Origin of the sequence: Kitasatospora sp. NPDC097605 (genome assembly GCF_040302725.1) — a bacterium.
GTDB lineage: Bacteria > Actinomycetota > Actinomycetes > Streptomycetales > Streptomycetaceae > Kitasatospora.
The window spans coordinates 1-54,509 of sequence record NZ_JBEOSF010000052.1 but is presented as its reverse complement, the minus strand read 5'-3'; the positions used below and the strand labels follow the sequence as shown (position 1 = coordinate 54,509).

At 73.7% G+C, this 54,509-nt stretch carries 56 protein-coding genes (1 of these 56 running past the window's edge); 34 read left to right on the top strand and 22 right to left on the bottom strand.

The annotated features are described in order from the left end of the window. From ABTX81_RS36250 to ABTX81_RS36240, 3 genes are all read left to right on the top strand, one after another. Positions 1–58 carry the final stretch of a class I SAM-dependent DNA methyltransferase gene (locus tag ABTX81_RS36250; RefSeq protein WP_350554567.1) on the top strand. 596 nt of this gene lie to the left of the window's left edge, so 58 of the gene's 654 nt are visible here — the last part of the coding sequence; the start codon falls outside the window, past its left edge; the stop codon is at positions 56–58. 217 nt (positions 59–275) lie between these two features. Continuing rightward, on the top strand, positions 276–770 hold the full coding sequence (locus tag ABTX81_RS36245) for a peptidylprolyl isomerase (protein ID WP_350554565.1): 495 nt from the start codon (positions 276–278) through the stop codon (positions 768–770). Between the two features lie 121 nt (positions 771–891). Beyond that, complete coding sequence (locus tag ABTX81_RS36240) at positions 892–3,726, top strand: tetratricopeptide repeat protein (protein WP_350554563.1); 2,835 nt, start codon at positions 892–894, stop codon at positions 3,724–3,726. A gap of 30 nt (positions 3,727–3,756) precedes the next feature. Here ABTX81_RS36240 and ABTX81_RS36235 read toward each other — a convergent pair whose 3' ends face one another. After that, the gene (locus ABTX81_RS36235; RefSeq protein ID WP_350554561.1) at positions 3,757–4,197 is read right to left on the bottom strand and encodes a DoxX family protein; all 441 of its coding nucleotides are present in this window, start codon (positions 4,195–4,197) and stop codon (positions 3,757–3,759) included. 91 nt (positions 4,198–4,288) lie between these two features. Between ABTX81_RS36235 and ABTX81_RS36230 the strand changes: the two genes are divergently transcribed. Further along, positions 4,289–4,855, top strand: coding sequence for a TetR/AcrR family transcriptional regulator (locus ABTX81_RS36230; protein WP_350554559.1), 567 nt, complete (start codon positions 4,289–4,291; stop codon positions 4,853–4,855). 38 nt (positions 4,856–4,893) lie between these two features. On the opposite strand, the gene ABTX81_RS36225 is transcribed toward ABTX81_RS36230, so the two are convergent. From ABTX81_RS36225 to ABTX81_RS36215, 3 genes are all read right to left on the bottom strand, one after another. Next, positions 4,894–5,418, bottom strand: a complete 525-nt coding sequence (locus ABTX81_RS36225; RefSeq protein ID WP_350554557.1) for a peptidylprolyl isomerase — start codon at positions 5,416–5,418, stop codon at positions 4,894–4,896. A gap of 77 nt (positions 5,419–5,495) precedes the next feature. Next, positions 5,496–5,690: a DUF397 domain-containing protein gene (locus tag ABTX81_RS36220; protein WP_350554555.1), complete on the bottom strand. Its 195-nt coding sequence runs from the start codon at positions 5,688–5,690 to the stop codon at positions 5,496–5,498. A gap of 1 nt (position 5,691) precedes the next feature. Next, positions 5,692–6,552: a helix-turn-helix domain-containing protein gene (locus ABTX81_RS36215; protein ID WP_350554553.1), complete on the bottom strand. Its 861-nt coding sequence runs from the start codon at positions 6,550–6,552 to the stop codon at positions 5,692–5,694. A gap of 282 nt (positions 6,553–6,834) precedes the next feature. Between ABTX81_RS36215 and ABTX81_RS36210 the strand changes: the two genes are divergently transcribed. The 5 genes from ABTX81_RS36210 to ABTX81_RS36190 all read left to right on the top strand — a co-directional run bounded on the left by ABTX81_RS36210 (position 6,835) and on the right by ABTX81_RS36190 (position 9,373). Then, the gene (locus tag ABTX81_RS36210) at positions 6,835–7,200 is read left to right on the top strand and encodes an ATP-binding protein (RefSeq protein ID WP_350554551.1); all 366 of its coding nucleotides are present in this window, start codon (positions 6,835–6,837) and stop codon (positions 7,198–7,200) included. 230 nt (positions 7,201–7,430) lie between these two features. After that, on the top strand, positions 7,431–7,553 hold the full coding sequence (locus tag ABTX81_RS36205) for a hypothetical protein (RefSeq protein WP_350554549.1): 123 nt from the start codon (positions 7,431–7,433) through the stop codon (positions 7,551–7,553). Positions 7,554–7,955: 402 nt separating this feature from the next. Further along, positions 7,956–8,390: a VOC family protein gene (locus ABTX81_RS36200; protein ID WP_350554547.1), complete on the top strand. Its 435-nt coding sequence runs from the start codon at positions 7,956–7,958 to the stop codon at positions 8,388–8,390. Between the two features lie 115 nt (positions 8,391–8,505). Continuing rightward, complete coding sequence (locus ABTX81_RS36195; protein WP_350554545.1) at positions 8,506–8,934, top strand: ribonuclease domain-containing protein; 429 nt, start codon at positions 8,506–8,508, stop codon at positions 8,932–8,934. Next, positions 8,924–9,373, top strand: coding sequence for a barstar family protein (locus ABTX81_RS36190; RefSeq protein WP_350554543.1), 450 nt, complete (start codon positions 8,924–8,926; stop codon positions 9,371–9,373). The genes ABTX81_RS36195 and ABTX81_RS36190 overlap by 11 nt, the downstream gene beginning before the upstream one ends. A 341-nt stretch (positions 9,374–9,714) precedes the next feature. Here the strand turns inward: ABTX81_RS36190 and ABTX81_RS36185 are convergent, their stop codons facing one another. After that, positions 9,715–10,125, bottom strand: coding sequence for a VOC family protein (locus tag ABTX81_RS36185; RefSeq protein ID WP_350554541.1), 411 nt, complete (start codon positions 10,123–10,125; stop codon positions 9,715–9,717). A 227-nt stretch (positions 10,126–10,352) separates the two neighbouring features. On the opposite strand from ABTX81_RS36185, the gene ABTX81_RS36180 reads away from it, so the two are divergent. Then, on the top strand, positions 10,353–10,649 hold the full coding sequence (locus tag ABTX81_RS36180; protein WP_350554539.1) for a hypothetical protein: 297 nt from the start codon (positions 10,353–10,355) through the stop codon (positions 10,647–10,649). Positions 10,650–10,758: 109 nt separating this feature from the next. After that, entirely contained in the window at positions 10,759–11,295 is a 537-nt protein-coding gene (locus tag ABTX81_RS36175) for a hypothetical protein (RefSeq protein ID WP_350554537.1), read from the top strand. A 122-nt stretch (positions 11,296–11,417) separates the two neighbouring features. Here the strand turns inward: ABTX81_RS36175 and ABTX81_RS36170 are convergent, their stop codons facing one another. Then, positions 11,418–11,558 carry a hypothetical protein gene (locus tag ABTX81_RS36170; protein ID WP_350554535.1) on the bottom strand — a complete coding sequence of 47 codons (141 nt, stop codon included), beginning with the start codon at positions 11,556–11,558 and terminating at the stop codon, positions 11,418–11,420. Positions 11,559–11,763: 205 nt separating this feature from the next. Then, entirely contained in the window at positions 11,764–12,297 is a 534-nt protein-coding gene (locus ABTX81_RS36165; RefSeq protein WP_350554533.1) for an RNA polymerase sigma factor, read from the bottom strand. A 179-nt stretch (positions 12,298–12,476) separates the two neighbouring features. Here ABTX81_RS36165 and ABTX81_RS36160 point away from each other — a divergent pair, with 179 nt between their 5' ends. Further along, entirely contained in the window at positions 12,477–12,815 is a 339-nt protein-coding gene (locus ABTX81_RS36160) for a hypothetical protein (protein WP_350554531.1), read from the top strand. A 47-nt stretch (positions 12,816–12,862) separates the two neighbouring features. Continuing rightward, positions 12,863–13,684, top strand: a complete 822-nt coding sequence (locus ABTX81_RS36155; RefSeq protein ID WP_350554529.1) for an arylamine N-acetyltransferase family protein — start codon at positions 12,863–12,865, stop codon at positions 13,682–13,684. A gap of 99 nt (positions 13,685–13,783) precedes the next feature. On the opposite strand, the gene ABTX81_RS36150 is transcribed toward ABTX81_RS36155, so the two are convergent. Next, complete coding sequence (locus ABTX81_RS36150) at positions 13,784–14,317, bottom strand: NUDIX hydrolase (RefSeq protein ID WP_350554527.1); 534 nt, start codon at positions 14,315–14,317, stop codon at positions 13,784–13,786. Between the two features lie 230 nt (positions 14,318–14,547). Between ABTX81_RS36150 and ABTX81_RS36145 the strand changes: the two genes are divergently transcribed. Beyond that, positions 14,548–15,183, top strand: a complete 636-nt coding sequence (locus tag ABTX81_RS36145; RefSeq protein WP_350554525.1) for a hypothetical protein — start codon at positions 14,548–14,550, stop codon at positions 15,181–15,183. Positions 15,184–15,249: 66 nt separating this feature from the next. On the opposite strand, the gene ABTX81_RS36140 is transcribed toward ABTX81_RS36145, so the two are convergent. Both ABTX81_RS36140 and ABTX81_RS36135 read right to left on the bottom strand, forming a co-directional pair. Then, the gene (locus ABTX81_RS36140; RefSeq protein WP_350554522.1) at positions 15,250–15,714 is read right to left on the bottom strand and encodes an LbetaH domain-containing protein; all 465 of its coding nucleotides are present in this window, start codon (positions 15,712–15,714) and stop codon (positions 15,250–15,252) included. Between the two features lie 47 nt (positions 15,715–15,761). Then, positions 15,762–17,138, bottom strand: a complete 1,377-nt coding sequence (locus ABTX81_RS36135; RefSeq protein ID WP_350554520.1) for an LCP family protein — start codon at positions 17,136–17,138, stop codon at positions 15,762–15,764. Between the two features lie 228 nt (positions 17,139–17,366). On the opposite strand from ABTX81_RS36135, the gene ABTX81_RS36130 reads away from it, so the two are divergent. The 4 genes from ABTX81_RS36130 (at position 17,367) to ABTX81_RS36115 (ending at position 21,933) form a co-directional block, all read left to right on the top strand. Further along, the gene (locus ABTX81_RS36130) at positions 17,367–17,453 is read left to right on the top strand and encodes a putative leader peptide (RefSeq protein WP_350554585.1); all 87 of its coding nucleotides are present in this window, start codon (positions 17,367–17,369) and stop codon (positions 17,451–17,453) included. A gap of 178 nt (positions 17,454–17,631) precedes the next feature. Further along, on the top strand, positions 17,632–18,186 hold the full coding sequence (gene ssuE / locus ABTX81_RS36125; RefSeq protein ID WP_350554518.1) for an NADPH-dependent FMN reductase: 555 nt from the start codon (positions 17,632–17,634) through the stop codon (positions 18,184–18,186). A gap of 378 nt (positions 18,187–18,564) precedes the next feature. Beyond that, positions 18,565–19,353, top strand: coding sequence for an ABC transporter ATP-binding protein (locus ABTX81_RS36120; RefSeq protein ID WP_502892932.1), 789 nt, complete (start codon positions 18,565–18,567; stop codon positions 19,351–19,353). A gap of 21 nt (positions 19,354–19,374) precedes the next feature. Beyond that, on the top strand, positions 19,375–21,933 hold the full coding sequence (locus ABTX81_RS36115; protein WP_350554516.1) for an ABC transporter permease: 2,559 nt from the start codon (positions 19,375–19,377) through the stop codon (positions 21,931–21,933). Positions 21,934–22,053: 120 nt separating this feature from the next. On the opposite strand, the gene ABTX81_RS36110 is transcribed toward ABTX81_RS36115, so the two are convergent. After that, the gene (locus ABTX81_RS36110) at positions 22,054–23,670 is read right to left on the bottom strand and encodes an LCP family protein (RefSeq protein WP_350554513.1); all 1,617 of its coding nucleotides are present in this window, start codon (positions 23,668–23,670) and stop codon (positions 22,054–22,056) included. A 219-nt stretch (positions 23,671–23,889) separates the two neighbouring features. On the opposite strand from ABTX81_RS36110, the gene ABTX81_RS36105 reads away from it, so the two are divergent. Continuing rightward, a complete protein-coding gene (locus ABTX81_RS36105) occupies positions 23,890–24,930 on the top strand; it encodes a glycosyltransferase family 2 protein (RefSeq protein ID WP_350554511.1) in 1,041 nt (346 codons plus the stop codon). Between the two features lie 147 nt (positions 24,931–25,077). On the opposite strand, the gene ABTX81_RS36100 is transcribed toward ABTX81_RS36105, so the two are convergent. From ABTX81_RS36100 to ABTX81_RS36090, 3 genes are all read right to left on the bottom strand, one after another. Continuing rightward, on the bottom strand, positions 25,078–26,784 hold the full coding sequence (locus ABTX81_RS36100) for an LCP family protein (RefSeq protein WP_350554508.1): 1,707 nt from the start codon (positions 26,782–26,784) through the stop codon (positions 25,078–25,080). Between the two features lie 235 nt (positions 26,785–27,019). Continuing rightward, a complete protein-coding gene (locus tag ABTX81_RS36095; protein WP_350554506.1) occupies positions 27,020–28,267 on the bottom strand; it encodes an LCP family protein in 1,248 nt (415 codons plus the stop codon). 36 nt (positions 28,268–28,303) lie between these two features. After that, positions 28,304–29,095 (bottom strand): TIGR03089 family protein, encoded by a 792-nt coding sequence (locus ABTX81_RS36090; RefSeq protein ID WP_350554504.1) that lies wholly within the window; start codon positions 29,093–29,095, stop codon positions 28,304–28,306. 104 nt (positions 29,096–29,199) lie between these two features. Here ABTX81_RS36090 and ABTX81_RS36085 point away from each other — a divergent pair, with 104 nt between their 5' ends. Then, entirely contained in the window at positions 29,200–30,417 is a 1,218-nt protein-coding gene (locus ABTX81_RS36085) for a peptidoglycan recognition protein family protein (RefSeq protein ID WP_350554502.1), read from the top strand. Between the two features lie 9 nt (positions 30,418–30,426). Here ABTX81_RS36085 and ABTX81_RS36080 read toward each other — a convergent pair whose 3' ends face one another. Beyond that, complete coding sequence (locus tag ABTX81_RS36080; protein WP_350554500.1) at positions 30,427–30,918, bottom strand: SgcJ/EcaC family oxidoreductase; 492 nt, start codon at positions 30,916–30,918, stop codon at positions 30,427–30,429. Positions 30,919–30,924: 6 nt separating this feature from the next. On the opposite strand from ABTX81_RS36080, the gene ABTX81_RS36075 reads away from it, so the two are divergent. Genes ABTX81_RS36075 through ABTX81_RS36065 form a run of 3 tightly spaced genes read left to right on the top strand, consistent with a single transcriptional unit; the run spans position 30,925 to position 32,507 of the window. After that, entirely contained in the window at positions 30,925–31,923 is a 999-nt protein-coding gene (locus ABTX81_RS36075) for a DNA-3-methyladenine glycosylase family protein (RefSeq protein ID WP_502892931.1), read from the top strand. Positions 31,924–31,968: 45 nt separating this feature from the next. Further along, positions 31,969–32,241, top strand: coding sequence for a type II toxin-antitoxin system Phd/YefM family antitoxin (locus ABTX81_RS36070; RefSeq protein WP_344341827.1), 273 nt, complete (start codon positions 31,969–31,971; stop codon positions 32,239–32,241). Then, positions 32,238–32,507, top strand: coding sequence for a type II toxin-antitoxin system RelE family toxin (locus ABTX81_RS36065; RefSeq protein ID WP_350554497.1), 270 nt, complete (start codon positions 32,238–32,240; stop codon positions 32,505–32,507). The genes ABTX81_RS36070 and ABTX81_RS36065 overlap by 4 nt, the downstream gene beginning before the upstream one ends. A gap of 6 nt (positions 32,508–32,513) precedes the next feature. On the opposite strand, the gene ABTX81_RS36060 is transcribed toward ABTX81_RS36065, so the two are convergent. The 3 genes from ABTX81_RS36060 to ABTX81_RS36050 form a co-directional block, all read right to left on the bottom strand. After that, positions 32,514–33,806, bottom strand: coding sequence for a coenzyme F420-0:L-glutamate ligase (locus tag ABTX81_RS36060; RefSeq protein WP_350554495.1), 1,293 nt, complete (start codon positions 33,804–33,806; stop codon positions 32,514–32,516). Beyond that, on the bottom strand, positions 33,803–34,813 hold the full coding sequence (gene cofD / locus ABTX81_RS36055) for a 2-phospho-L-lactate transferase (RefSeq protein WP_350554493.1): 1,011 nt from the start codon (positions 34,811–34,813) through the stop codon (positions 33,803–33,805). The genes ABTX81_RS36060 and cofD overlap by 4 nt, the downstream gene beginning before the upstream one ends. 72 nt (positions 34,814–34,885) lie before the next feature. Then, positions 34,886–35,530: a cysteine dioxygenase gene (locus ABTX81_RS36050; RefSeq protein WP_350554579.1), complete on the bottom strand. Its 645-nt coding sequence runs from the start codon at positions 35,528–35,530 to the stop codon at positions 34,886–34,888. 628 nt (positions 35,531–36,158) lie between these two features. Between ABTX81_RS36050 and ABTX81_RS36045 the strand changes: the two genes are divergently transcribed. From ABTX81_RS36045 to ABTX81_RS36035, 3 genes are all read left to right on the top strand, one after another. Then, positions 36,159–36,428, top strand: a complete 270-nt coding sequence (locus ABTX81_RS36045) for a WhiB family transcriptional regulator (protein WP_030310813.1) — start codon at positions 36,159–36,161, stop codon at positions 36,426–36,428. A 233-nt stretch (positions 36,429–36,661) separates the two neighbouring features. Then, entirely contained in the window at positions 36,662–40,528 is a 3,867-nt protein-coding gene (locus ABTX81_RS36040; RefSeq protein ID WP_350554490.1) for a glycosyltransferase family 2 protein, read from the top strand. Positions 40,529–40,534: 6 nt separating this feature from the next. Beyond that, complete coding sequence (locus tag ABTX81_RS36035; protein ID WP_350554488.1) at positions 40,535–42,226, top strand: DUF5719 family protein; 1,692 nt, start codon at positions 40,535–40,537, stop codon at positions 42,224–42,226. A gap of 80 nt (positions 42,227–42,306) precedes the next feature. Here ABTX81_RS36035 and ABTX81_RS36030 read toward each other — a convergent pair whose 3' ends face one another. Next, the gene (locus ABTX81_RS36030; RefSeq protein ID WP_350554486.1) at positions 42,307–42,759 is read right to left on the bottom strand and encodes a metallopeptidase family protein; all 453 of its coding nucleotides are present in this window, start codon (positions 42,757–42,759) and stop codon (positions 42,307–42,309) included. A 164-nt stretch (positions 42,760–42,923) separates the two neighbouring features. On the opposite strand from ABTX81_RS36030, the gene ABTX81_RS36025 reads away from it, so the two are divergent. The 6 genes from ABTX81_RS36025 (at position 42,924) to ahcY (ending at position 49,382) form a co-directional block, all read left to right on the top strand. Then, positions 42,924–43,289 (top strand): DUF3499 domain-containing protein, encoded by a 366-nt coding sequence (locus ABTX81_RS36025; protein ID WP_350520082.1) that lies wholly within the window; start codon positions 42,924–42,926, stop codon positions 43,287–43,289. A 187-nt stretch (positions 43,290–43,476) separates the two neighbouring features. Beyond that, complete coding sequence (locus ABTX81_RS36020) at positions 43,477–44,859, top strand: phosphomannomutase/phosphoglucomutase (protein ID WP_350554484.1); 1,383 nt, start codon at positions 43,477–43,479, stop codon at positions 44,857–44,859. A gap of 101 nt (positions 44,860–44,960) precedes the next feature. After that, the gene (locus tag ABTX81_RS36015; protein WP_344321698.1) at positions 44,961–45,143 is read left to right on the top strand and encodes a Trm112 family protein; all 183 of its coding nucleotides are present in this window, start codon (positions 44,961–44,963) and stop codon (positions 45,141–45,143) included. A gap of 81 nt (positions 45,144–45,224) precedes the next feature. Continuing rightward, complete coding sequence (locus ABTX81_RS36010; RefSeq protein WP_350554481.1) at positions 45,225–46,511, top strand: SIS domain-containing protein; 1,287 nt, start codon at positions 45,225–45,227, stop codon at positions 46,509–46,511. A gap of 101 nt (positions 46,512–46,612) precedes the next feature. After that, positions 46,613–47,590, top strand: a complete 978-nt coding sequence (locus ABTX81_RS36005; protein WP_350554479.1) for a cation diffusion facilitator family transporter — start codon at positions 46,613–46,615, stop codon at positions 47,588–47,590. A 343-nt stretch (positions 47,591–47,933) separates the two neighbouring features. Then, the gene (gene ahcY, locus ABTX81_RS36000; protein WP_350554477.1) at positions 47,934–49,382 is read left to right on the top strand and encodes an adenosylhomocysteinase; all 1,449 of its coding nucleotides are present in this window, start codon (positions 47,934–47,936) and stop codon (positions 49,380–49,382) included. 90 nt (positions 49,383–49,472) lie between these two features. Here ahcY and ABTX81_RS35995 read toward each other — a convergent pair whose 3' ends face one another. Next, positions 49,473–50,576: a hypothetical protein gene (locus tag ABTX81_RS35995; protein WP_350554475.1), complete on the bottom strand. Its 1,104-nt coding sequence runs from the start codon at positions 50,574–50,576 to the stop codon at positions 49,473–49,475. Beyond that, complete coding sequence (locus tag ABTX81_RS35990) at positions 50,573–51,142, bottom strand: SigE family RNA polymerase sigma factor (RefSeq protein WP_350554473.1); 570 nt, start codon at positions 51,140–51,142, stop codon at positions 50,573–50,575. The genes ABTX81_RS35995 and ABTX81_RS35990 overlap by 4 nt, the downstream gene beginning before the upstream one ends. A 125-nt stretch (positions 51,143–51,267) precedes the next feature. On the opposite strand from ABTX81_RS35990, the gene ABTX81_RS35985 reads away from it, so the two are divergent. Continuing rightward, positions 51,268–51,918 (top strand): hypothetical protein, encoded by a 651-nt coding sequence (locus ABTX81_RS35985; protein WP_350554471.1) that lies wholly within the window; start codon positions 51,268–51,270, stop codon positions 51,916–51,918. 38 nt (positions 51,919–51,956) lie between these two features. Here the strand turns inward: ABTX81_RS35985 and ABTX81_RS35980 are convergent, their stop codons facing one another. Next, a complete protein-coding gene (locus tag ABTX81_RS35980; protein WP_350554469.1) occupies positions 51,957–52,874 on the bottom strand; it encodes an RDD family protein in 918 nt (305 codons plus the stop codon). Positions 52,875–53,095: 221 nt separating this feature from the next. Between ABTX81_RS35980 and ABTX81_RS35975 the strand changes: the two genes are divergently transcribed. Beyond that, a complete protein-coding gene (locus tag ABTX81_RS35975) occupies positions 53,096–54,100 on the top strand; it encodes a stage II sporulation protein M (protein WP_350554467.1) in 1,005 nt (334 codons plus the stop codon). The last annotated feature ends 409 nt before the right edge of the window (positions 54,101–54,509 follow it).

The following is a 54,509-nucleotide window of genomic DNA, read 5'->3' as shown; positions in this document are numbered from 1 at the left end:
GCCAGAGCCCGACGAGCGGACCCCCCAGGCCTACCTCCTCGCCCACAAGGTGACGTAGCGGAGCCGCGCCGAGGCACGGACTACGCGTCCGTCCGGGGCTCGGCCGCCGGGGTCACCTCGGTCCGTGCCTGGTGGACGGCGGCCGCCTGGTCGAGGAGAGCGGTGGCTTCCTCGATGTTCCCCCGGGCCGATTCCGTTGATCACCGGTCGGCGGAGCGTGACCGCGCGCCGGGGGGCGCCGCGCGCCGGGACACCCGGCATGCCATGATCCCTGCATGGGTTCCAACGTTTACTTCGACATCACCATCAACGACGAGCCGGCCGGCAAGATCGTCTTCACGCTCTTCGACGACGTCGTCCCGAAGACCGCGCAGAACTTCCGTGAGCTGGCCACCGGCCAGAACGGCTTCGGCTACGAGGGCTCGTCCTTCCACCGCGTCATCCCGGCGTTCATGCTGCAGGGCGGTGACTTCACCCGCGGTGACGGCACCGGCGGCAAGAGCATCTACGGCGAGAAGTTCGCGGACGAGAACTTCCAGATCAAGCACACCAAGCCGGGCCAGCTCTCCATGGCCAACGCGGGCAGGAACACCAACGGCTCGCAGTTCTTCATCACCACCATCGTCACCGACTGGCTGGACGGCAAGCACGTCGTCTTCGGCGAGGTCGTCGAGGGCATGGACATCGTGAAGAAGATCGAGGACCTGGGCTCGCAGAGCGGCAAGCCCAAGGCCAAGGTCACCATCGCCAAGTCCGGCATCGTGGAGTAAGGGCTCGCCCCTTCCGCCCGCATTCGGACGCGGCCCGCGCCACCACGCGGGCCGCGTCCGCGCGTTTTCGCGCCGCCGGCTCCATCCCCGCGGCGTGCGGTTGTGCGTACCGTGGTGAGCCGTGTCGGTGCACAACGAGATCAGCGACGGCGTCTTCTTCCACACGGTGGTCCAGGGCGAGGTGGTGCACCTCAGGCTGCCGCCCACGATCGCGCCGGCCCTGTCGGGGCTCCCGCCCGCCTCGCCCGCGTTCACGGGGCGTGACGCCGAGCTGTCCGCCGTCCTCGCCGATCTCTCCCCGGGCGGCTCCGGCACCGTGCTGGTCGCGGCGGTCGCGGGGCTCGCGGGCGTCGGCAAGACCGAGCTGGCCGTCCAGGCGGCGGCGTGGGCCGCCCGCGAGGACGGGTGGTTCCCGGGCGGAGTGCTGTTCGTCGACCTCTTCGGCTACGACCCGGCCCGGCGCATGGCCCCGGAGCAGGCGCTCGACGGACTGCTGCGCGCCGTCGGCGTGCCGGGCGAGCACATCCCGCCGGACATCCAGGACCGCTCGCGGCTGCTCCGTTCGGCCCTCGCGGCGCTCGCGCGGGCGGGACGGCGGGTGCTGCTCGTGCTGGACAACGCCGCCACCGCCGAGCAGGTCGAGCCGCTCCTCCCGAGCGACGGAGCGACGACCGCCCTGGTCACCTCCCGCCACACCCTCGCCCTGGACGCCCGCCTGCACGACCTGCGGGTGCTGGGCGACGGGGCGGCCGTCGACCTCCTCGACCGCGTCCTGCGCCAGGCCCGCGAGGCCGACTCCCGCATCACCGACGCACCCGAGGACGCCAGGGTCCTCGCCCGCCTCTGCGCCGGTCTGCCCCTCGCGCTGCGCATCACCGCGGCCCTCCTCGCCGACGCCCCCACCCGCCCCCTCACCTCCCTCGTCCGCGCGCTCACCGACGCCCACACCCGCCTCGACCGCCTCCGCCGCGAGGACCGAGCCGTGCGCGCGGCCTTTGATCTGTCCTACCAGGCCCTCGACGCTCCCCACGCCCGTCTCTTCCGCCTCCTCCCCCTCAACCCGGGCCCGGACCTGTCGACCGAGTCCGCCGCCCACCTGATCGACGCGGACCCCTACCCGACGGAAGAACTCCTCCAAGGCCTCGCCCGCGCCCACCTGGTGGAACCCGGCCAGGACTGGGGCCGCTGGCGTCTGCACGATCTGGTCCGCCTCTACGCCCACGCCCACGGCACCGCCCAGGCGGAGCCCGACGCCCGTGAAGAGGCCCGCACCCGCCTGCACGACCACTACGTCACCACCACCGACGCCGCCGACAGCCACGTGAGGCGCGGCGGCACTCCGTCCCCCGCCTTCGCCGACCGCGCGGCCGCCCTCGACTGGCTGGAGACGGAGCGCGTCAATCTCGTCGCCCTGGCTGTGGCAGACCCTCCACTGGGGCATCCGGACACCACGATCGCCCTCGCCGGCGCCATGGCCGCGCGTTTCCAGGACTGGCGTCGGGCCGATGACTGGTTCGCCGTCGCGACGGCGGCCGTTGCCGCGGCCCGCCCTACGGGGGACAGCCGCGCCGAGGCGGAGGCGTTGGACGGCCTGGGATCCGCCCTCCGGCAGTTGCGCCGATTCGAGGAGTCGGTCGACGTGCACACCCGCGGGATCGCCATCAGCCGTGAGCTCGGTGACCGGTACTGCGCCGCCCCTCTCAACAACCTCGGCCTCGCCCTGCACGAGATGCGCCGGTTCGAGGAGTCGGCCGACGTCCTCGCCGAGGCGGCGGGGCTGTACCGCGCGTCCGGCGATCGCCACGACGAGGCCCTCGTGCTGACGAACCTCGGGTTGGCCCAGCTGGCTCTGCGGAGGTTCGAGGAGGCCGTGGACACCCAGAGGCAAGCGCTGGCGGTGTTGGAGGAGCTGGACGAGGGCAGCGGCCGGGCCATCGCCCTCGTCAATCTCGCTGCGGCGTTGTGCCGGGTCCACCGGTTCGAGGAAGCGGCGGATGTCGGTGCGCGAGCAGCCGAACTGCACCACGACCGTGGTGATCGCTACGGCGAGGCCTTGGCCCTGGTCAATCTGAGCGTGGCCCGGTACTCGGCGAAGCAGTACTCGGAGGCGGCCGGTGCCGGCAGGCGGGCCGCCGTGACCTTCCGTGAGGTGGGCGACCGGTCGGGCGAAGCGCAGGCGCTGGTGAGCCTGTGTACGGCGGTGTCCGGCCTCCGGGCGTTCGAAGAGGCCGTTGAAGCCGGTACGGAGGCGGCCGCTCTCTTCAGTGACCTCGGTGATGGGCATCGCGAAGCCACCGCGCTGATCGGTCTCGGCGACGCGCTCCGTCGGCTGAATCGCTCGGAGGAGGCGGTCGAGGTCTTCACCCGGGCGCTGGCCCTGATGCGGGAGTCGGGTGATCGGCACGGCGAGGCGGGGGCGCTCCGCGGTATGGGATCCGTCCTGAGCAGGGTGGGGCGGCTGGAGGAGTCGGCCGAGGTGAGTGGCGAGGCCGCTGCGCTCTTCCGGGAGTTCGAGGACCGCGCGGGCGAAGGCCGGGCGCTGAACAGTCTCGGGCTGGCGAAGGAGCGACTGGGCCTGCTCGACGAGGCTGCGACTGCGTACGCCCGTGCTGTTGCGGCGTTCGCCGAGGTGGGCGACTCCCAGGGCAAGGCGGTCTCCCTGAGTTGGCTGGGCCATGTGCTGAGCACAGCGGGGCACACGGAGGGCGCGGTCGAGTTGATGCTCCAGGCGGTCCAACTGTTCGCCGAGCAGGGTGACGGGTTCAGGGAGGCGACGGCGCTGATGACCCTCGGCGACATCCTGAGCAGGGCGAGGTTGAGGGGGGAGGCCTGTGGGGTGTTCATGCGGGCGGCAGAGCTGTTCGGCGAGCTGGGTGATCCCGACGGCGAGGCCCGTGCTCTGAGGGCTGCGGCGATCGCGCACAACGAGGGGTGGAGACCGCGGAAGGCGGAGTAGGAAGTCGGACCCGCCGACTTCCTGCTCCGGTCAGACCGCCGCAGCCACCGCTGCCGCGACGAAGAGCACCTGCAGGGCCGTCCGGGCGGGCAGTGGCGTGACCGGCTTGCCGGCGAGGGTGAGGCCACTGCGGGCCGCGCGCACGTTGGCGGGGAACATCGCGAGCATCAGCAGGGCGAGCCCGGTGGCCGCGTAGGGGGCGAGCGGCGGGACGAGGAGGCCGACGGCGCCGGTCAGTTCGAGGACGCCGGTGAGCGTGACCAGCAGGTCGGGGCGGGGGAGGGCCGGCGGGATCATCGCGACGAAGCCGCGGCGGAAGGCGGGCACGAAGTGCGGCACGCCGGTGGTGACGAACATCAGCGCGAGGGCGCCGCGGACGGCCGGCTGCCAGGCGTCGAGGCCGTCGACGGCGATCAGGCCGAGCAGACGGAGGACGGTGAAGCCGCCGAGGAGGGCGATGAGCGGGGCCATGGGGGCACTCCAATCTTGTCACTGACAAGATTTGCGCGGTCGGGTAATCTTGTCAATGCCTAGATGGAACTAGATGGAAAGAGGGAGCGGGATGGGGAAGGCCGAGAGCTACCACCACGGGAACCTGCGGCGGGCGGTGCTGGACGCTGCGCTGGCGGCGGTCGAGGAGTCGGGGCCGTCGGGCTGGAGCCTGCGGGAGTTGGCGCGCCGGGCGGGGGTGTCGCACGCTGCGCCGGCGCACCACTTCGGGGACAAGGCGGGGGTGCTGACGGCGGTCGCCGCGGAGGGGTTCGAGCGGTTCGCGGACGCGTTGGAGCGGGCGGCGGGGGATCCGTACGGATCGGGGGTGGCGTACGTGCGGTTCGCGGTGGACCACCGGGCGTACTTCGAGGTGATGTTCCGGCCGGAGCTGTACCGGGCGGACGACCCGGAGCTGCTGGTGGCCCGCGACCGGGCCGGCGCGGTGCTGGCGGCGAGCGGGCGGAAGCTCTCGCCGGGGGAGGGGGCGGAGCGGGCGACGACGATCGCGGCGTGGTCGCTCGCGCACGGCTTCGCGAGCCTGTGGTTGAACGGGGCGCTGCCGGAGAGCCGGGGCGAGGTGGATGTGGAGGAGCTGGCGCGCGAGGTGCTGCGGGTGGTGTTCGGGGGAGCGGAGTAGGAAGTCGGTGGCGCCGACTTCCTACTCCGGGGGAGGACTCAGCGGATCTCGATGGTCACCGATTCGATGACGACGGGCTCCACGGGGCGGTCGCCCGGGCCGGTCGGGGTGGCGGAGATGGCGTCGACGACCTTCTGGCTGTCGGGGTCGGTGACCTCGCCGAAGATGGTGTGCTTGCGGTTGAGGTGCGGGGTGGCGCGGGTGGTGATGAAGAACTGGGAGCCGTTGGTGTTCGGGCCGGCGTTGGCCATGGCCAGGAGGTAGGGCTTGGTGAAGAAGAGCTCGGGGTGGAACTCGTCGGCGAACTCGTAGCCGGGGCCGCCGGAGCCGTCACCGAGGGGGTCGCCGCCCTGGATCATGAAGTTGGGGATGACGCGGTGGAAGGTCGTCCCGTTGTAGAGCGGGGCGTTGGTGGGAGCCCCGGTCGAGGGGTCCGTCCACTCCCGGGAGCCCTCGGCCAGTTCGACGAAGTTGCGCACCGTGCGAGGGGTGTGGAACTGGAAGAGCTTGGCGGTGATGGAGCCGTGGTTGGTCCTGATGATGGCGTAGTGCTGCGAGCCCATGGGTCAGGGAGCCTTTCGAGCTGGGTTGCAAGGCGGCGGCCCTCGCTCGGTCGAGCGAGGGCCGCCGCTTGGCCAATTCAGAGAGCGTACTGGTCAAGCTCTCCGGCCTTGATGGCCTGGAGCAAGTTGGCAAAGCTCAAGGGGTCGGTGTGGGCAACAATATGGCCGGTTTCGGACTCGCGAAGCTCGACGCCCCAATCCGAGATCCGAACTTCAACGCACTCGTCGGTCGAGCTGCTAAAAGACGACTTCTGCCATGTGTTCTGAGGCACTTCAGTCCTTCAACTCTCGGGATGTCGCGGTTATCATCTCGCGCGACTCCTTTTCATCGAGAGAGGCCTTCTCGATGCGCCCCAAAATAGCCCGGTAGCTGTTCAGCTCGTTCGGCGCGTCGTAGAATTCCGGCCCTCGCGAGGAGTCGGTCTCCACGGTATCAAGCTCCGTGACCTCGCCGTAGCTGTAGATGAAGCTCTCAGTCACTCCAGGGTACGTGTGGGCCTTGAATGGGATGATGCGAATCGTAACGTTGCCGCGGTACGAGTCCTCGACGAGGCGCTGTAGCTGCTGGCGCAGCACCTCGGTGCCGCCGAAACGCGTGACAAGGCATGACTCGTGAATGTATGCCTCAAATTTCTTCTCCGGATGCCGGAGCAAGAAATTTCGTCGCTGAGTGCGGAAGGCCGTGCGGAGGTCGATCTCGTCGACGGTGAGGCTCGGAACCCTCCGGCTGAACATTCCCTTTGCGTAGTCGGCCGTCTGAAGGACTCCCGGCAGGAACATTGATGCCCAGACCTTGACGGTGCCTGTGGCGAACTCCTCGTGCTCCGCAGATTCGAAGAAGGCAGCGGGTAGCGAACCTCGGTAGTCCTCCCACCATCCCTTCGATCGATCCTGGGTCATGCCGCCCAATGCTTGGATGAGTGGGTCGTTGAGGCATCTGCAGGCATCGGCTATCGCGCGGATCCGCTGACGGCTGACGCCGATCCGGCCGGTCTCCATCTGGCTGACCTGGCTCACGTCGATGTCGAGAATCCTGGCCAACTGTGGGCCGCTGAGCGATGCTGCCTCCCGCATCCGGCGCAGTTCGGCCCCGAGCCGGCGCTGCCTGAAGGTTGGGTGTCGGCGTGGCGGCATGGCTCTGTCCTTACGTGAAGTAGCCCAAGTGTGCAGCGCAGGCGCCACTTTGGTCCACCGGCGCCTTGGAGAGCGCACTTGCGGGTGAACCTTGGCCGAGTCGGTATCTCATGAGGAACTTTGGATGTACTGTCATGGCCGTCGAAGTCCGACGATCCGTCAGTACAGCTGTACTTCACCGGCAGTAGGTACCTGCTGCCCATGCGCCGAAGAGCAACCGCACAGGCCTGGCTCACGGTGGCATCTCTCCTCCCCCTCACCACCACCCCACGGAGGTTCACCATGCGTGCCTTCAACTCGCCCGACTGCTCCGACGCCCGCAACGAGCTCCGGGCCGCCCTCCTCGCCTCCCACTGGCAGTCGGACACCATCGCCGACGCCGAACTCGCCCTCCACGAGCTGTACGTCAACGCCTGGAAGCACGCCGGCTCACAGGCGCCCCGCGTCATCCTCATCCTCCGCCCGCGCACCCTCCGCGTCGTCGTCTGCGACGACAGCCCCACCATCCCCGAGCCCCAGGTGAGCGCTGACCCCTTCGCCCTCTCCGGCCGGGGCCTCCACCTCGTCCACGCCCTCACCCACCGCTTCGGCGCCACCCCCACCAAGCACGGCAAGTCCGTCTGGTTCGAGCTGGACGCCGCCGCGTGAACGCCCCCATCACCCCCCCACGACACCTACCTCCGCACCTACACCGAGCCCGAGGTCACCGCCCTCCTCCGCGAACTCCACGAGCGCGGCAAGCCCCTCGGCATCCAGTGGGGATCCGCCGCCGTCAACGGCCACACCATCGACGGCCGCCTCCTCATCGACTTCGGCGACACCTCCCTCGCCACCCTCCTCAACCTCCTCACGCTCCTCCGCGAGGGGACCTCTCCCCAGTGAGCTTCCTCATCGGCGCGGCCTTCGCCGTCCTCCTGGCCCTCGCCATCGCCACCGTGATCACGGGCGTCATCACCGCCCTCAAGGTCCACCACCACACCAACGACGACCAGCCCAACTGACGCCCACCGGCGGCTGCCCGTCCCCAGCCCCCGGAGCAACGCGTTGGACGAGTGCCGCGCGCAGGCCGGCATCCCACCGTTCGCCGAGTACGTCGCGCAGTTCTCGCCGGCCTGGCCCGCCCGATCCGGGCCGCAGCGCGTAGAGGCCGGAGCTCATGGACAAGGTGGGGTGGCGACCGGTTAGCCCTGGTGGCGCCGACGGCGGCTGACGACGGCGGTGAGGCTCGGTCCGCCCGGCCTCGCCGGCCAGGTGGTGTCAGATCGCGTGTTCAACACAAATTCTGACGACGCATACGATCCTGGGACTTGACCAGTTCCGTCCATTCACCACCGGAATGCGATCACCCGTGGTGCCTTCGCCGCCGCCCCGGCCCGGGAAAGCCCCCTTGCTAGGGTGGCCCGATGTCATCGGTGAAGCAGTTCCAGGTCACGTTCGACTGTGCGGAGCCCACCCGGCTCGCCCGCTTCTGGTGCGAGGTGCTGGGGTACGTCGTCCCGTCCCCGCCGGAGGGGTTCGCCAGTTGGGACGACTTCGACCGCCTGCACAAGCCCGAGGACCAGCCCCGGTACTTCGCGTGCAGTGACCCCACGGGCGCCGGCCCGCGGCTGCTCTTCCAGCGCGTTCCCGAGGGCAAGGTCGTCAAGAACCGGGTGCACCTCTGCGTGCGGGCCGGCACCGGGCTCGTGGGGGACGAGCGCCTGGCCACGCTGAAGGCCGAGCGGGACCGGCTGATGGCGCTCGGCGCGGTGTGCGAGCGCGTCATGGAGGCCGATGGCGAGTACGAGTCCTGCATCGTGATGCAGGACATCGAGGGCAACGAGTTCTGCCTCGACTGAGGTGGCATCACCCGGGCGGGTGGGCGTCACGCCGCTCCCGGCGCGCCCGCCCGCTCGCCCAACCCCCGTGCGGTACCCCTTCCCTGCACGCACTCCCGCACGGAAACGGGTACCCATGACCCTCCGCCGTCTGGCCCAGGCCGCCCTGGTCCTCGCGCTCGCCTGCCCCGTCCTCCCCGCCGCCCCGGCCTGGGCGGCTCCGGCGACGCGCGCGGTCATCCAACCGCCGCTCCCCGTCGAGGACTTCCCTCCCCAGGTCGAGGACGCCTGCCACATCTGGCTCGGCCTCGGCTGGCCCGCCAACCCCCGGCCGGTCGACTTCCGCCTCCCCGGCCCGCGGTTCATCCGCGGCGGCAACCCGTACGGCAACCGCAGCGGCGACCTCCCGGCGGGCGGCGCCTACCGCGAGTACGACGTCAACCCCCGCCCGACGCCCACCACCCGCCGCGACGCCGAGCGGCTGGTCCGCGACGAGGCCACCGACCGCACCTGGTACACCGCCGACCACTACGACGACTTCCGTGAAATCGCCGATGGCTGCTGACCAGCCGCTCGGCCCGGCCCGGTGGGACCTCCTGCCGGGCCACCCCTGGGCCGGCTTCGCCACCGGCACCCACCGGCTCTGCCTGGTCCGCGGCGACCACTGTCGCGCCAAGGCCGCGCTCTTCGCGGAGTGGGCCCAAGCCCTCACCTTCCCGGGCTACTTCGGCCACAACTGGGACGCCTTCGAGGAGTGCCTCACCGACGTCCTCCACCCGCCCGGCGCCGAGACCGCCACCCGCCTGCTCGTCCTCGTCACGGCCGCCGACGCCCTCCTCGCCGACGAGCCGCCCGACCAGCTCGCCCTCCTCCTCGCCATCCTGGACGCGGCCGCCGCCACCACCCTCACCACCGACTCCCCGCTCCGGGTCCTCTTCACCACCGCCCCGTCCCGAGCCGCCCCCACCCAGCAGCGGCTCCGGACGGCCGCGCGCGCCCTCTGACCGCGACGCGGAGATGCCGCGGCCCGGACGGGGGCGGCTTTGTTGTCATGTCTATGATGGGGAGTCCGGGTGTCGCGCCACGGCCATCGGCAGCACCGTGCACCTGTACGCGATCGCCTGGGACGACACCATCTGCACCGCGGACGGGAACGACGCGACCGGCAACTGGAGCCCGTTCATGCTGGTGCCGGGCAACAGCGCTATCCAGCAGATGTCCGCCACCTCGGGCGCCCGACCCCGCCGGGGCGACCCGCCCCGCGGCCCGCACGCGGACCGGACGTCACAGGCCCGGCCCGGGGAATCGCTCCCCGGGCCGGGCCCTTTCCGTGGCCGGCCGGCGCTCAGCGGTCGGCGGCGGTCCGCACCGGGTTCTGCTGCCGCAGCGAGATCCGGTTGCCGTCCGGGTCGGTCGCCTCGATGCGGATGCCGAACGCGTAGTCCTCCGGCGCGGGCGCGTCGAAGACGACCCCGCGCTCGCGCCAGATCTCGAAGTCCTTCCGCAGGTCGTCCGACTCCAGGACGAGCGGGCCGGGCACGCCCGCGTCCTCGCGATCGGCCGGCTGGCCGGCGGCCGCGGCGTGCGACCAGAGGATGATCTCGAACGGGTGGCCCTGGGCGCCGACGGTCAGGAAGCGGCCGTCGGGGCCGGGGTAGTCGATGCGCTTCTCCAGCCCCAGTTGCTCGGTGTAGAACCGCAGCGCGCGGTCCTGGTCGGTGACGTAGACCGTGACGTACATGACCCTGGTGAGCACGGTGTTGCCCTTCTTCGGTGGTGTCGTCCTTCTGCCTCCCTGACGGATCCCGGCCGCCCCGTGTGACAGCGCGCGGCACAGGAAGTCGGCCGGTCCGACTTTCCACTCCGCGTCCGTGTCGCCGGGCCCGCCGTTGCGCCGCTCCGCGCCATCGCCTCACTACCTTGAGCCGCACCGGCGGGGCCGCAACGGGGTGGTCGCGCCGCGAGCGAAAGGGAGATGGGCGCATGAAGCGACGCACCGCAACCGTTCTCGGGGCCTGGCTGGCGGCGGCCGCCCTGGCCGTCGGGGTCCCGAACGCCGCGTACGCGGCCCATGGAGTGCTGATCATCGACGGTGCCGCGTTCCCGGAGCCGAGCGGCTGCCTCCCGCTGGGCGACTTCGTGCCCCCGACGGTGGCGAACCTGACCGACTCGGCCGTCCAGGTCTGGACCGGGTCGGGCTGCACGGGCCGGATCGAGCACGTCATCGTCCCCGGCGAGTTCTACGCGCCGATCGCCGGCCGGAGCGTCTACGTCCCCTGACGCCCGGCGAGGGGTCCTGGCGCGGGAAGTCGGCCCATCCGGCGTCCTGCGCCGGTCCATTTGACAACTTCGGTTACCAAATCCGCACCTGGCAACTATGGTTGTCGTCATGACGAAGCCTCGGATCACTCCCGATGAGCAGGCCGAACTGGCGCGCGCCCTCCTCGACGCCCTCAATCCGCTCGCCTCGGCCGTCCGCGCCCGGGCGACCGGACAGCCCGAGCACCGCATGTGGGGCGGCGACCCGGCCGAGGTGGCGCTCGGCGTGCTCGCCGCCTGGAAGGTGGTGGACGCCGAGGTCAAGCGGCTGACCGAGATCGCGGCCGGCACCGCCGGCGGGTACGGCGCGAGCTACGAGCAGCTGGGCGCGGCCTGGGGCATCACCCGCCAGGGCGCCCGCAAGAAGTGGCCCGACGCCGTCCCCCGCCCCTCGGCCGCCACCCCGGCCCCCGTCACCTTCGAACTGTTCGGCGGCGAGGCGGAACTGACCCAGGACCGGGCCACCGGCCACTGGACCTGGACCGCCCGGGCCGCCGACGGCTCCCTCGGCACCCCCGCCCCCGACGCCGCCCCGTGCACGAGCCGCGAGGAGGCGGCCGCCTACGCCGGCGCCCACCTCCGCGAGTCCGCCGCGCCCCGGGCCTGAGCAGGCAGGCCTGCCGCCTGCTCCGGCGGCAGGCCTGCTCCGCGGCGGCCCCGGCTAGAGCCGTAGTGGAGCCGGGGCAACCGGTCGCCGCACGGCGACCCGTCCTCGGACCGACGCGCACGTCACAGCGTTCCCCCCGTCTCCGTGACGGACCACGGAACGTCCCACATCGAGAGATCCCCCGCCTGCTCCCCGACGGCGTCGCCGAGGGTGTCCGCCCCCGCGGACAGCCCGGCGTACAGCGTGTCCCAGTTCTCGAACACGTCGGTCCCCCCCGCCTGCTGGTTCTGCGGCCGCCCCCCCGTTGCCGGCCGCCCGAACTCATGCATACGTTTTCCCTTCCCGGTTACAGGGACGGTGGCCTGTCGAGCGACCACCGTCCCGCGAGGCTCCTCTCTGGCGCCCCGACCCGGGCCCGCGGGCCGGCCGCCCGGCCGGCTCGCGCACCCTAGACGCGGACCCAGTCACTCAGTCGGCTTCCCTGCGCGGCAGCGGGATCGGCGCCGTCCGCGCCCGCTCGTTCGCCCGCTTCAGCTCGCGGGACACGGTGGACGCGGAGATCCCGAGGGTCTCGGCGATCTCCGCCCCCTTCCAGAGCCAGATGTGGTGGAGTTCCCAGATCCGCGCCTGCCGCTGGTCGCCGATCGCCTTGTGGACGATCCGCAGCAGCTCCTCGAACTCCAGCCGCGCACCCGGGTCGCCGGTGCCGGGCTCCCCGGCGGTCGCGGGCCGGCTCCCCTCGGGGATCTCCGCGACCGGCTCCTCCCGGCGGGCGGCGGCCGACCGCCAGTGGTCGATGGCCATCCGACGCGCCACGGTGGTGGCGTAGGCGATCACCGGCCGGTGGAACACCGTCCCCTTGCGGACCTCGTTGATCACGACCATGCAGGTCCTGGCGGCGATGTTCTCGGCCGTCTGCTCGTCGTGCGTCATCTCGCGGAGACTGGTCACCAGGCGCGGCAGGAGGTCGCGGACGAGCTCCTCGAGATGCGCCTCGCTCATCGGCGCCGACGGGGACGGGCCATGAGCGCCCGCCCCTTCCGACTTCGCCATGGGCGTCCTTCCGTTGGACTTCGCGGGGGTGGTCCGTCGCCATCCCTCACTCCTTCGACGATGCCGAACTCGCTTTCCTTGCAGGGATGTCGGTGGCAGCGCGAGCGCCCCGGCCTCGTCGAGGAGGCATGAGGTACTCCATGGTTCCCCCCGCAGCGCCGCACACCGTCCTCCTCGGCGAGGATCTGACGGGCTGGCGCACCGCGCTGCTGGCCGCGTTGCTGTCCGCAGTCCTCCTCGACCTCACCACCGCCGTGGTGCGCGACGCCCTGCTGCGCGTCCCGGGCCTCCTGCTGACCCTGCTCGTCGGCCTGCGGCTGACGAGGTCCGCCCGGCTCCGGCTGCTGCCGCGGTGGCGGGCGGAACTGTCGCGGCGGCTGGCCCCCGGTCCGCACCGGCACCGCCGCTACCTCGCCGCCCTGTGGTTCGTCCTGACCCTCGCCCGGGGTACCCGCCGCAGGGCTTAGGTCCGGGGACCGATGGCCGGAGGGGCGGCGTCCGCTTGGATGGCGGTGTGGACGAACCCTCGAAGAACCCCGAAGGCCTCACCGCCGCCCAGGTGGCGGCGTACCTCGACCGGATCGGGGCCGGGCGGCCCGGGCGGTCGGGCGCCGCCGAGCTGGCGCGGCTGCAGGAGGCGCACCTGGACGCCGTGCCGTTCGAGAACCTGAGCATCCACCTCGGCGAGCCCGTGGTGCTCGAACCCGTCGCGCTGCTGGAGAAGATCGTCGACCGGCGGCGCGGCGGGTTCTGCTACGAACTCAACGGCGCCTTCGCCGCGTTGCTGCGCGCGCTCGGCTACCGGGTGGATCTGCTCGCCGCCCGGGTCTTCGCCGGCGCCGAGCCCGGGCCGCCGTTCGACCACCTCGCGCTGCGGGTGGAGGCGGACGGGTCGGCGTGGCTGGTCGACGTGGGCTTCGGACGGTTCACCCGCCGGCCGCTGCTGCTCGACGAGCGCGGTGAACAGCACGACCCGGCGGGCGTGTTCACCATCCTCCCGAGCGGCACGGCCGACGACCTCGACGTCAGCCTCGACGGCGAGCCGCAGTACCGGCTGGAGCGGCGTCCGCATCCGCTGGCCGACTTCGTGCCGACCTGCTGGTGGCAGACCACGTCCCCGGACTCGCACTTCACCCGGGGGACCACCTGCTCCCGCCCCACCCCGGACGGCGGCCGGATCACCCTCACCAGCACCCGCGCCACCGGCGGCACCCGCCTCCTGCGCACCGCCCCGGACGGCACCCGCACCGAGGAACCGCTCGCCCCGGACGCCGCCCTCGCCGCCTACCGCATCCACTTCGACATGCCCCTGGACCGTCTGCCGAAAGCCCCCTGAGCCCGACGCCCAGCCGTCGGGCGGCGTGGCCGGGTGGGGCACATCGGCCCGGGATCCGCCGGACCGGGCGGCCGGGGCGAGCGGATCGCGCCGCGTGCGCTACAGCAGGCCGAGGTGGTCCAGGCCCAGGTAGGCCGGGCCGACGTCGGAGAGCCGGCCGCGGCGCAGCACGGTGGACCGGAACTCCGCGAGGTCCATCAGCACCACGTCGATGAACTCGTTGGGCTCGTGCGCGAGCCGGGCGGTGGGGGTGCAGTCGGTGGCGACGTATGCGTAGCGCACGCCGTTGGAGTAGGCGTCGTGCCAGGTGGCGGTGACGAGTTCGACGTCGCCCCGGTAGCCGGTCTCCTCGGCGAGCTCGCGGGCGGCGGCGGCCTCGGGGGACTCGCCGGCGTCGACCACGCCGCCCGGCAGCTCGTACAGCACGGCCTGCGGGCCGGGCCGGAACTGCCTGGTCAGCACGATGCGCCGGTCCGTCGTCAGGGCGACCACGGCCGCGGCCGCGTACTCGTTGGCCAGGTGGTAGACCTCCTCCCGGCCGTCCGGCATCGCGAAGGTCACCCGGTCGGCGCCGCGTCCGTACGCGCGGTGGATCGGCTCGCGGTGGAGCTCCCGCCAGTGTGCGTCACCCATCGGGGCGGGCTCCTTCGGTGGGGCGCGCCGACGGCGCGAACGGGTGGCCGGGGGCGCGCACGGCGTGGTGTGCAGGCGCAGAATAGCCGCGCGCCGTCCGCTCCGGGGGGATTCGCCGGAATCAGGCGTCGCCGCCGGCCGTGCGCCATATGCTGCGCGAGGCGCGGCCGGCCCGCCTCCCGGGTGGCCGTGAACCGTTCAACTCCGTTTTCCGGCAAGGTGGTTCACTCATGAGGCAGACGAGTCGGCGCAAGGACGACGGCGAGGTGACCTTCGAGCCGGTGACCGTCCTGTCCTTCGAGCCGCAGGATGACCTCCGGGTCGACGCGGACGGTCGCGTCCTGCTGCTGAGCGAGCCCGCCAGCCTGACCCGGATCCCGGTGCGGATCGCCCGCGAGGACATGACGGTCAAGCACGTGGCGGGCTACTGGGTCACCTGGGCCGAGTGGTTCGGTCCGGACGACATCCGCAACCACGCGCGCTGGGTCCCCGACGAGGAGTACGTCCAGCCGGACGAGAGCGGCCTCGACGGGCGGCTGGAGGTCACGGTGTCCGCGTACTGGGCGGTGGAGATCGAGCCCCGCCGGGCGCGGCTGCGGACCAGCGAGGCCGTGGTCACCTTCCCGCCGGGGGCGCGCATGCGCGAACTCGTCCTGGAGCGCCCCCAGCCGCAGCACCCGGCCACCCTCGTCGTCCACCTGGCGCGGGCCCGCTGGGCGGACGGGTACGGCGGGCGGGTGATCCACCACGGCTTCGCGGGTGAACGCGAGGGCGTCGCGGGGGAGGGGGCCGGCTGGCGGGGCGAGCCCGTCCACCGGTACGCGGAGTGCGCCACCGGCCACCTCCCGGGCGTGGCCGTCCGCTGAGCCGCCCGGCCGCCGGACCCCAACCTCCGCCCGACCCCAACCCCGCCCGCCCGACCGCCGGGCCGCTCAGCCGAGCGCCGGGTCGCCCGCCGGCCACCCCGCCCGCAGGCCGATCCGGCGGGCGGGGGCGCCGGCCCAGATCTCGCCCGGACCGGTCGAGCGGGTCAGCACGGCGTTGGCGCCCACGACGGTGCCCGCGCCGACGGTCAGCACGCCCTCCTTGCAGATCACCTTGGCGCCCGTGCACAGCACCGCGCCGTCCTCCACCACCACCCGCCGCATCGCGCTCCGCTCCTGCGGCACCCACGGGTCGGCCCGTCCGACCGTCACGCCGTTGTACAGCGTCACCCCGGCGCCGAGCGTGGTGTACGGGTGCAGCACGGTGCCGAAGCCCCGGTGGAACACCACGAGGCCCGGCCCGATCTCGACGGCGGCCGGCACCTCCATCCCGTACAACGCGAGCGCCTCCTGGACCAGGCGGCCCAGGAGGCGGTGGCGGCGGCGGTGGATCAGCGCGGTGACGAGTGGCATCCACCCATTGTGGCGACGGCGCTACGGCGAGTCACGCGCGCCCGGCGCTACTTGACGTCCGGCACGGCGGTGTCGTTCTTGAAGGCGTCGAAGACCTGCTTGGCCTTCGCGGTGTCCCACTTCACCGCCGACTCCCCGGTGTTGGTCTTGAAGTCCGGGTTGGCGATCGGCACCGTGATGCTCTTGCCGCTGCCGCCGTTGACGTCCTTCATGGCGAGGAACAGCGAGCCCAGGTCGGTCAGCCCGGCGTCGTCGTCGACGATCAGCGTGCCGAGGCCGGAGGAGACCAGCGGGTAGAAGGTGAACGGGTTGAGCACGGTGGCCGGGGAGGCCGCCTGCTTGGCCAGCGCGCCGAGGAACTTCTGCTGGTTGCGCATCCGGCCGAGGTCCTGGTCGGCCATCTGGTGGCGCTGGCGGACGAAGGCCAGCGCCTGGGTGCCGTCGAGGTTCTGGCAGCCGGCCTTGAGGTCGAGGCCGGAGTCCTTGTCCTTGACGTCCTGCTCGATGCACATGTCCACGCCGCCGACCGAGTCGACGATGCCCACGAAGCCGGCGAAGCCGATCTCGGCGTAGTGGTCGATGCGGATGCCCGTGTTCGTCTCGACGGTCTGCGCGAGCAGCTTGCCGCCGCCCGTCGCGAACGCCGAATTGATCTTCGCGGTGGTCGCCTTGACGGGCTTGCCGTTCTCGCCGGTGTGCTCGGGGATCGGCACCCAGGAGTCGCGCGGGATGCTCATCAGGGTGTTCCCGTTGTCCCCGACGTGCAGGATCATCATCGAGTCGCTGCGCTTGCCGCCCGCGTGGCCGGTGTGCAGGTCCTCCTCCTGGGAGTCGGACAGGCCGTTGCGGCTGTCGGAGCCGACGATCAGCCAGTTGGTGCCCTTGCCCGCGGCGGGGCGGCCGGGGTAGTCGGCGAGCACGTTCTCGTGGTTGAGCTTGGAATCCGCCCAGAACCAGGTGGAGACCGTGGTGACCATCAGGGCGATCAGCACGCCGAAGACCGACCACTTCACGATCCGGCGCCGCGGCCAGCGCGAGGACCGGGCGCCGGCCGGCGCCTGCGGCCCACCCGGGGATATCGGCCCGCCCGGTCCGCCCTGCCCACCGGGCCCACCGGCCCCGCCCGGCGCACCGGGTCCGCCCTGGGCCGGCACACCGCCCGCCCGGCCCGGCTGCCCCTGCCCGGGGCCGTAGCCCTGCGCCGGCCCGTACCCGGGCGCCTGCGGCTGCCGGGCCTGCTGGGGCGGCTGCGCCTGCGGCTGGGGCTGCCGGGGCGCCGGCGCGCCCGGCCCGCGCGGGTTCAGCCCGGCGGGCAGCGGCGGCTCGGCGCCGCCCCCGCGCCCGTACGCGGGGCCCCCGCCGCCGTTGCCGCCGCCGTACGGGTTCCCGCCGCCGCCCGGGCGGCCCTCCTGCCACGTGTTCATGTGGGAGAGGATGCCCGACGCCGCGACCCGTGACTCCCCCCGGGGCCCCCACCAGGGCCCTTGTAGCAGTTTTGATGCACGCGCCGGATCGTTCCGCGGCACGGTGCCGACGGTCACCCGCGCTCCGCCTCCCCGGCCGAACCGCTCGCACCCCCGTCTCACCATCCGTCTCACCAGGTGTTCGCCTGGCGGGACGAACCTTGACCGTCCGGAACGGTGCGTGTTTGCATGACTGCCATGGATCAGCGATGGACCCTCACGCGTCGGCGGCACGTCGACCTTCTGCGTGTGTCCTGTTCGCTCTGTTGTGGCTGACGCGCGCCCGTCGAACCCCACCACTCCTCCTCTCCTCCCTTCTCGACGCTGCCCGCGCAGCGCGCTCACCGCTGCCCGCCGGTAGGCCGGTCCCCGTCCGCCCGGCCGGCGCCGGCCGTGCCCGGTGAGCGCCCCGTGCTGCCGGCGCGCCACTCCGCTTCCTCCCCGAGGTGAACCCATGGCCACCGTCCTGTCCGTCTCCGGCTCCCCGTCCCCGACCTCCCGCACCACCCGCCTGCTGCGCCTCGTCGACGCCCGGCTGGAGGAGCGCGGCCACCGCGTCGTCCCCTTCGAGGTGCGCGGCCTGCCCCCGCACGCGCTGCTCTCCGCCGACCTGTCGCACCCCGAGCTGGCGGCCGCCCTGGAGCTCTTCGCCGAGGCCGACGGCGTGGTGATCGGCACCCCCGTCTACAAGGCCGCGTACTCGGGCCTGCTCAAGGCGCTGCTGGACGTGCTGCCGCAGTACGCGCTGCGCGACAAGGCGGTGCTGCCGCTCGCCACCGGCGGCTCCACCGCGCACGTGCTGGCGGTGGACTACGCGCTGCGGCCGGTGCTCAGCTCGATGGGGGCCGACCACATCACCCAGGGCTGGTTCGTGCTGGACCGTCACATCACCGTCCGGGAGGACGGCGCCACCGTGATCGAGCGCGAGACCGATGTGCTGCTGCGCCCCGTCGTGGACGCGTTCGCGGCCGCCCTGGAGCGCCGCTCCGCCCCGGCCCTGGCGTCCTGACGCCCCGTCCGGCGCCCCGCGCGCCGGAGCCCGCACCACCCCGTGCCCCGTCCGGCGAACCGCCGGGCGGGGCCTCCTTACGGGCGGACCCTGACGGGCCCCGGCCGGACCCCTAGGGGGAGGGGGCCGGTACCCCGTACAACTCCGGTTGGGCCGCTTCCTCCCGTCGGATGACGAGGGGGAGGGCCCCCGACTCCTAACGTGGATCACGTCCCCGCCCGTCCGAGGCGGACCCGATGCGGTCGGGTCCGGGTCCCCGGTTCACCGGCAGGGTGAAGCTAACTCCCGGTCGAAAACTATCCCCTGCGCGATGTCGCCGGACGGGTGGAACGGACGAGGCTGGGGGCAACGGGTGGGCCCACTTCTTAGGAGACGACAGTGACGACGGCAGCAGCAGCCGTGTTCGACCCCCAGCTTCCCGGCGGTGCCCCCGCCGTCGCCGCCTCGGCTCGTCAGGTGACCAAGTCCTACGGCTCCGGCGAGACCACGGTCACCGCCCTGGACGCGGTCGACGTCGACATCCAGCGCGGCCGCTTCACCGCGATCATGGGTCCCTCGGGTTCCGGCAAGTCGACCCTGATGCACTGCCTGGCCGGTCTGGACACGGTGACCAGTGGGCGGATCTGGATCGGCGACACGGAGATCACCGGCCTGAAGGACAAGCAGCTCACCAGGCTGCGCCGGGACAAGATCGGCTTCATCTTCCAGGCGTTCAACCTCCTGCCGACGCTGAACGCCCTGGAGAACATCACCCTCCCGATGGACATCGCCGGCCGCAAGCCCGACCAGGCCTGGCTGGACCGGGTGGTGGACACGGTCGGCCTCTCCGGCCGGCTCAAGCACCGCCCGACGCAGCTCTCCGGCGGCCAGCAGCAGCGCGTCGCGGTGGCCCGGGCGCTGGCCGCCCGCCCCGAGATCATCTTCGGCGACGAGCCCACCGGGAACCTCGACTCCCGCTCCGGCGCCGAGGTGCTCTCCTTCCTGCGCCGCAGCGTCGACGAGCTGGGCCAGACCATCGTGATGGTCACCCACGACCCGGTCGCCGCCGGTTACGCGGACCGCGTGCTGTTCCTCGCCGACGGCGTGATCGTCGACGAGATGCACGCCCCCACGGCCGACTCCGTCCTCGAACGCATGCGCCGTTTCGACGGCAAGCGCACCAGCTGAGCGGGCGGGGCGGACAGGACCATGCTGCTCAAGACGTCACTGCGGAGCTTCCTCGCCCACAAGGGGCGGATGCTGCTCTCCCTGATCGCGGTCGTGCTGTCGGTCGCGTTCGTGTCCGGGACGCTGGTGTTCTCCAACACCGCGACCAGCACCTTCGACAAGCTCTTCGCCTCGACCGCCTCCGACCTCTCCATCGGGCCCGCCGAGCCGGAGTTCGGCGACGACCCGCGGGGGAAGACGCTGACCATACCCGCCGACAGCGTCCGGAAGGCCGCCGCGATCCCCGGGGCGAGGACGGCGGTCGGCCAGGTGCGCGTGGAGAGCGCCACCCTGGCCAACCCGGCCACCAACAAGCGGGTGGGCCCGACCAGCGGGGCCCCGACCATGGTCGGCAACTGGACGGACACCCCGCGCAACCCGGTCGAGATCACCTCCGGCCACTCGCCGCAGGGCGCCGACCAGGTCGTCCTCGACGCGGACACCGCCAAGAAGGCCAAGCTCGGCCTGGGCGGGAAGCTGCGCGTGATCACCGGCGACAAGCAGGACTTCACCATCGTCGGCATCGCCACCTTCAAGACCACCAACCCGGGTGCGGCACTGGCCTTCCTGGACACCGCCACCGCACAGAACGTCCTGCTCAGGCAGAGCGCGTTCACCTCGGTCGAGGTGTTCGGCGACGGCAGCCGCACCGACGAGCAGCTCAAGTCCGACGCGCTGGCCGGGCTCGGCGCCGGCTTCCAGGCGAAGACGGCCGCCGAGCAGAAGGCGGACGGGCAGAAGAGCGTCGGCTCCTCCCTCGACTTCATGAAGTACGCGATGCTCGGCTTCGCCGGCGTCTCGCTGCTGGTCGGCGGCTTCCTGATCATCAACACCTTCTCGATGCTGGTCGCCCAGCGCACCCGGGAGATCGGCCTGCTGCGCGCCGTCGGCGGCAGCCGCAGCCAGGTCAACCGCTCGGTGCTGGTGGAGGCGCTGCTTCTCGGCGCGGTCGGCTCGACCCTCGGCATCGGCGCCGGCCTCGGCCTGGCGGTGGGGCTGATCCAGCTGATGAACGCGGTCGGCATGCACCTCGACGCCGGGGACCTCGCCATCGGCGCCGACGTCTTCATCGCCGGGTACGCGGTGGGCGTCGTGATCACCGTGCTCGCGGCCTGGATCCCGGCCCGCCGGGCCGGCAAGATCACTCCGATCTCCGCGCTGCGCGACCACGGCACCCCGGCCGAGGCCCGCTCCAACACCGTCCGGGCGGTCATCGGCCTGGTGCTGACGGCCGGCGGCGGCGGGCTGCTGGTGCTGGCCGGCAAGGCGGAGAAAGCGGCCACCGGCGGCCAGTACATCGGCCTGGGCGTGCTGCTCACCCTCGTCGGCTTCGTGGTCCTCGGCCCGCTGCTGGCCACGACCGTGGTGCGGGTGCTCGGTGCCCTGCTGCCCGCCCTGTTCGGCCCGTCCGGCAAGCTCGCCCAGCGCAACGCGATGCGCAACCCGCGGCGCACCGGCGCCACGGCGGCCGCACTCATGATCGGACTGGCGCTGGTGATCGGCGCCTCCGTCTTCACCTCCTCGGTGATCAAGTCCACCAACGACCAGATCGACCGCTCGGTGGGCGCCGACTACATCGTCACGGCCGGCCCGAACGGCGTCTCCGCGGAGATGGTCGACGCCGTGCGCAAGACCTCGGGTGTGGACCACGTCACCGAGCAGAAGTTCCTGCCCGCGCACTTCACCGCGTCGGACGGCAAGACCTCGGAGAAGGGCGTCTCCGCGGTCTCCACTCGGTTCACCGAGGACTTCCGGCTGCCGGTCAAGGCCGGCAGCGCCGACTCCCTCAAGCAGGGCTCGCTCGCGGTCGGCGAGGACTACGCCGAGGAGCACGGCCTCAAGATCGGCGACAGCGTCAAGATCGACTACGGGCAGGGGCGCGTCCAGTCGCTGCCGGTCGGCGTCATCATGACCAAGGGCAACTCGTTCTTCGACGGCAACACGTTCGCCTCGCTCGAAGCCGTCACCGAGGCGGTGCCGGCCGCCGACCAGCCGGTGGCCGACGTGGCCTTCGGCACGGCCTCCGCCGGGGCGGACGTCGCCAGGACGCTCACCGCCCTGGAGGACGCGCTCAAGGAGTACCCGCAGGTCTCGGTCCGCGACCAGGCCGGCTACAAGGACCTCGTCCAGGAGCAGGTGAACACCCTGCTCTACATGATCTACGGCCTGCTCGGCCTGGCGATCGTGGTCGCGGTGCTCGGCGTGGTGAACACCCTGGCGCTCTCGGTGGTCGAGCGGACCCGTGAGATCGGCCTGCTGCGGGCGATCGGGCTCTCCCGCCGCCAGTTGCGCCGGATGATCCGCCTGGAGTCGATGGTGATCGCCCTGTTCGGCGCCGTCCTCGGCACCGCGCTCGGGCTGGCCTGGGGCGTCACCGGTCAGCGGGTGCTGCGGACCCAGGGCCTGGAGTCGCTCGCCGTGCCGGTCACCACGATCGTCTTCACGCTGGCCGCCTCGGTGGTCATCGGCCTGCTGGCCGCCCTCATCCCGGCCTTCCGGGCCGGGCGGATGAACGTCCTCGCGGCGATCGCGACGGACTGACCGGGTGCGACCCCCGGATCGGGGGATCGGGGGTCGCGCCGGGGACAGGGGGAACGGGGAGGGCAGGGGCGGGGTGCCGTGCGCACCCCGCCCCTCGCCGTTCTGCGCGAACGGGCAGGGTCAGGGGCAGATGATGTCGCTCGCCCGCTCGACGACGGCCGTCTCCGCCCCGTCCGCCGCCCCGCTGCCGTCCGGGTGCGCCCCGCCCGCCGGGCCGGACGGTGCCGCCCTTGGCGCCGGGGGCGGGGGGGCCGGGACCGGCGACGGACCGGTCGCCGGGTAGTCCGTGCCCGCGTAGAGCTGGAGGGTCGTTCCCAGCCCCGGCACCGGCGTCAGCTCGGCCTCCGGGACCGCGGCCGCCAGCGTCCGGGCCGCGTCGGCCCAGTGCGGGTCGTAGCGGATCACCGTCCGCCCCGACGCCGTGCCGGCCGGGGCGTTGGCCGGCGTCCCGGTGGCGGCGAACCCGGCCCGGCGCAGCTCGGAGTCGACCCGGGCGGCCATCCCCGCCACACCGGCCGCGTTGAACACCTGGACGTGCACCTGCTCCGGTGGCACGGCGGCCGGTGTCGCCGCAGCCGTGGCCGCGGCGGCCGTGGCCGCCGCCGCAGCGGCAGGCGCCGCGGGCTCGGCCGTCTCGTCCGTACCCCCGTCCGTACCCCCGCCCGTACCCCCGCCCGTACCGCCGGCACCGTCCGTCAGCGGCCGCCCCTCCCGGACGGCGTCGAACAGCTCCCGCGCCCGCTCCTTGTCCCAGAGCACCGTCGACCCCCACCCGGAGACCGGATGGTCCACCGAGGCCAGCGGCACGGTCGCGAAGTCGGCCTGCCCGGCCGTCAGGTCCTTCATCCCGGCCGCCAGGGTGACCAGGTCGTGGGCCGTGAGCCCCTGGTCGGCCTTGACCGAGCCGAGCAGGCTGTCCGACACCCGGGCCAGCCGGACCGGGTTGAGCAGGGTGCCGCCGCTGGTCACCTCGTTCAGCAGCTCGGCGACGAACTTCTGCTGCCGGTGCATCCGCCCCAGGTCGGAGCTGCCGTCCAGGTGCCGGGCGCGCACGTACTTGAGCGCCCCGGCGCCGTCCAGGGTGCTGGTGCCGGCCGGCAGGTCCAGCCCCGAGTACTCGTCCTTGAGCGGCTTGGCCGTACAGACCCGGACCCCGCCGACGGCGTCCACGGCGGCGACGAACCCGGCGAAGTTCACCTGCAGGTAGTGGTCGATCCGCAGCCCGGTGTTCTGCTCGACGGTGGCGACGGTCAGCGGCGGCCCGCCCAGCCCGTACGCGGCGTTGATCTTCCCCTTGCCGGCCGGGACCTCCTTGCGGGTCGCCGGGTCCCGGTGGGCGGGGATGTCGACATAGGAGTCGCGCGGAATGCTGATCACACTGGCCCGGGACCCGTTCCCGGCGAGCTGGACGATCATCATCGTGTCGGTGCAGTGGCAGGACTCGCCCCCCGCGTGCAGCACCGTCTTGAGCGTCTTCTCCGGAATGCCGTCGCGCTCGTCGGTGCCGACCACCAGGAAGGTGGTGGAGGCGTCGTCGGCCGGCCGCGGCCGGTCGCCGGTGAAGGCGTCGACCCGGTCGATCGACCCGATGCCGCGCAGGGCCGCCCAGCCTCCGCAGGAGGTGGCGAGGACGGCGAACGCGATGCCGGCGGCCAGCCGGCGGGGCCAGCGGCGCCGCCGTCCGGGCGGGGCGCCGTCCGGGCCTCCGGACTGGGCGGAGAGCGGGGAGACGGGCATCTCTCGGATGGTAGGGGCGCCCGCGGTCGGGCCGGGTGAGGGCGCGCCGGGGGTGGGGGGTACGGTGGGCCCCGATCGGTGAAACGTTCCTCCTGGATGCCCTCCGGCGAGGCGGAACGTCTCGTCGGCGATCCTTCGCACACGGCCGCCCCCGGCCGGGCACAGCGGCCCAGACCGGGACAAGACGGCACCCCGCCCACACCGGTACGGTTGGCCCCGATGAACACCAAGGCTGCTGAGGAGCTGCCGGCGGTCTCCGTGATCATGCCGGTGCTCAACGAGGAACGACACCTGCGCACGGCCGTCCGGCACATCCTGGAACAGGACTACGCCGGCCCGATGGAGGTGGTGATCGCCCTCGGTCCGTCCACCGACCGCACCGCGCAGATCGCCGCCGAACTCGTCGCAGAGGACCCGCGGGTCCGGACCGTGGAGAACCCCACCGGACGCACCCCCGCAGGGCTGAACGCCGCCATCCGCGGCTCCAGCCACCCGATAGTGGTACGGGTCGACGGTCACGGCCTGCTGACCCCGGGCTACATCACCACGGCGGTCCGGCTGCTCGGGGAGATGGAGGCCGCCAACGTCGGCGGCATCATGCACGCCGAGGGCGAGACCGAGTGGGAGAACGCGGTCGCCGTCGCGATGACCTCCAAGATAGGCGTCGGCAACGCCGCCTTCCACACCGGCGGCCTGGCCGGCCCGGCGGACACCGTCTACCTCGGGGTGTTCCGGCGCGAGGTGCTGGAGCGGCTCGGCGGCTACAACGAGGAGTTCGTCCGCGCCCAGGACTGGGAGCTCAACTACCGCATCCGCCAGGACGGCGGCCTGGTCTGGTTCACCCCGCAGCTGCGCGTCACCTACCGCCCCCGGCCCAGCGTCAAGGCGCTGGCCAAGCAGTACAAGGACTACGGCCGCTGGCGCCGGGTGGTCACCCGGTACCACCGGGGCTCGGTCAACCTGCGCTACCTCGCGCCCCCGGCCGCCTTCCTCGGCGTGATGCTCGGGGTGGTGCTCGGCGCGGCCGTCCACCCGGCCTTCCTGGCCGCCCCCGTGGCCTACCTGCTCGGCATCGTCGGCGGGGCGCTGGTCGAGGGCCGGGGCCTGTCGCCCAAGGCGAAGGCGCTGCTTCCGGTGGCCTTCGCGACCATGCACCTCAGCTGGGGCTTCGGCTTCCTCACCTCGCCGCGCTCACTGGCCCGCAAGGTGATCGGCAGCCGCACCCGTTCCGCCGGCGACGTCGTGGCCGAACGCGGCTGACCCCCGCCGCCCGCTTCCCCCGGACCCGCCCTCCCGCCCCCGCCACCAGGCGCCACGGGGCCGGTCGAGGGCGGGTCCGCCCCGTTTCCGGGGAGCTGGGCATGGTGGGGCGTCACCGGAGCCGCCGCCGACGGGTTCTGACGGTGGCTACTTCGCGCAGACGTCGGTGTCGTCGGCCTGGACGCGCTGCAGGTCCTTGGGGGCCTCGGTCACCGGCGTGCTCGGGGTCGCCGCGGCGGCGGCCGGGGCGACCTTGCCGAGCACCAGCACCAGGCCGTCCTTGGCGCCCAGCTTCGGGTCCGCCTTGACCGCGTCGGCGGGCAGGCCCAGCGCGGTGGCCAGCGCCGCCGCCTCGGCGGCCTTCCCGGCCGGGTGGGCGATGGTGGTGGCCGCGGTGACGGGCGCGTTGGCGGCGGTCGCGGCCCGGGCGTAGCCCTTCGCCTGGAGCCGGTCGACGGTCTGCTGCGCCTGCCCGGGCGTCCCGCTGCCGTTGCGCACCGTCACCCGCAGCTCCTTCGCGTCCGCCACCGGAGCCGTCGGAGCCGCCGGAGCCGTCGCGCCCGCCGAAGCGGTCGGCGCGGCTGCGGGCGCCGTGGACGCCGCCGCCGAAGCGCCGGCCGTCGCCTCCGGCGTGGCCGCCGGCGCGGTCAGCGACCGGTCGTTCCCGATCATCGAGAACAGCTGCCCCGCGTCCGGCTGCTTGAGCACCAGCCGGTTCTCGTCCACCGGGTCGTCCAGCACCGGCACGGTGGTGAAGGTGATGTGCTCGGTGTCGACCTTGCTGACGTCCAGCGCGAGGTCCTTCAGCTTGTCGACGCTGCCGATCCCGGAGTCGACGGTGAGCGCCTTGGTGGCGGCGTCCGCGAGCTTCCACAGCTTGGCCGGGTTGGTCAGCGTGTCACTGCTCTTGATCGAGCGGATCATCGAGCTGATGAACTGCTGCTGCAGCGGAATCCGGGTGAGGTCGCCGCCCTGCCCGACGGTGTGCCGGGTACGAACGAAGGCGAGCGCCTCGTCGCCCTGGACGACGTGCCGGCCCTTGCTCATCTTCAGGTGCGAGTCCGGGTCGTTGATGTCCTTGGCCGCGCACACCTCGACGCCGCCGACGGCGGTGGAGAGCGTCTTCACGGCCTCGAAGTTGACCATCACGAAGTGGTCGACCCTGATCCCGGTCATCTTCTCGACGGTCTTCCAGGTGCAGCCGGGGTCGCGGCCCTCCTGGCCGAGGCTGTTGTTGAACATCGTGCGCGTCGAGCCGGGGATGGTCTTCCCGTCGGGCGTCCGGCAGTCCGGGACGGACACCATGAGGTCGCGCGGGACGCTGAGCACCGTCGCGTTGGTGCGGTCCTTGGCGACGTGGAACAGCAGGGTGGTGTCGGCGTGCCCGGCGCTGCCCTCGTCGCCGTACGAGCGGCCCAGCCCCTCCCGGCTGTCGGTGCCGATCACCAGGATGTTCATGGCGTCGCCGACCGGCTTGGGCCGCTCCGCCTCGTCGCCCAGCTGCACCTTGACGGCGGTGATGTTGTTGTTGAAGTGCTGGTACGCGTAGTACGCGCCGCCGCAGCCGGCCACCAGGACGAAGGCCCCGAGGCCGCCGGTCCACTTCAGCAGCCGCCGGCGGCGGTTGCGCCGTGCCGCGCCGCGCGCCCGGCGCCGGGCGGCCCGTCCGCCGCCGGCCGCGGTCTCGGCGGAGTGCTCGGCCAGGTGCTCGACCAGATGCTCGGAGGCGGCCTGGGGCACGGTCCCGGAGGCGGATCCGGCCTGGGCGCGCCGGCGCTGCACGGGGATGCCCCGGGCCGGGTCGGCCGGGGTCCGCCCGGCGTCCGGCGTGGCGCCATGAATGTCCTGCTGCACGGGTGTTCCCCTCCCTCCGACCGGTTCTCGGGCCGACGCGCCGATTGCACGACCGACTCGGACACCCTAGACGAGCCGGGTGGGGGAATTGTTCCTGGTGTGATCTCCGCCATGGTGTGCGACGGCAATTCCGCAGGTGAATGCGGTGCTGGGAATTTCCGGTGAGAACCTTTCAGGATCATGATCCGTGTACGGAATGGTGATCCGATGAGCAGCTGATCCGCTTCATTGAGCGTCAGTGCACCGCGCACGCGTCGACGTCGGCGGTCCGCCCCTCGAACGACGGCGGAGTGCTCACGCTCAGTGACGGACTGGGGGAGGGCGTCGCCGTCCGGGAGGCCAGCGGGGCCGCCTGCGCCGTCGGCGACGGGCCTGTTCCCGGCGGCCGCACGTCCACCGGCCGGTCGTCCCGCAGCGCCGCGAACAGCTGCGCGGTCAGCGGCTGCACGAACTCGTCCCGGTCCGAGTCGAACCGGTACGGCTGGCGGGGCGCCGTCAGGAAGGTCACGTCCGAGGAGGGGATCCCGCGCAGGTCCTGGGTCAGGTCGTACAGCGCGCCCAGCGAGGACAGCCCGCCGTCGGCCCGCACCGAGGAGGTGGCCGCGTCCAGCACCGGCCACAGCTTGGTCGGGTTGAGCAGCACGCCCTGCGACTGCACCTTGCGGATCAGCGCCGCCAGGAACTGCTGCTGACGTCCCATCCGCTGGGTGTCGCTGCCGTCGCCGAGGGTCTCCCGGGCCCGGACGTAGCCGAGCGCCTGCTCGCCGTGCAGGGTCTGCCGCCCGGCCGGCAGGTCCAGTTTGGCGTCCTTGTCGTGGATCGGCTGCGGGACGCACACCTCGACCCCGTCGACGGCGTCCACCATCCGCTTGAACCCGGTGAAGTCGACGATCACGTAGTGGTCGAGCCGGATGCCGCTGAGCTGCTCGACGGTCCGGATCGAACAGGCCGGGCCGCCGGTCTCGAAGGCCGCGTTGAACTGCATCAGCGCGGGCCGGCTGCGGGTGCCGTCGGGCTTCTCGCAGGCGGGCACGCTCACCATGACGTCGCGCGGGATGGAGACGGCGGTCGCGTGCAGCCGGTCGGCCGCCAGGTGGAGCAGGATCGTGGTGTCCGAACGCTGGCCGCCCGCCGAGCCGTAGGAGGCGTTGGCGCCGGTCCGGTCGTCGCTGCCGATCAGCAGCATGTTCTCCGCGCCCCGGGCGCCGGCGGTCCGGGCGGGGCGCTCGGCCTCCAGCCGGGCCAGCAGCTGGTCGGTGGTGGAGTCGGTGCGGATGTTGCCGTCGAGCTTGCGGTAGGCGATCCAGAGCAGCGCGCCGCAGGCGACCAGCAGGAACGCGAGGGCGCCCGCGGTGATGACCAGCCACCGACGGCGTCGCCGGCGGCCGCCGGAAGCCTCCGCAACGGCTTCCGGCGCCGCGTCGCCGGCCTTCCCGGTCGGGGGGCGTTCGGTCGGGGGGTGCTCGGTGTCGTCCTCGGCCATGGCAGGGATCCCTACCCGCCGGGCCGGGGCCGGGGGTTACCCGAGGCGCAGTGTCACCCGTTCGGATTCGACCCGCTTCTCCCACTGGTCGGCGTCCAGGCCGTCCGAGTTGCGGCAGAGCACCACCGAGGCGCCGGCCGCCAGCGGCGCCAGCAGGCCGGCCTCCAGACCCGCCCAGTCGTCGTAGGAGAGGGTGGACAGCACCCGGTCGCCCGGACCGACCCCGAGCCGGACGGCACCCTCGCGGGCCAGCTGCACGGTCTGCTCCCCGGTCAGCTTCAGCGGCAGGCCGTCGACCGAGGTCTCCAGCGCCGGGGCGTCCGGGGTGACGGGGGAGTAGGGGGCGAACCGGTCGCCCTGGCCGGGCACCTCGGCCGCGTAGTCCAGGAAGCCGTCCGGACGCTGCGGGAACCGGCCGCCGAGCGGGCGCAGCGCGAGCGCCACCCGCTCGCCCTCGCAGGCCTGGGCGGCCTCCAGGCCGTCCGGGCCGCTGACCACCAGGTCGGCGGCGGCCGGGTCGCCGCCCGGGACTGCCGCCACCCCGACCGACCAGCAGGCGAGCAGCCAGACGGCGCTCTGCCAGTGGGCCGGGAGGAGCAGCGCGGCGCGGTCGCCCGGGCCGGCGTTGAGCTCGTCCTGGAGCAGGTTGGCGGTCTTGGCCACCCAGTTGTCGAAGGTCCGGGCGGAGAGCTCGACGCGTTCGCCGCTGGCGTCGTCGTAGAAGGTGACCAGCGGGGCCGCGGGGTCGACTGAGGGAGTGCCACCTCGCAGGTAAGCGTGCAGCAGCTCGACGGGGGTGCGGGCATCGGCAGCGAAAGGCGAAGTCATGGTGCGCCCCAGCCTACGGCCTTCGGGTGGACGTCCGGGAGGGGTGGCGGACGCGGCGCCGGGTGGCGTGGCGAGCGGGTCGAAATCCCGTGAACATCCGGTTTATGCGCACCTCACGCCCGGCCCGCCGCGGCCGCCCGACCGTCCTCCGGCCCGCCGTCCCGCCCACCGCCCTGCTCGCCGTCTGCGCCGTCGTCCTGCCGCTGTGCCCGGCCGCCGCCGAGGCCGGCCCGCCACCCGCCGCGCCCCCGCCGCGGGCGGGGCTGCGCACCTCGGCGGGCGGCGGCTCCGTCGCCTCGCTCCCGCTGACGAGCGCGACGGCGCCGCGCGCCACCGGGCGGTTCGAACTGCTCGGGGTCACCTGGGACGGCCCGGCCCGCGCGCTCGCCGGCGGCGCCGTCCGGGTCCGCACCCGGGACGCGGTCACCGGGGCCTGGCACGACTGGCAGCGGCTGGACGCCGACGGCGAGGACGGCCCGGACGCCCCGGCCGCCGCCGGCGGTGCCCCGCGTGGCGGCACCGCCCCGCTGTGGACCGGCCCGAGCGACGGCGTGGCCGTCGAGGTGGCCGCGGGCCCGGCCGGACCGCCGCCCGGTCTGCGGGTCGAGCTGGTCGACCCGGGCCGCGGCGCCGAGTCCTCCGCCGCCCGGACCCTGCCGGCCGAACCGGAGGGCGCCGCGCGCCGGGCCGGCCACCGGGCCCCGCGCCCCGCGATCGTCACCCGGGCCGGCTGGGGCGCCGACGAGTCCCTCCGCGAGCCGGGCTTCGGCTACACCGGCCCGGTCCGGGCGGTCTTCGTCCACCACACCGCCACCGCCACCGCCTACGCGTGCACCGAGGCGCCCCGGGTGATCCGGGCGATCCACCAGTACCACGTGCGGGGCAACGGCTGGCGGGACATCGGCTACAACTTCCTGGTCGACCGCTGCGGCACCGTCTACGAGGGCCGGGCCGGCGGCGCCGACCTGCCGGTGCACGGCGCGCACACCCTCGGCTTCAACACGGACTCGGCCGGCGTCGCGGCGATCGGCGGCTACGTCGAGGACCCGCCCCCGCCGGCGCTGCTGACCGGCCTCGCCCGGGTCGCCGCCTGGAAGCTCGGCCTCACCGACCGGGACCCGGGCGGCCGCGCCCGGCTGGTCTCCACCTCCAGCGGCAGCCGCTACCCGGCGGGCACCGAGGTGGACCTCGACGCCGTCTCCGGCCACCGCGACGCCTTCGACACCGAGTGCCCCGGCAGCGCCCTCCACCCCCGGCTCCCGGGCATCCGCACCATGGCGGCCCGCCTCCAGGGCCGCGTCGACGTCCCCTTCGCCCCGTAGCCGGCCCGCTCAGCCCGGTCCCGGCCCGCGTCCGACCAGTGCCCGCAGCTCGGTCGTCAGCGCCAGGGCGACGTCGGGCCGCTGGTCGTACCGGGCCGGGGTGCTCTGCCACAGGGCGATCCGCCAGCCCGCCCCCGCGTTGACCGCGATCACCGTCTGCACCGCGTTCAGCGCGGGATCCACGTCCTGCGCGTCGTCCGGCACCAGGCCGGCGACCGCGTCCAGCTGCGCCACCCCGGGGGCCAGCGCCCGTACCCGCCGCACCTTGGCGACGTACTCCGGTGTCGCGTGGTCGGCGAAGATCCGTCCGAGCTCGGCGGCCATCACCGAGCGGCCGGAGTGCTTCGTCCCGTCGAAGCCGATCACCTCGCCGTCCGGGGTGAACGGCCCGGCGAAGGCCGCGCCGTCCCGCAGGTTCCAGCCTTCCAGTACCCGGTGGTAGAGGGCCCGCACGGCACTCTCGTCACCTGGGGACAACTCCGCCACCCGCGTATCGTTCATATCCCCATGGTCGGCGGACAGCGGAGGAGGCGCACGACGGTGAACGGGAGGAGCGTGCCCGCCCCGAGGGCCACCGGCAGCACCGGCGGCGGCACCGAGGCCGTGCGCCGCTGGCGGCCCGGCTTCCCGCTGGACGTGGCCCGTACCCTGCTCCCGCTGCGCCGCGGCCCGGGTGACCCGGCGTACCGGACCACCGCCGACGGCGCCGTCTGGCGCGCCTCCCGCACCCCGGCCGGCATCGGCACCCTGCGGGTGCTCGCCCGCCCCGCCGAGGGCGTGGTCGAGGCGGGCGCCTGGGGCCCCGGCGCGCAGTGGCTGCTCGACCGGCTGCCCGAGCTGCTCGGCGACGGCGACGACCCGGCGGGCCTGGTCCTGCCGCCCGGCCCGCTGCGCGAGGCCCAGCGCGAGACGGCCGGCGTGCGGCTGATCAGGACCGGCCTGGTCATGGAGTCGCTGGTCCCGGCGATCCTGGAGCAGAAGGTCACCACCAGCGAGGCCTACCGCGCCTGGCGCACCCTGCTGCGCGGCTACGGCACCCCGGCGCCCGGCCCAGTCGGGGACCTGCGGGTGACGCCCTCGGCCCGCGAGTGGTCGCAGGTGCCGAGCTGGGACTGGCACCGCGCGGGCGTGGACCCGAAGCGCTCGGCGACGGTGCAGCGCGCCGTCCGCCTGGCACCCCGCCTGGAGGAGGCCTCCGCGATGGACCACGAGGCGTCCTTCGCCCGCCTCACCGCCGTCCCGGGCATCGGCGTCTGGACGGCGGCCGAGGCCCTCCAGCGCAGCAACGGCGACGCCGACGCCGTCTCGGTCGGCGACTTCCACCTGCCCAACACCGTCGGCTGGGCCCTGGCCGGCCGTGTCCGCAGCGACGACGCCCAGATGCTGGCCCTCCTGGAGCCCTACCGCCCCCACCGCCACCGCCTCTGCCGGATCGTCCTCGCCACCGGCACCCACGCCCCCCGCTTCGGCCCCCGCCTCACCCCCAACGACCACCGCCACCGGTGACCAAAGGGGCTCCATGGTGTACACAGCCAGGTGTACGCTCGGTCCATGGCTGAGTCGTTGAGCATCCGTGAAGCCCGAGCCCACCTCGCCGAGGTCGTCACCAAGGCCGAATCCGGTGAGATCACCGTGATTACCCGCAAAGGCGAACGTGTCGGAGCGGTGGTGCCGATCGAAATCCTGGACGCCATAGAGGAAGCGGCGGACGAGCTGGCTGCCAGGGAAGCCGAGCTGCACCGCAACGACCCGACAGTCAGCATGGCGGAGCTGCTGGCCGATCTGTTCGACTCGCCCCCGGGCTCGGCGGGGAGCGCTGCGTGAAGTACGCCTTTCGGTTCACCGTGCACGCCCAACGCCAGTTGAGGGCGATCGGCCAGGTCGAGGCCATGCGGATCCTCTCGGCGCTGACGGCTCTCGGCGACGACCCGTTCGCCGAGGGCCTCGGCGTGAAGAAACTGACCGGACACGACGGCCTCTACCGCCTGCGGGTGGGTGCTTTCCGCGTGGTCTACGAGGTGCAGGGAGGCCGGCTGCTCATCCTCGTGGTCAACGTCGGCAATCGTCGGGACGTGTACCGCCGACTCTGATGCCTCCTACCGGACCTCGATGAAGGTGTCGGCGGGGCGGTCGGGGCGGGTGCGCGGGGGTTCGGCGGGGCGGCCGACGGCGATGGCGCCCATCGGGTCCCAGTGGGCGGGGAGGTCGAGGGCGGCGCGGACGGTGTCGCGGCAGAACATGGTGGAGGAGACCCAGGCCGAGCCGTAGCCCTCGCCGGCCAGGGTGACCAGGAGGTTCTGCACGGCGGCGCCGATCGCGACGGTGAACATCTCCCGCTCGGCGCCGGCGCGGCGCTCGTCGGGGTAGTCGTGCGAGCCGTCCATCACCAGGCAGGGCACCACCAGGTACGGGGCGGCCCGCAGGACGTCGCCGCGGGCGGTGCGGCGGGCGATCCGCTCCTCGTCCCAACCGTCCAGCTCGGCGAGGTCGCGGCGCCAGGCGGCGAGCATCGCGTCCAGCAGCCGGGTCCGCGCCTCGGGCGTCTCCAGCAGGACGAACCGCCACGGCGTGGTGTGGTGCGGCGCGGGCGCGGTGACCGCGGCGGCGACCGCGCGGCGGACCGCCGACGGGTCGACCGGCTCGGCGGTGAACGCCCGGATGGTGCGCCGCTGGGTGACCGCCAGCCGGATCGCCTCGGAGGTGCCGAGCCGGAACATGTCGTCGGCGGCGGGCCGGATCAGTGGCCGGGTGCCCTCGCCGTCCTCGGCGGTGACCAGGTGGCCGAGGCCGCGCACCACGGCGACCGGGGTGCCGGTGGCCTTGCCCTTCACCAGGTCGGCGGCGGCGGCGAGCTCGTCGGCGGTGGCGGTGACGGTCATGGCCAGCTCGTTGCCGTGCGAGTCGGTGCGGCCCCGGTGGTCCTCCAGGACGGCCAGCCCGGCGGCGCCGATGGCGACGTCGGTGAGCCCGTTGCGCCAGGGCCGGCCGAAGGTGTCGGTCACGACGACCGCGAGCCGGCGTCCGGTGAGCCGCTGCAGCCGGCCGCGCAGCGCGCGGGCCGAGGCGTCCGGGTCCTCGGGCAGCAGCAGCACGGTGCCGGGGGCGGTGTTCGAGGCGTCGACGCCGGCGGCGGCCATCACCAGGCCGTTGCGGTTCTCGACGATCCGGATGCTGCCGCGCCGGGCGACCACCCGGACGGTCTCCGCGTCGATCGCGGCCTCCCGGTCGGCGGCCCGCAGCACCCGGCCCTCGGCCTTGCTGACCACCTTGGAGGTGACCAGCAGGATGTCGCCGTCCCGGTACTCGGCGGCCTTGGCGATCAGCTCGGCGAGGTCGGAGCCGGCGTCGACCTCGGGCAGTCCGTCGACGGGGAGGACCTGGAAGGTCATCCGCGCACCTGCTCGGCGAGCGCCAGGGCGGCCCGGGCCATCTCGGCGGTGGCGGGGACGTCGGTCATCAGCAGCGGGACGGCCCGGCAGGCGATCCCGCCGGCCTCGACGGTGGCGACGGCCGCCTCGTCCGCGGTGTCCACCAGCCACCCGTCGATGAGGCCCTCCCGCCGCCCGCCACCACCCTCGCTCGTGCTGCTCCGCAGCGCTGCCCTACTGCCGTAGTTCAGCGCGACCGCCTCCGCCGTGGCTTCGACGCCGACGGCGGCGAGCACCTTGTCGGCCATGCCGCGCACCGGCGCCCCGCCGATGATCGGGGAGAGCCCGACCACCGGGGCGGACGCGGCGGCGACGGCGGCCCGGATGCCCGGCACGGCGAGGATGGTGCCGATCGAGACGACCGGGTTGGACGGCGGGAAGAGGATGACGTCGGCGGCGGCGATGGCCTCCAGCACGCCGGGTGCCGGCTTGGCGGTGTCGGCGCCGATCGGCACGATCGCCTCGGCGTCGACGGCGGCGTGCAGCTTGACCCAGTACTCCTGGAAGTGGATCGCCCGGGTGCCCTGGTCGTCGGTGATCCGCACATGGGTCTCGACCCGGTCGTCGCTCATCGGCAGCAGCCGCACCCCGGGCCGCCAGCGCACGCAGAGCGCCTCGGTGACCTGGCTGAGGGTGTAGCCGGCGGTGAGCATCTGGCTGCGCACGAGGTGGGTGGCGAAGTCGCGGTCGCCGAGCCCGAACCACTCGGGCCCGACACCGTACTCCTTCATCTCGGCCTTGATGGACCAGGTCTCGTCGGTCCGGCCCCAGCCCTGCTCCTCGTGGATGCCGCCGCCGAGGGTGTACATGACGGTGTCGAGGTCGGGGCAGACCTTCAGTCCGAAGAGGTGGATGTCGTCACCGGTGTTGCCGATGACGGTGATCTCGTCCTCGGGGCCGATGGCCTCCCGGAGTCCGCGCAGGAAACGCGCTCCGCCGATCCCGCCTGCCAGTGCCACGATGCGCATGCGCCCATCCTGCCACGGTCGACGGGTCGTCAGCCCGGTCCTCGACAACCCGCCGCCGTGCCCCGGCGGGCCTCAGCCGACCTCGGCGGACGCCTGCGGGTGCTGCTCGGGGACGGCCGTGCCGCCGCCGTACTGGTTCATCTCGGTCAGGCCGGGGCTGTAGAGGTGGATGGAGACGGCCGGCTCCAGCGAGCCGTTGACCACCTCGTGCAGGTACCCGGCGGAGAACACCCGCTGCCCGCCGGGGCGCAGCGTCCGGGCACCTTCCCCGGCGTGGGTGAGCGAGCGCTCGACGAGCTCGCCCCGGACCACGGCCATCACGCCGGAGGAGGCGCCGTGGTCGTGCAGGCCGCTGCTCTGGCCGGGCAGCCAGCTGAGCAGCCAGACCTCGTAGCCGGGGCCGGTCTCCAGCCGGGCGTACCAGCGGGTGAGCGCGTCGTAACGGACCAGCGGTTCCCAGCGGGAGCGGTCGGCGGCGATCTCGCGGACCAGCCGGGAGTGGTCGGCGACGGTGACGGGGTGCCCGGGCAGGTCGGTGCGGGCGAGGTGCGGGAAGGCCAGCGGGTCGCCGGCGATGGAGACGTCGCTGAGGCCGTCGGCCCAGGGGTGGTCGCCGGGGCGGGCGGCCGGGGTGGGGGCGACGGGGCGGGTGGCGGCCCGGAGGCCGTGGAGCTTGAGCTTGCTGCGGTCGCGGTTCCGCTTGCGGATGCGGATCATTCGCACGGGAGTCGTCCTCGGAAGGGCTGGGTCGTCAGGGGATCAGCCGGATCCGGGATGTCCTGGGGCGGGAATCGCGGGCGGCCTCTGTGCTTCCTGGGCGGCGCGCGGCGGGACGGCGGGCGCCTAGATACAGCGGCAGGAACAGAGGCGACAACAGGAGTTCACGGCACGGCGGAGGGCGGAACCGCTCCGGGGGCTGGCGAACTCTGACATAGGGGCAAGGAGACCGCATCCGCGGGGCCGGTGTCAACTCAGGGAGAGCGGACATTAGGGGGAGATGGGTGCTGAAGTACCCGATGGGGTGATAAATCACCCTCTATGTTTCGATGGGAAGATCGCCGGGAAGAGAGGCCGATGACCGGCCTGTGGCGGTGACTGCGCGTCACCCGGCCCCCGGTTGCGAAGGGTTCATCGGCCTTCGAGGGCAATCGGGCGGGAGGTCCGATGTGTCCGGTTATGTACACTATTCGTAACGGCTTGGTGCCGGGGAGTGAATCCTGGCCCCAATACCAGAGCTCGGCTTGACTGGGCCAGAGTGACGCAACTGTAATTTCACTCGTGTCGTCGGCCGCACGAGGCAACGGCAACCACGGGGACGCCAATAGGGGCAGAGGAGGCGCGCCACATGAGCGAGCTCTTTGAGCTGTTGATCGGTGACGGCATCGAGGAGGAAGAGGAACTCGGCTGGCAGGAGCGCGCGCTGTGCGCCCAGACCGACCCGGAATCCTTCTTCCCCGAGAAGGGCGGCTCCACGCGCGAGGCCAAGAAGGTCTGCCTCGCCTGCGAGGTCCGCTCCGAGTGCCTGGAGTACGCCCTCGCCAATGACGAGCGCTTCGGCATCTGGGGCGGCCTCTCCGAGCGCGAGCGCCGCCGGCTCAAGAAGAGCGCCGTCTGAACGGGGTGGACGCGTCCCCCGGATCCCCTGACCCCGGATCCTCGAACCACCGGCCGGCACGGGCGCCCGGCCACGAAGCGCCTCACCACCGCTGGTGAGGCGCTTTCGCGTTCCCGGACGGGGCCCGGGACGGACACCGCGGACGGAGCGGCCACCGGGAGCCGTTAGTGTGGTGCGCCATCCGGTTGCCGTTCACCGGCTGTGTCCACCGAGAACTGGGGCCCGCGCACGCGATGACCGTCTACAGCCACCAGAGCGGCCTCTCCTCCAGCAGGCCGCCCGCCTACCCGCGCCACCTGGTCACCGCCGTGATCGTCTCGCACGACGGCGCCCGCTGGCTGCCCCAGGCCCTCGCCGGCCTGCTCGGCCAGGACCGCCAGGTCCAGCGCGTCCTCGCCGTCGACACCGGCTCCACCGACGACTCCCCGCGGCTGCTCGCCGAGACCCTCGCCGACTGGCTGCCGGAGAGCGGCCCGACCGTGCTCGGCCGCCGGGCCGGCTTCGGCACCGCCGTCGCCGAGGCCGTCTTCAACAGCCCCCCGCTGCGCCCCGAGGACCTGCCCTACCGGCTCGACCCCTCCGGCTACGACCCGGTCACCGGCGGCTGGGACGACTTCGGCGACCCGCTCGGTGAACAGGACGACCTCGGCCGCGGCGGCCCCCGGGAGACCCGGCCGGTCGAATGGCTCTGGCTGCTGCACGACGACTGCGAACCGCAGACCGACGCACTGCGCCGGCTGCTCCAGGTCGCCGACTCCACCCCCAGCGCCGCCGTCGTCGGCCCCAAGCTGCGCAGTTGGTACGACCGCCGGCAGCTGCTCGAAGTCGGCGTCAGCATCGCCCGCTCCGGCCGCCGTTGGACCGGGCTCGACCGGCGCGAGCAGGACCAGGGCCAGCACGACCAGGTCCGCCCGGTGCTCGCCGTCTCCACCGCCGGCATGCTGGTGCGCCGCGACGTCTTCGAGGAACTCGGCGGCTTCGACCGGGCGCTGCCGCTGATGCGCGACGACACCGACTTCTGCTGGCGGGTCAACGCCGCCGGCCACCGCGTCGTGGTCGCCCCGGACGCCGTGCTCCGGCACGCCGAGGCCGCCAGCCGCGAGCGCCGCGCCATCGACTGCGGCCCCGCTCACCCGCACCGGGTGGACAAGGCCGGCGCCGTCTACACCCTGCTCGCCAACTCCAAGGGCGCGCTCTTCCCCTACGTCCTGCTGCGGCTGGTGCTCGGCACCCTGCTGCGGGTGGTCGCCAACCTGCTCGGCAAGGACCCCAAGCAGGCCTTCGACGAGATCGCCGGCCTCGGCCACGAACTCGTCCGGCTGCCCAGGCTGCTGGCCGCCCGCAAACGCCGGGCCCGCAGCCGCTCCGCCGACGCGGTGGACGACCGCACGCTCTTCCCCGCGCCCGGCGCCACCGCCCGGCTCGCGGTCGAGGGCGCCATCGGCTCGCTCGGCATAGGGGGTGGCGACGACGCCGGCTCCGGCCGGCACGGCACCGCCGAGGCCGGCGGCGACGAGGACGCCGAGGACCTGGTCGTCGAGCAGTTCGCGCTGGTCAAGAAGCTCGTCAGGCGCCCCGCCCCGGTGCTGTTCGCGGCCCTGCTGGTGTTCGCGCTGGTCGCCTGTCGCGGCCTGCTCGGCGCCGACGCCCTGTTCGGCGGCGCCCTGCTGCCCGCCACCGACGGCGCGGGCGGGCTCTGGTCGGCGTACGCCGACGCCTGGCACCCCGTCGGCACCGGCTCCACCGCCGCCGCGCCGCCCTACCTCGCGGTGCTGTCGATCCTCTCCTGGATGCTGTTCGACCACGCCGACCTCGCGGTCACCCTGCTGGTCGTGCTCGCCGTCCCGCTCTCCGCCGTCAGTGCCTACCTGGTCTCCCGGCCGCTGATCGACTCCAAGCTGGTCCGCGCCTGGGCCAGCGCCACCTACGCGCTGCTGCCCGCCGCCACCGGCGCGCTCGCCCAGGGCCGGATCGGCACCGCCGTGCTGGCCGTGCTGCTGCCGCCGCTGGCCCGCGCCGCCGCGATCACCGCCGGCCTCGGCATCCGCGACGAGAGCGCCGCCAAGGGCGCCCGCCCCGGCTGGCGCTCCGCCTGGATGACGGTCCTGCTGCTCACCCTGGCCACCGCCTTCGTCCCGCTGGTCTGGGCGCTGGCCGTACCGCTCTGCCTGGCCATGCTGGTCACCGCGGTGGTCCGCGGCGGTGCCTTCGGCTCCGGCGCCACCGCGCTGCGCCTGCTCGGCCTGCGCGTCCTGGTGATCCTCGCGGTGCCGGTCGGCGTGCTGGCGCCCTGGTCGCTCCAGGTGCTCGCGCACCCGCAGAGGCTGCTGCTCGAAGCCGGCCTGCCCGGCCTGCACGGCGCCGGGCCGACCGCCACCGGGCTGCTCCTGGTCAACCCGGGCGGCGCCGGCGTGCCGCCGGTCTGGCTCTCCGCCGGCGTGGTGCTCGCCGCGCTGGCCGCCCTGCTGCGCGCCGACCGCCGCCGCGCGGTGCTCGCCGCCTGGGGCGCCGCCGGCGCCGGACTGCTGTTCGCCGTCGCGGTGGCCGGCACCTCGGTCACCCCGGCCTCCGGCGGCCCGGCCGTGCCCGCCTGGTCCGGCCCCGCCACCCTGCTGGCCGGCGTCGCCCTGCTGGCCGCCGCCGCGATCGGCGCCGACGGCGCCAACGCCCGCGTGGCCGGCATCGCCTTCGGCTGGCGCCAGCCGGTCGCCGCCCTGGTGGTGGCCGCCGCCGTGCTCGCCCCGCTGGGCACCGGCCTCTGGTGGGCCGTCACCGGCGCCGACGGCCCGCTGCACCGCGGCCGCGGCGCCCAGGTGCCCGCGTTCATCGCCGAGCAGGCCGGCACCACCGACCGCTCCCGCACCCTGGTCGTCACCGGCGACCCGAAGGGCGGCTCGGTCAGCTACACCCTGGTCCGCGGCGCCGGCCTGACGCTCGGCCAGGCCGAGTCCACCGTCGACCCGGCCACCGGCACCACGACCGGCCTGGACCGCACGGTCGGCAGCCTGCTGGCCGGCTCCGGCGCCGACCAGGCGGGCGCGCTCTCCCGCTACGGCATCGCCTACGTGCTGGTCGACCAGCCGCTGATCGGCGCCTTCAAGGACGTCCTGGACACCACCCCCGGCCTGGTCAAGGCCAACCAGGACGGCGGCGCCGCGCTCTGGCAGGTCGACGGCACCCCCGCCACCCGCGCGCTGATCACCGCCCCGGGTACCGTCCCCGTGGTCGTCCCGTCCGGCGAGCGCGACCTCGACACCACCGTGCCGGCCGGCCCCGAGGGCCGGGTGCTGCGCCTCGCCGAGTCGGCCGCCCCGCAGTGGAAGGCCACCCTGGACGGCACCGCCCTGGAGCCGGTCACCGTCGACGGCTGGGCGCAGGGCTTCAAGCTCCCGGCCGGCGGCGGCACGCTGCAGGTCACCCGGGAGGACGGCCTGCTGCACACCGGCTGGATCTGGGCGCAGCTGCTGCTCGGCCTGACCGTCCTGGTGCTGGCCCTGCCCGGCCGGCGCAACCACAAGGACGACGACCTGCCCGAGGGCGTGGTCGAGGCCGCCGCGCTGGCCGCCGCCGCCCAGGCGCAGGCCCCGGCGCCCGGCAGCCGCCGGGCCCGCCGGATGGCCGAGCGCGGCGAGGGCGCCGAGGGCGAGGCCCCGGAGCGCGACGAGCCGGAGGCCGGCGTGTACGAGGGCCGGCCGGGCGCGATCCCGGCGCAGGCCGCCGGCGAACCGGTGGCCGGGGCGGTCCAGGCGGCCGCCGCCGCGCAGGAGGCCGAGCCGTACACCGACCCGTACCAGACGTACCAGCAGGCCGACCCGTACAGCTACGACCCCTACGCCGCGCAGCAGCCGGTGGGCGCGCCGTACGGCGGCCAGGGCTACGGCAGCCAGGACGGCTACCAGCAGCAGGGCTACCAGGCCTACCCGGCGGAGCAGCAGTACGGCTACGACCCCTACCAGCAGCCGGGTCAGCAGCCGGGCCAGCAGGCCTGGGTGCCGGGACAGCAGCAGGCCGAGCCCTACTACGACCAGCCGGACCCGAACGAGCCCCACGACCCGAACGGCCCGGGTCGGTACCCGCACCACCACGGATCGGGGAGCTGACCCGCGATGAAGAAGCCCGCCTTCAGGAAGAAGCCGGCCGCGCCGGACGCCGCCCCGGCGGCGGCGCCCGCCGGCGCCTTCGACGGCGCCCCCGCCCCCAGGGGTTCCGGCGCGGCGAAGACCACCCAGTCGCTGCTGGCCGCGGCGGTGGTGCTCGCGGCGGTGTTCGGCATCGCCGAGCTCCGCCCGCCGGCCGCCCCGGCCCGCACCGACGGGGCCACCGCCACCTCGGCGCAGGTCGAGCGGAGCACCGCGGTCTGCCCGCAGCCGCTCCAGGGCCTCACCGGCTCCACCACCCTCACCGCGTACACCCCGCCGGGCTCGGGTGAGGCCACCGGCGGCGCCGGCTGGCTCTCCGACGCGGCCGCGCCCGCCGCCCCGCCGGCCACCGCCGCCCCGAGCGGCGCGCCCGCGGCCCCCGGCACCGCACCCGCCGCCCCCACGGCCCCCGCCGCACCGGCGCCCGCCGCGGACAAGGACGCCGTGCCCACCGACGCCAGGCTCACCCTGGCCAAGCCCGGCACCCCGGTCAGCGCCCCCGCCGCCAACGGCGACCTCGCCCCCGGCGCCGGGGCCGTCGCCACCGGCGCGCTCGCCCCCGGCTTCACCGTCACCCAGACCACCACCGTCACCGAGCAGCGCGGCCTCGGCCTGTCCGGGATCACCTGCACGCCGTCCGGCACCGGCTTCTGGTTCGCCGGCGCCTCCACCGCCGAGGGCCGCACCGACTACATCAGCCTGGTCAACACCGAGTCCAGCGCCGCCGTGGTCGACCTCAAGCTCTACGGCGACAAGGGCCTGATCGAGAACGACGCCGCCAACGGCATCAGCATCGCCCCCGGCAGCTCGCAGTCGGTGCTGCTGCCCACCCTGAGCAAGGGCCAGGTCGCCGACCTCGCCGTGCACGTGGTCGCCCGCACCGGCCGGGTCGGCGCCGCCCTGCACGCCGCCGACGGCAGCAAGGGTGCCGACTGGGTGCCCGCCTCCGCCGACCCGGCGCCCGTCCAGGTGCTGCCCGGCCTGCCCGCCGACACCGCGGCCGCCCGCCTGGTCGTCTGGGCCCCGCCGGAGGACGACGCCGACCTGAAGATCGAGCTCTCCGGCAAGAACGGCTGGTTCACCCCGGCCGGCAACGAGTCCATCCACGTCAAGGCGGGCATGGTGGCCGCCGTCGACCTCGGCAAGGTCACCCGCGACGAGGTCGCCGGCCTGCGGGTGTCGCCGAGCGACGAGAAGCACCCCACCCCGGTGGTGGCCGGCCTGCGGATCGACCGCGCCGCGGCCAACGGCAAGTCCGACGCCGCCTGGCTGGCCGGCACCGTGCCGGTCGGCACCCGCGCCACCGTGGCCGACAACCGGGGCGGCGGCGCGTCCACGCTCTTCCTCACCTCCACCGGCGAGGCCGCCACCGTCCGGGTCACCGCCTCGGCCGGCACCGGCGGCGGCACCCCCGCCACCCAGGAGGTCCAGCTGCCCGCCGGCGGCACCGTCGCCCTCCCGGCGCCCGAGCCCAGCGGACTGAACGGCAGCTACGCGCTCACCGTGGAGACCGTCTCCGGCGGCCCGGTCGCCGCCGCCCGGATGCTCTCGGTCCCCACCAAGGACGTGCCGATGTTCACCGTCCAGGCGCTGCGCGACGACCGCTCCAGCGTCAAGGTCCCGCGGGCCGCCCAGGACCCGGGCGTGGTCCTGCGCTGACCGCGCGCTCCGTACGCCGGAGGGGCCGCACCCGAACCCGGGTGCGGCCCCTCCGGCGTACCGGGCCGGTCCTCGCCGGCTCAGTCCTCGTCGTAGCGCGGGTCGATGGCGTCGGGGGAGAGCCCCAGCAGCTCCGCCACCTGCTCGATCAGGATCTCGTGCACCAGCGCCGCGCGGTCCTCCCGCGACTTCGCCCGGATCTCCACCGGCCGCCGGTACACCACGATCTGGCTCTTGCGTCCCTGCCGCCCCGGCGAGACCCGGCCCAGCGGCACCCCGCCGTCCGGATCGGTGCCGTCCGGCTCGTGCAGCGGCACCTCCTGGACGGCGAACTCCACCTCGATCAGCTGAGGCCAGCGGCGCTCCAGCCGTTCCACCGACTCACGCACGTAGTCGTCGAACAACTCGGAGCGGGTGAGCGAGATCGGGACCTGCGGCGGCGCCAGCGGGCCGCGCAGGCCCCGGCCGTGCCGGTCGCGGTGCCGCGGGCGGCGCGAGGGACCCGTCGATGACTGCGGTGCGGAGCTGTCCATATCACTGCCGAGAGTAGTCCTTGGACGCCAGGAAGTGGACCACCCCGGCGGCTGTTCGCCCGGGGCGAGCGGAGCGCCGGGACGGCGCGCGGGCGGCGACACGGCACACCCTCCGGACAGGCGGTCTTCGCTCCCCGGCGGGGAGTGCTGTACCGTCCACCCTCGTGAGCTCTGTACGTCGTTGTTCGCGGACCGCGTGCGGCCGTCCGGCCGTCGCGACGCTGACGTACGTCTACGCGGACTCCACCGCCGTCCTCGGACCGCTCGCCACCTATGCCGAGCCGCACTGCTACGACCTGTGCGCCGAGCACGCCGAGCGCCTCACCGCCCCGCGCGGCTGGGAGGTGGTCCGGCTCGCCGCCGAGGCCGGACCGCTGCGCCGCAGCAGCGACGACCTGGAGGCGCTCGCCAACGCCGTCCGCGAGGCCGCCCGCCCGCAGACCCCGCGTCAGGGCCGCGCCCCCGAGGGCGAGTCCACCGAGGGAAGCCGCCGCGGCCACCTCCGGGTGCTCCGCTCGCCCGACAACTGAGCCGCCGCCCGGCCCGCGCCCCGCTCCCGCCCCCGCACGAACCCTTCCCCGCGCCCGGGTACGCTCCCCCCTACCGGGTAGCGGCCGCCGCCGTGCCCGGACGTATCCGTGACCACGGGGCGATCAGCCCGCCGGCCAGGCCGCCGGCGCGTTCGCCGGTCAGAGACAGAACCAGGGTGGAGCCGCAGTGCGCGACCTCAAGCAGCTCGTGAAGGCGTACGACGTACGGGGCGTCGTCCCGGACCAGTGGGACGAGGACCTCTCCCGCGCCTTCGGCGCCGCGTTCGTGCAGGTCACCGGCGCGACCGCGATCGTCGTCGGCCACGACATGCGCCCCTCCTCCCCGTCCCTGACCCGGGCCTTCGCCGAGGGCGCGGCCGGCTACGGCGCCGACGTCGTGCAGATCGGCCTCTGCTCGACCGACCAGCTGTACTACGCCAGCGGCGCGTTCGACCTGCCCGGCGCGATGTTCACCGCCAGCCACAACCCGGCCGAGTACAACGGCATCAAGCTCTGCCGGGCCGGCGCCGCCCCGGTCGGCCAGGACACCGGCCTCGCCGAGATCCGCGAGCTGGTCGAGTCCTGGACCGGCGAGGACGACACCGTCACCGTCCCGGCGCGCGACGTCCGCCCGGGCACCCTCTCCGAGCGGGAGACCCTGCGCGGCTACGCCGACCACCTGCTCGGCCTGGTCGACCTCGCCGCCATCCGCCCGCTCAAGGTCGCCGTCGACGCCGGCAACGGCATGGGCGGCCACACCGTGCCCACCGTCTTCGACGGCCTGCCGATCGAACTCGTCCCGATGTACTTCGAGCTGGACGGCACCTTCCCCAACCACGAGGCCAACCCGCTCGACCCGAAGAACCTGGTCGACCTGCAGGCCAAGGTCCGCGAGGTCGGAGCCGACCTCGGACTCGCCTTCGACGGCGACGCCGACCGCTGCTTCGTCGTCGACGAGCGCGGCGAGCCGGTCTCCCCGTCGGCCATCACCGCGCTGGTCGCCGCCCGCGAGATCGCCCGCGCCAAGGCCGCCGGCGAGGCCGAGCCGACCATCATCCACAACCTGATCACCTCCTGGACCGTCCCCGAGGTGGTCCGCGAGCTCGGCGGCGCCCCCGTGCGCACCCGCGTCGGCCACTCCTTCATCAAGCAGGAGATGGCCGTCACCGACGCCGTCTTCGGCGGCGAGCACTCCGCGCACTACTACTTCCGCGACTTCTGGCGCGCCGACACCGGCATGCTCGCCGCGCTGCACGTGCTGGCCGCCCTCGGCGGGCAGCCGGGCACCCTCTCCGAGCTCACCGCCGAGTACGACCGCTACGCCGCCTCCGGCGAGATCAACAGCACCGTCGCCGACCAGGCCGACCGCACCGCCGCCGTCCGCGCCGCCTTCGCCGTCGAGGGCACCACCGTCGACGAGCTGGACGGCCTCACCGTGGCCGGGCCGGACTGGTGGTTCAACCTGCGCGCCTCCAACACCGAGCCGCTGCTGCGCCTGAACGTCGAGGCCAAGGACCCGGCGAGGATGGCCGAGCTGCGCGACGGCGTGCTGGCCGTGGTCCGCGCCTGACGTACGGCCCCGGTGCCCCGGCCGGTAGGGTTTCCTCTCGGCCGGGGCACCGCCGTGCCGCCCCGCCGAAACCGCCGTACCGAGACCGGAGACCGAACGCCATGAAGCTCGAATCCTTCCTGCTGGAGATCCTGGTCTGCCCGCAGTGCCGGGCCGCGCTCACCGAGGGCGGCACCGAGGAGCAGCCGGAGCTGGTCTGCACCGGCGAGGGCTGCGGCCTGGTCTACCCGGTGCGCGACGGCATCCCGGTCCTGCTGGTGGACGAGGCCCGCCGCCCGGCCTGATCCTGGACGGGGCGGCCGCGCGTGCGCCGCCCCGCCGTCCCGCCGTCCTCAGCGCCCAGCCACCCGCCGGAGGCCCGCCGCATGCTCGACGACACCCTGCTCGACGACCCGGCCGCCCTCCAGCGCGCCGACCACGACCGCGCGCTGCTCGCCCTGGCCGGCTCCGGCGCCCGGGTCCGCACCGCCCTGCGGCTCGCCGACGCGGCCGGCCTGGACCGGCTGCGCCCCGACGGCCGCCCGCGCGCCGTCCTGGTCGCCGGGCACGGCAGCGCGCTGACCGCCGCCGAGATGCTGGCCGCGCTGGCCGGCACCGCGAGCCTGGTCGCCCCGCTGCCGCCCACCGACGCCGAGCCCGTTCCGCGCCCCGACCGGGCGACCGCCCCGGCCGCCTTCACCGCCGGCCTGGCCTGGCAGCTCCCCGGCTGGGCGGGCCCGCTCGACCTGCTGGTGATCAGCTCCGCCGGCGGCGGCGAGCGGGGCCTGGTGGCACTCGCCGAGCAGGCCTACGCGCGCGGCTGCGCGATCGTCGTCACCGCCCCCGGGGGCAGCCCGCTCGCCGAGGCCGCGCTGCAGGTCCGCGCGCTGCCGCTGCCCTTCGTGCCGTCCGCCGTCGAGCCCGCCGAACCCGGCCTGCCGGGCGGCCCCGGGCCCGCCGCCGAGCCGGACCTGCCCGCCGAGGACCCGGCCGCGCTCTGGGCCCACCTCGCGCCGCTGCTGGCGCTCACCCAGAAGCTCGGCGTCACCCAGCTGGCCTACGACGCGCTGCCGCTCACCGCCGACCTGCTGGACGCCGCCGCCGTGCGCTGCCGGCCGGACGCCGCCGCGTACACCAATCCGGCCAAGGGGCTGGCCGCCCGGCTGGCCGGGACCCTCCCGCTGCTCTGGGCCGAGGGCCCGGTGGCCGGCGCGGCCGCCGCCCGGTTCGCCGCCCAGCTCGCCGACCGGGCCGGGCGCCCCGCCCTGGCGGGCCTGCTGCCGCAGGTGCTCACCGCGCACCGGGGCATGTTCACCGGGCAGCTCGGCGCGGGCGCCGACCCCGACGACTTCTTCCGCGACCGGGTCGACGAGCCGGACCCGCTGCACCTCCAGGTGCTGCTGCTGCGGCACGTCCCCGGCGAGGCCGCGGGCGGGCCGTCCGGTTCCGGCGCGACGGGGGAGGACGACGGCGGCCCCGCCGAGGTGCCGGCCGACGACGCAGGCCCGCGCAGCTTCGGCGCCGTCCGGGCACACCGGCTCGCCGCCGCCCACGACGTCCGGCTCACCGAGTACGCCGCCCGCCGCCCCGACCCGCTGCACGCGCTGGTCGACCTGGTGGCGCTCACCGACTTCGCCGCCGTCTACCTGGGCCTCGCCGCCGCTCGGTCCTGAGCCCACGGCGGGCGGCCCGGTACCGTATGCGCTCGACGACCGGGACATCCGGTCCGGGCACGGGCCGCGCGGACGGCCCCCGACGGAGGGACCTTCCGAGCATGAGCACCGAAGGCGGTACCAAGGCGCTGGTCGCGGCGCTGACCGCGAACCTGGGCATCGCGGCGAGCAAGTTCGTGGCCTTCGCGTTCTCCGGCTCGTCGTCGATGCTCGCCGAGGGCGTCCACTCGCTGGCCGACTCCGGCAACCAGGTGCTGCTGCTGGTCGGCGGCAAGCGGGCGCAGCGCGCCGCCACCCCCGAGCACCCGTTCGGCTACGGGCGCGAGCGGTACATCTACGCCTTCCTGGTGTCGATCGTGCTGTTCAGCGTCGGCGGTATGTTCGCGGTCTACGAGGGCTACGAGAAGATCGTCCACCCGCACGAGCTGGACAACTGGTACTGGCCGGTGGGTGTGCTGGTGTTCGCCATCGCGCTGGAGGGCTGGTCCTTCTTCACCGCATTCCGCGAGGCCGTCAAGGACAAGGGGACGCACGGCTGGCCCGCGTACATCCGCCGGGCCAAGGCGCCGGAGCTGCCGGTCGTGCTGCTGGAGGACACCGGCGCGCTGATCGGTCTGGTGCTGGCGCTGTTCGGTGTGGGGCTGACCGTGATCACCGGTGACGGGATCTGGGACGGCATCGGCACGCTCTGCATCGGCCTGCTGCTGATCGCCATCGCGTTGGTGCTGGCGGTCGAGACCCGGTCGCTGCTGCTCGGCGAGTCGGCCCACCCCGAGACGGTGGGCCGGATCCGCGACGCGCTGGTCGACCACGACTCGGTCGACCGGGTCATCCACATGCGCACCCTGCACCTCGGTCCGGAGGAGCTGCTGGTCGCCGCCAAGATCGCCGTCCCGGCCGACTCGACGGCCGCCGAGGTCGCCGAGGCCATCGACGCCGCGGAGGTGCGGGTCCGCCGGGCGGTGCCGATCGCCCGGGCGATCTACCTGGAGCCGGACATCTACAGCGCCGAGAAGGAGGCGGCGGGCGAGGACCCGTACGCCACGCCCGGCGGGCCCGTCCCCGGCGGCGCGCACTGACGCTCCGCGGCTCGTCCCCGGCGGTCCGCGGGCCCGGTGCCGGAGGCCGAAAACGGCCGTAGCGGGCCGCCGTCGGGGGCCGTCGGTGTAGATTCGTTCCCAGTGCCAGAACGTCGCTGCTGATGGCGGTCGATCGGCGGCCCGCCCCCTCGGGGGTGTGCGCCGGTCGAGGGAGAGAGGTCCTCCGACGGTTTGTGCCGAGCAACAGGGCATCCGTGCCGCGCCGGTGAACCGTGCTGCGGGCCGGGCGTCCTGGCGTCGCCGCGCGCCCGCGCGGCCCGCCGCGTTGTGACGCACCCCAGGACCTTGGCCACGCCCCACCCGCCACACGAGGAGCAGACGCATGTCGACCGACATCACCGGTGACTTCAAGGTCGCCGACCTTTCCCTGGCCCCGTTCGGCCGCAAGGAGATCCAGCTCGCCGAGCACGAGATGCCCGGCCTGATGGCGATCCGCGCCGAGTACGCCGAGTCGAAGCCGCTGGCCGGCGCCCGGATCACCGGCTCGCTGCACATGACCGTGCAGACCGCCGTCCTCATCGAGACCCTCACCGCCCTCGGTGCCGAGGTCCGCTGGTGCTCCTGCAACATCTTCTCCACCCAGGACCACGCCGCCGCGGCCATCGCCGTCGGCCCGGAGGGCACCCCGGAGAACCCGCAGGGCGTGCCGGTCTTCGCCTGGAAGGGCGAGACCCTGGACGAGTACTGGTGGTGCACCGAGCAGGCGCTGACCTGGCCGAACGGCCAGACCCCGAACATGATCCTGGACGACGGCGGCGACGCCACCCTGCTGATCCACAAGGGCGTCGAGTTCGAGAAGCTCGGGGCCGCCCCGGACCCGTCCACCGCCGACAACGACGAGTTCCGCATCATCCTCGAGCTGCTCAACCGCACGCTCGTGGAGACCCCGAACAAGTGGACCGAGGTCGCCGCCACCATCAAGGGCGTCACCGAGGAGACCACCACCGGTGTCCACCGCCTGTACGAGATGCACCGCGACGGCAACCTGCTGTTCCCGGCGATCAACGTCAACGACTCGGTCACCAAGTCGAAGTTCGACAACAAGTACGGCTGCCGCCACTCGCTGATCGACGGCATCAACCGCGCCACCGACGTCCTGATCGGCGGCAAGGTCGCGGTCGTCTGCGGCTACGGCGACGTCGGCAAGGGCTGCGCCGAGTCGCTGCGCGGCCAGGGCGCCCGGGTCATCGTCACCGAGATCGACCCGATCTGCGCGCTGCAGGCCGCGATGGACGGTTACCAGGTCGCCACCCTTGAGGACGTCGTCGAGACCGCCGACATCTTCATCACCACGACCGGCAACAAGGACATCATCATGGCCTCCCACATGGAGCGGATGAAGCACCAGGCCATCGTGGGCAACATCGGCCACTTCGACAACGAGATCGACATGGCCGGCCTCGCCAAGCTCCCGGGCGTGGTGAAGACCGAGGTCAAGCCGCAGGTCCATGAGTGGCGCAAGGCCGACGGCCGCACCATCATCGTGCTCTCCGAGGGCCGCCTGCTGAACCTGGGCAACGCGACCGGCCACCCGTCGTTCGTGATGTCCAACTCCTTCGCCAACCAGACGATCGCCCAGATCGAGCTGTTCACGAAGACCGAGCAGTACCCGATCGGCGTCTACGTGCTGCCGAAGCACCTGGACGAGAAGGTCGCCCGCCTGCACCTCGACGCGCTGGGCGTGAAGCTGACCACCCTCACCCAGGAGCAGGCCGACTACATCGGCGTCGCGGTCGAGGGCCCGTACAAGTCGGAGCAGTACCGCTACTGATGCGGTGACGGTCCGGGAAAGCGGCACGGTGGCCGGCGCCCCCTCCCCTGTGGAGGGCGCCGGCCACCGTGGGTTCCGGGGCGGGACGGGTCAGCGGATGACGTCGGTGGTCCAGTCGGCCGGATCGGCGCCCAGCCCGGTCACACGGTCCAACCAGCCCTGAGGGCCACCGGTCGCGGCGAGCGCGTCGTCGCCCTGGGGCGATCCCACGCACAGGCGCAGCCCCCGTTGGCTCTTGCACGCGCCGGACGGCGTCACCTCCGCGCCCGGCTGCGGCGGGTTGGGGTCCTGCTTCGGGTCGCGCCCGGTGTCGGGCCTGGCGACGACGGTGACGTAGGTGTGGTCGAGGACGTAGGTGAGAGAGGCCATCCACGGGAAGCCCGCAGCGGATTCGAGGCCCACGTCGAAGTTCGCGCTGTTCAGCGCGTAGGCCGAGGGGAGATCGCGGAGGGTGAACGGCAGGGCCGCGGCCTGCCGGCTCGTGCGCACGTCGGCCGCGATCCGGGGCAGCATCTCCTCCAGGGGGGCGGACTCCAGGTTGCTCTCGGTCAGCTCGGCCCAGCGGCCGTCGGGGACCCGGAACCGGAGGAAGCGCTGACCGCCGAGGCCGACCGGGTTGTCCGGTCCGGTACCGCGCCAGTACGCCGGGTGCCCGTTCACCGGTGCGGTTTCGATCAGGTACCACTTGGTGCCGGTCGACGCCATCTCGGGCACGGGGGGCTCCTGGCCCGGCGGGTAGACGGCCAGGTTGATCCGCCCGCGGAGCAGGTCGCCGGCCCCCGTCTCCGGGCCGAGGGCCGTGATGCTCAGCTTCCCCGGGCTCACGTCGTACATGTACTGCTCGAAGCCGGGGGGCAGCCAGCCGAAGGTCGCGTTGATCGTCATCGGGTCGCGGCCGGTGTCCGGGCCGAAGCGGGGGAGCGCGGACGTGCCCCCGGTGAGGGGCGCGGTCGAGGCGTCCGGGTTCCCGAACGGCAGCACGGCGCCGGCGAGCGACGCGCCGAGAACGACCGCGGTCACCGCGCCGAGCAGCCCGGTCCGGCGCCGGCGCAGCCGGGACCGGCCGGTGTGGATCGCCCAGGCGGTGTCCAGCCGGCTCGCGGGCGCGGGCGCGTCGGCCAGCGCGGCGAGTCCGGAGGCCAGACGGGCCCTGTACTCGTTGTCGGTGCCGTGGTCGTGGGTGAAGTCGGTCATGACGTGGTTCCTTCTGTTTCTGCCGGCACCGGGATCCGGAAGGCGTGGGGCTCGGGGGACTCCTCCTGGACCCTCCTCCGGCCGAGGGACCGGCGCAGGGCGTCGAGGCCACGGGAGGACTGGCTCTTGACGTTGCCCGCGGAGCAGTCCAGCGCGGCGGCGGTCTGTTCGACCGTGAGGTCGCAGTAGTAGCGGAGCACCACCGTGGCCCGTTGTCGGGGCGGCAGAGCGGCCAGCGCGCGATGCAGGTCGATCGAGGCGTCCACGTCCAGCGCGGAGACGGTTCCCTCCGGGACCGTCTCCGGGCCGCGCCGGGCGGTCCACCGCCACCACGGGGAGCGCTGCTCGGCAAGGAAGGTGTTCAGCAGGACGGTCCGGGCGTAGCCGTCCAGGTTCTCCACGCCGGAGAGCCGGGCCCAGCGGACGTACAGCTTGGTGACGGCCTCCTGGACCAGGTCGTCCGCGCGGTGCCAGTCGCCGCAGAGCAGGTAGGCCACCTTGCGGAGCCACGGCGCCCGAGCCGCGACGTACTCCGTGAACTCGGCGTCGCGGTTCTGCTTCGCCATGGATGAACGCTCCCTCCTTCGACGGCGCCGCGTGTGCGGCGTCCGACTCCCTGATGCGGCCCGCGCTCAGGAGGTTGCACGGCCGTTCGACATCGCCGGTCCGGCCCCGACGTAGGCTTTCGGGCATGCCCAACGGCCGGTACTCGCTCCATGACACCCACGACCACGTCCTGCTCGGCGAGGAGCGGTTCAGCTGCGCGCCCGGCCCGGCCGGCTGGCGGTACGTCTCCAAGACGTACGCGCCGGACGGCAGCGTCCTCGGCACGGTGGACCTCACCCTGGACTCGCGCGCCCGGCCGCTGCGGATGGAGCTGCGGGCCGGCGGCTGGCAGGTCCGCGGCGGCGCCGTCGACGGGGTCGCCTGGGTGCGGGCGGACGCGGCCGACCCGGCCGGCGAGCTGGCGGTGGAGGGGCACGACCGGGCGCACGGTTTCACCGGGCGCTCGCCCGGGTTCCTGGTCGCCACCGCGCGGCTGCTGCGGCTGCGGGAGGGGGCGAGCGCGCGGGTGCGGCTGGTCGCGTTCACCGAGCCGGTGCTGGCGCCGCGCACCCTCGACCAGGGCTGGCTGCTGGAGGGCGTCGACACGCACGCCACGGACTCGGGGCCGCTGCTCGTCGAGCGGTACCAGGTGGCGGACCTGGAGACGGGCGAGCAGCAGGTGGTGCACCTGGCCGGGGACGTGGTGCTGGCGGCGGGCGGGGTCGAGCTGGAGGAGCTGGAGTCGCCGCCGAACCCGTGGCCGGCCGAGTTCGGCTACGACGGGGGCCTCGGCTAGGCGGGGCCTGGCCGGGGCGGACGGGTCAGGCGGACGGGTCAGGCGGGCGGGGCGAAGCCGGTGCCGGCGGCCGGAGGCGCCGGCGGGGCCGGGGGAGCGGACGGGGTGCTCGGCGGGGCCGGCGCCCAGGGCGACGGCTGGGCCTGCTGTTGGGCCTGGGCCTGGGCCTGCTGCTGGGCCTGCTGGAACGCGTACCCCTGTGCCCGGTTCCACTCGCGCCGCTGGCGCTCGGTCAGCACGGCGCCCAGGTACGCCGCCGGGTGCACCCCGTACGGCACCGGGTGGCCGGTGCGGGCCACCAGATCGTCCGCGAGCCGGGCCGACATCTGGTGGGCGACGGTCTGGTCCAGCTCGCCGATCCGCCCGAGGAACTGCCGGACGGCCAGCCAGAGCGGCTCCGGCACGGCGGAGAGGTCCAGCGCCACCAGTTCGCCGCCGATCGCCTGCAGCAGCTGCGGGTTCACCGGCGGCAGCGCGATCGCCGCCCCGCTCCCTCCGGGCACCCGCTCGCGGACCACCAGCGTCCCCGCGAAGACGTCGCCCAGCCGCTTGCCGTCCGAGGACACCACCGAGCAGACCACCGCCGGCACCCCGAACAGCATGATGATCTCCAGGAAGCCGACCAGCCCGCGCACCAGCGTGTGCCGGAACCGCACCGGCCCGCCGTCGCTGCGCACCACCCGCAGGCCCATCGCGGCCTTCCCCAGGGAACGGCCCCGGGTCAGGGTCTCGATCATGACCGGCAGCGCCACCAGGAAGAAGACGGTCAGCCCGATGGTCACGGCGGCGACCGCCGCGCCGTCCAGGTCGACCAGGACCAGGCTCAGCAGCAGGGTCGTCGCCACCAGCCCGGCGATCTGCACGGTGAGGTCCAGTGCGATCGCCAGCCCCCGGCTCGGAAGCTTCGCCGCGCGCAGGCCGAGGACGACCGCCTCACCCGTCACCAGGTCGCTCAAGACACCTGTCCGTTCCCGTCGGTGGTCAGCGGTCCGTGGGCTGGGCAATCCGGCGGATCGGCCCCCACGATCCCGCGATCTGTTGCCGTCAACATACGGGGCCGTGAAGCCCGCCGGGAAGGGAGGTCCCGGCGGCCGCGACGCCGTCCGGCCCTGGCATGCTGGGCCCACCTGTCCGCACCGCCCGACCGCGCGCCCCGCGCCGACCATGGAGCCGCCGCATGGACCTGGACGTCTTCGTCGCCACCCACCAGGGGGAGTGGGCCCGGCTGGACGCCCTCGCCAGGAAGCGGCGCCCCAGCGGCGAGGAGGCCGACGAACTCGTCGCGCTCTACCAGCGCGTCACCGGGCACCTGGCCAAGGTCCAGGCCGCCGCGCCCGACCCGACCCTCGAAGGCCGGCTCACCAGCCTGGTATCGCGGGCCCGCGACGCGGTCACCGGCAGCCGGACCAGCGGCTGGCGGGACGTCGCCCGCTATTACACGGTGAGCTTCCCCGCCGCGCTCTACCGCTCGCGCCGCTGGTGGATCCCGGTCGCCGTGCTCTCGCTGTTCGCCACCGCTCTGGTCGCCTGGTGGGTGGCCGCCCACCCCGAGGTCCGCGACAGCCTGGCCGCGCCGGACGAGCTCCGCGAGATGACCAGGCCCGGCGGCGCCTACGAGACCTATTACTCCGACCGCCCGGCGAGTTCGTTCGCCGCCCAGGTCTGGACGAACAACGCCTGGATCGCCGTGCAGTGCCTGCTCTACGGCGTGGTGCTCGGCCTCCCGGTGCTGTGGGTGCTGGTGAGCAACGTCCTCAACCTCGGCCTCGGCGTCGGGCTGATGGCGTCCGCCGGCCGGCTCGACACCTTCCTCGGTCTGCTCATCCCGCACGGCCTGCTGGAGCTGACCGCCGTCTTCGTGGCCGGCGGCCTGGGACTGCGTCTGGGCTGGACGATCGTCGACCCCGGTCCGCGCACCCGCGCCACCGCCCTCGCCGAACAGGGCCGCTCGATCATCGGCATGGGCATCGGCCTGGCGACGGTGCTGGCCGTGTCAGGCGTCCTGGAGGCGTTCGTGACCCCGTCCGGCCTGCCGACCTGGGCCCGGATCACCATCGGCGCGCTCGCGGAGGTCGCGTTCCTCTTCTACGCGCTGGTACTGGGCCGAAAGGCCGCCGCGGCCGGGGAAACCGGCGACCTGGACGCGGCCGACCGGGCGGACCTGCAGCCGGTCGCGGCCTGAGCCGATGTGATCAACAGGCCTCCGACCTGCTACTCTTCTCGAACCCCAGCTAAACCATTGACGTGGTAAGGGTGGGCTAGTAGGTTTGAACGGTTGGGACCGACTGGACACCAGTCAGGCTCAGGCGTTAGTGTCTACGACACCGCCGAGTCGAGGTGAGTGTGCTTCATCGAATGCACGCCCTCTCCGACAAGGTAAATCCCGGAACTGAGCACACCGAAAGCTTTGATAAGCTTCGGAGCGAAGTTGAAGGAAATCCCCCCAGCGGGAATCGGATGAATGAAACTCCGGAAAACGGAGCGGAAAACATCTGGTAAGCTGGAAACACGAAAGAACGAAGCGCCCGGAGGGCCGGTGTGAAAGCCGCCTGATGGAAGCGTCCGTTCCTTGAGAACTCAACAGCGTGCCA

Excerpts from the sequence above, each read along its gene's own strand:
- ABTX81_RS36245 (WP_350554565.1), top strand. The coding sequence starts at position 276 with ATGGGTTCCAACGTTTACTTCGACATCACCATCAACGACGAGCCGGCC.
- ABTX81_RS36235 (WP_350554561.1), bottom strand. The coding sequence starts at position 4,197 with ATGGCCCCGCTCATCGCCCTCCTCGGCGGCTTCACCGTCCTCCGTCTG.
- ABTX81_RS36230 (WP_350554559.1), top strand. The coding sequence starts at position 4,289 with ATGGGGAAGGCCGAGAGCTACCACCACGGGAACCTGCGGCGGGCGGTG.
- ABTX81_RS36225 (WP_350554557.1), bottom strand. The coding sequence starts at position 5,418 with ATGGGCTCGCAGCACTACGCCATCATCAGGACCAACCACGGCTCCATC.
- ABTX81_RS36215 (WP_350554553.1), bottom strand. The coding sequence starts at position 6,552 with ATGCCGCCACGCCGACACCCAACCTTCAGGCAGCGCCGGCTCGGGGCC.
- ABTX81_RS36210 (WP_350554551.1), top strand. The coding sequence starts at position 6,835 with ATGCGTGCCTTCAACTCGCCCGACTGCTCCGACGCCCGCAACGAGCTC.
- ABTX81_RS36200 (WP_350554547.1), top strand. The coding sequence starts at position 7,956 with ATGTCATCGGTGAAGCAGTTCCAGGTCACGTTCGACTGTGCGGAGCCC.
- ABTX81_RS36195 (WP_350554545.1), top strand. The coding sequence starts at position 8,506 with ATGACCCTCCGCCGTCTGGCCCAGGCCGCCCTGGTCCTCGCGCTCGCC.
- ABTX81_RS36190 (WP_350554543.1), top strand. The coding sequence starts at position 8,924 with ATGGCTGCTGACCAGCCGCTCGGCCCGGCCCGGTGGGACCTCCTGCCG.
- ABTX81_RS36180 (WP_350554539.1), top strand. The coding sequence starts at position 10,353 with ATGAAGCGACGCACCGCAACCGTTCTCGGGGCCTGGCTGGCGGCGGCC.
- ABTX81_RS36175 (WP_350554537.1), top strand. The coding sequence starts at position 10,759 with ATGACGAAGCCTCGGATCACTCCCGATGAGCAGGCCGAACTGGCGCGC.
- ABTX81_RS36165 (WP_350554533.1), bottom strand. The coding sequence starts at position 12,297 with ATGAGCGAGGCGCATCTCGAGGAGCTCGTCCGCGACCTCCTGCCGCGC.
- ABTX81_RS36160 (WP_350554531.1), top strand. The coding sequence starts at position 12,477 with ATGAGGTACTCCATGGTTCCCCCCGCAGCGCCGCACACCGTCCTCCTC.
- ABTX81_RS36150 (WP_350554527.1), bottom strand. The coding sequence starts at position 14,317 with ATGGGTGACGCACACTGGCGGGAGCTCCACCGCGAGCCGATCCACCGC.
- ABTX81_RS36145 (WP_350554525.1), top strand. The coding sequence starts at position 14,548 with ATGAGGCAGACGAGTCGGCGCAAGGACGACGGCGAGGTGACCTTCGAG.
- ABTX81_RS36140 (WP_350554522.1), bottom strand. The coding sequence starts at position 15,714 with ATGCCACTCGTCACCGCGCTGATCCACCGCCGCCGCCACCGCCTCCTG.
- ABTX81_RS36135 (WP_350554520.1), bottom strand. The coding sequence starts at position 17,138 with ATGAACACGTGGCAGGAGGGCCGCCCGGGCGGCGGCGGGAACCCGTAC.
- ABTX81_RS36130 (WP_350554585.1), top strand. The coding sequence starts at position 17,367 with ATGACTGCCATGGATCAGCGATGGACCCTCACGCGTCGGCGGCACGTC.
- ssuE (WP_350554518.1), top strand. The coding sequence starts at position 17,632 with ATGGCCACCGTCCTGTCCGTCTCCGGCTCCCCGTCCCCGACCTCCCGC.
- ABTX81_RS36115 (WP_350554516.1), top strand. The coding sequence starts at position 19,375 with ATGCTGCTCAAGACGTCACTGCGGAGCTTCCTCGCCCACAAGGGGCGG.
- ABTX81_RS36110 (WP_350554513.1), bottom strand. The coding sequence starts at position 23,670 with ATGCCCGTCTCCCCGCTCTCCGCCCAGTCCGGAGGCCCGGACGGCGCC.
- ABTX81_RS36105 (WP_350554511.1), top strand. The coding sequence starts at position 23,890 with ATGAACACCAAGGCTGCTGAGGAGCTGCCGGCGGTCTCCGTGATCATG.
- ABTX81_RS36095 (WP_350554506.1), bottom strand. The coding sequence starts at position 28,267 with ATGGCCGAGGACGACACCGAGCACCCCCCGACCGAACGCCCCCCGACC.
- ABTX81_RS36090 (WP_350554504.1), bottom strand. The coding sequence starts at position 29,095 with ATGACTTCGCCTTTCGCTGCCGATGCCCGCACCCCCGTCGAGCTGCTG.
- ABTX81_RS36085 (WP_350554502.1), top strand. The coding sequence starts at position 29,200 with ATGCGCACCTCACGCCCGGCCCGCCGCGGCCGCCCGACCGTCCTCCGG.
- ABTX81_RS36080 (WP_350554500.1), bottom strand. The coding sequence starts at position 30,918 with ATGAACGATACGCGGGTGGCGGAGTTGTCCCCAGGTGACGAGAGTGCC.
- ABTX81_RS36075 (WP_502892931.1), top strand. The coding sequence starts at position 30,925 with ATGGTCGGCGGACAGCGGAGGAGGCGCACGACGGTGAACGGGAGGAGC.
- ABTX81_RS36070 (WP_344341827.1), top strand. The coding sequence starts at position 31,969 with ATGGCTGAGTCGTTGAGCATCCGTGAAGCCCGAGCCCACCTCGCCGAG.
- ABTX81_RS36060 (WP_350554495.1), bottom strand. The coding sequence starts at position 33,806 with ATGACCTTCCAGGTCCTCCCCGTCGACGGACTGCCCGAGGTCGACGCC.
- cofD (WP_350554493.1), bottom strand. The coding sequence starts at position 34,813 with ATGCGCATCGTGGCACTGGCAGGCGGGATCGGCGGAGCGCGTTTCCTG.
- ABTX81_RS36050 (WP_350554579.1), bottom strand. The coding sequence starts at position 35,530 with ATGATCCGCATCCGCAAGCGGAACCGCGACCGCAGCAAGCTCAAGCTC.
- ABTX81_RS36045 (WP_030310813.1), top strand. The coding sequence starts at position 36,159 with ATGAGCGAGCTCTTTGAGCTGTTGATCGGTGACGGCATCGAGGAGGAA.
- ABTX81_RS36040 (WP_350554490.1), top strand. The coding sequence starts at position 36,662 with ATGACCGTCTACAGCCACCAGAGCGGCCTCTCCTCCAGCAGGCCGCCC.
- ABTX81_RS36035 (WP_350554488.1), top strand. The coding sequence starts at position 40,535 with ATGAAGAAGCCCGCCTTCAGGAAGAAGCCGGCCGCGCCGGACGCCGCC.
- ABTX81_RS36030 (WP_350554486.1), bottom strand. The coding sequence starts at position 42,759 with ATGGACAGCTCCGCACCGCAGTCATCGACGGGTCCCTCGCGCCGCCCG.
- ABTX81_RS36015 (WP_344321698.1), top strand. The coding sequence starts at position 44,961 with ATGAAGCTCGAATCCTTCCTGCTGGAGATCCTGGTCTGCCCGCAGTGC.
- ABTX81_RS36010 (WP_350554481.1), top strand. The coding sequence starts at position 45,225 with ATGCTCGACGACACCCTGCTCGACGACCCGGCCGCCCTCCAGCGCGCC.
- ABTX81_RS36005 (WP_350554479.1), top strand. The coding sequence starts at position 46,613 with ATGAGCACCGAAGGCGGTACCAAGGCGCTGGTCGCGGCGCTGACCGCG.
- ahcY (WP_350554477.1), top strand. The coding sequence starts at position 47,934 with ATGTCGACCGACATCACCGGTGACTTCAAGGTCGCCGACCTTTCCCTG.
- ABTX81_RS35995 (WP_350554475.1), bottom strand. The coding sequence starts at position 50,576 with ATGACCGACTTCACCCACGACCACGGCACCGACAACGAGTACAGGGCC.
- ABTX81_RS35990 (WP_350554473.1), bottom strand. The coding sequence starts at position 51,142 with ATGGCGAAGCAGAACCGCGACGCCGAGTTCACGGAGTACGTCGCGGCT.
- ABTX81_RS35985 (WP_350554471.1), top strand. The coding sequence starts at position 51,268 with ATGCCCAACGGCCGGTACTCGCTCCATGACACCCACGACCACGTCCTG.
- ABTX81_RS35975 (WP_350554467.1), top strand. The coding sequence starts at position 53,096 with ATGGACCTGGACGTCTTCGTCGCCACCCACCAGGGGGAGTGGGCCCGG.